The sequence below is a fragment of the Streptomyces sp. NPDC026575 genome (genome assembly GCF_055567415.1).
In genome coordinates, this window is sequence record NZ_JBVHQM010000008.1 from 1 (window position 1) to 57,671 (window position 57,671).

At 74.4% G+C, this 57,671-nt stretch carries 18 protein-coding genes, 1 rRNA gene and 3 pseudogenes (1 of these 22 running past the window's edge); 4 read left to right on the forward strand and 18 right to left on the reverse strand.

Annotated elements, in window-relative coordinates; translation table 11 throughout:
* Nucleotides 1–94, forward strand: a 5S ribosomal RNA gene (gene rrf, locus ACZ4NB_RS13030); the annotation flags it as partial.
* A 576-nt stretch (nucleotides 95–670) separates the two neighbouring features.
* On the opposite strand, the gene ACZ4NB_RS13035 is transcribed toward rrf, so the two are convergent.
* From ACZ4NB_RS13035 to ACZ4NB_RS13080, 10 genes and pseudogenes are all read right to left on the reverse strand, one after another.
* The gene (locus ACZ4NB_RS13035) at nucleotides 671–2,560 is read right to left on the reverse strand and encodes a DNA/RNA helicase domain-containing protein (RefSeq protein WP_467660865.1); all 1,890 of its coding nucleotides are present in this window, start codon (nucleotides 2,558–2,560) and stop codon (nucleotides 671–673) included.
* 313 nt (nucleotides 2,561–2,873) lie between these two features.
* Nucleotides 2,874–4,256, reverse strand: coding sequence for a helix-turn-helix transcriptional regulator (locus ACZ4NB_RS13040; protein WP_467660867.1), 1,383 nt, complete (start codon nucleotides 4,254–4,256; stop codon nucleotides 2,874–2,876).
* A gap of 711 nt (nucleotides 4,257–4,967) precedes the next feature.
* A complete protein-coding gene (locus ACZ4NB_RS13045) occupies nucleotides 4,968–5,768 on the reverse strand; it encodes an oxidoreductase (RefSeq protein ID WP_467660869.1) in 801 nt (266 codons plus the stop codon).
* A gap of 82 nt (nucleotides 5,769–5,850) precedes the next feature.
* Complete coding sequence (locus ACZ4NB_RS13050) at nucleotides 5,851–6,315, reverse strand: nuclear transport factor 2 family protein (protein ID WP_467660871.1); 465 nt, start codon at nucleotides 6,313–6,315, stop codon at nucleotides 5,851–5,853.
* A 75-nt stretch (nucleotides 6,316–6,390) separates the two neighbouring features.
* Nucleotides 6,391–7,611 (reverse strand): cytochrome P450, encoded by a 1,221-nt coding sequence (locus ACZ4NB_RS13055; protein ID WP_467660873.1) that lies wholly within the window; start codon nucleotides 7,609–7,611, stop codon nucleotides 6,391–6,393.
* 56 nt (nucleotides 7,612–7,667) lie between these two features.
* A pseudogene (locus ACZ4NB_RS13060) lies at nucleotides 7,668–13,835 on the reverse strand (type I polyketide synthase); the annotation flags it as partial.
* Between the two features lie 68 nt (nucleotides 13,836–13,903).
* Nucleotides 13,904–19,501, reverse strand: a pseudogene (locus ACZ4NB_RS13065) (type I polyketide synthase); the annotation flags it as partial.
* A gap of 32 nt (nucleotides 19,502–19,533) precedes the next feature.
* A pseudogene (locus ACZ4NB_RS13070) lies at nucleotides 19,534–24,249 on the reverse strand (type I polyketide synthase); the annotation flags it as partial.
* 51 nt (nucleotides 24,250–24,300) lie between these two features.
* The gene (locus ACZ4NB_RS13075; protein ID WP_467661266.1) at nucleotides 24,301–36,102 is read right to left on the reverse strand and encodes an SDR family NAD(P)-dependent oxidoreductase; all 11,802 of its coding nucleotides are present in this window, start codon (nucleotides 36,100–36,102) and stop codon (nucleotides 24,301–24,303) included.
* 71 nt (nucleotides 36,103–36,173) lie between these two features.
* A complete protein-coding gene (locus ACZ4NB_RS13080) occupies nucleotides 36,174–43,979 on the reverse strand; it encodes a type I polyketide synthase (protein WP_467660875.1) in 7,806 nt (2,601 codons plus the stop codon).
* Between the two features lie 506 nt (nucleotides 43,980–44,485).
* On the opposite strand from ACZ4NB_RS13080, the gene ACZ4NB_RS13085 reads away from it, so the two are divergent.
* Nucleotides 44,486–45,313: a methyltransferase domain-containing protein gene (locus tag ACZ4NB_RS13085; protein ID WP_467660877.1), complete on the forward strand. Its 828-nt coding sequence runs from the start codon at nucleotides 44,486–44,488 to the stop codon at nucleotides 45,311–45,313.
* 61 nt (nucleotides 45,314–45,374) lie between these two features.
* Here the strand turns inward: ACZ4NB_RS13085 and ACZ4NB_RS13090 are convergent, their stop codons facing one another.
* From ACZ4NB_RS13090 to nadC, 6 genes are all read right to left on the reverse strand, one after another.
* Entirely contained in the window at nucleotides 45,375–45,794 is a 420-nt protein-coding gene (locus ACZ4NB_RS13090) for a MarR family winged helix-turn-helix transcriptional regulator (RefSeq protein WP_467660879.1), read from the reverse strand.
* 117 nt (nucleotides 45,795–45,911) lie between these two features.
* Nucleotides 45,912–47,063: a 3-deoxy-7-phosphoheptulonate synthase gene (locus ACZ4NB_RS13095; RefSeq protein ID WP_467660881.1), complete on the reverse strand. Its 1,152-nt coding sequence runs from the start codon at nucleotides 47,061–47,063 to the stop codon at nucleotides 45,912–45,914.
* The gene (locus tag ACZ4NB_RS13100; protein WP_467660883.1) at nucleotides 47,060–49,021 is read right to left on the reverse strand and encodes an FAD/NAD(P)-binding protein; all 1,962 of its coding nucleotides are present in this window, start codon (nucleotides 49,019–49,021) and stop codon (nucleotides 47,060–47,062) included. Before ACZ4NB_RS13100 ends, ACZ4NB_RS13095 begins: the two co-directional genes overlap by 4 nt.
* A gap of 47 nt (nucleotides 49,022–49,068) precedes the next feature.
* The gene (locus ACZ4NB_RS13105) at nucleotides 49,069–51,294 is read right to left on the reverse strand and encodes an anthranilate synthase component I (protein ID WP_467660885.1); all 2,226 of its coding nucleotides are present in this window, start codon (nucleotides 51,292–51,294) and stop codon (nucleotides 49,069–49,071) included.
* 76 nt (nucleotides 51,295–51,370) lie between these two features.
* Nucleotides 51,371–52,999 carry an AMP-binding protein gene (locus tag ACZ4NB_RS13110; protein ID WP_467660887.1) on the reverse strand — a complete coding sequence of 543 codons (1,629 nt, stop codon included), beginning with the start codon at nucleotides 52,997–52,999 and terminating at the stop codon, nucleotides 51,371–51,373.
* Between the two features lie 439 nt (nucleotides 53,000–53,438).
* Nucleotides 53,439–54,362 carry a carboxylating nicotinate-nucleotide diphosphorylase gene (gene nadC / locus ACZ4NB_RS13115; RefSeq protein ID WP_467660889.1) on the reverse strand — a complete coding sequence of 308 codons (924 nt, stop codon included), beginning with the start codon at nucleotides 54,360–54,362 and terminating at the stop codon, nucleotides 53,439–53,441.
* A 369-nt stretch (nucleotides 54,363–54,731) separates the two neighbouring features.
* Here nadC and ACZ4NB_RS13120 point away from each other — a divergent pair, with 369 nt between their 5' ends.
* Complete coding sequence (locus ACZ4NB_RS13120; RefSeq protein ID WP_467660891.1) at nucleotides 54,732–55,802, forward strand: LLM class flavin-dependent oxidoreductase; 1,071 nt, start codon at nucleotides 54,732–54,734, stop codon at nucleotides 55,800–55,802.
* Nucleotides 55,803–56,025: 223 nt separating this feature from the next.
* Nucleotides 56,026–56,508, forward strand: coding sequence for a flavin reductase family protein (locus ACZ4NB_RS13125; protein WP_467660893.1), 483 nt, complete (start codon nucleotides 56,026–56,028; stop codon nucleotides 56,506–56,508).
* Between the two features lie 2 nt (nucleotides 56,509–56,510).
* Here ACZ4NB_RS13125 and ACZ4NB_RS13130 read toward each other — a convergent pair whose 3' ends face one another.
* Entirely contained in the window at nucleotides 56,511–57,500 is a 990-nt protein-coding gene (locus ACZ4NB_RS13130; protein ID WP_467660895.1) for a LysR family transcriptional regulator, read from the reverse strand.
* 101 nt (nucleotides 57,501–57,601) lie between these two features.
* Nucleotides 57,602–57,671, reverse strand: the 3' portion of a protein-coding gene (locus tag ACZ4NB_RS13135; protein WP_467660897.1) for a nitrosuccinate lyase. It continues 1,379 nt past the right edge of the window; the window shows 70 of its 1,449 coding nt (coding positions 1,380–1,449); the start codon falls outside the window, past its right edge; the stop codon is at nucleotides 57,602–57,604.

Genomic DNA, 57,671 nt, shown 5'->3' on the forward strand with positions numbered 1-57,671 from the left:
AACGCCCGGTTACATTCCGAACCCGGAAGCTAAGCCTTTCAGCGCCGATGGTACTGCAGGGGGGACCCTGTGGGAGAGTAGGACGCCGCCGAACTAATTTTGATGAATAGCCTCGTTCCCCGAGTTTCGACTCGGGGAACGAGGCTATTTTGCGTTCCAGGTCCGTTCGCCCCCTTCCGCGTGCCGGTTGCTTGCGCTGGCGCTACGGGTTCATCCGTCGAGGCGTCGGAGGGGCGGGCGATTGCACCAATCTGGCCCCCCTGCCGCCCCAAGTCCTGGAGGCAGCCGAACGTCACGTCCACCGGCTTGAACGTGACGCGTTGGTCTTCACCACGCTCGCCGAGGGCCGGGCTGGCCGCCGTCTCAATGACGGCAGCTGGCGACGCCGGACCTGGTGGCCGACCTTCTGCTGACCATCACCGCATGGCTTCGCATGGGTGATTCTCTGCCCTGTCCCGTGCAGGGCAGGGCAGGGCAGGGCAGAGGTGTCTGCACCCGTCGTGCGAGGGGGAGGGTCGCTGGGGTGCCGCCTGCGAGTGGGGCGCGGTGGCCGTCGACCTCCGCCGCCTTCTCCCGGGCCATGGAGCCGCCCTTCGCGGTCGCCTCGGGCACAAAGAACTTCAGGGACAGAACGACAAGGCCAGGTGTGCGCCGCTCCGTCGACTCGGTATCACTCCTGCCCCGGGTTCTGGTCGGCCGGCGGGATCAGTGAGCGGAGCTTCGCGCGCGTCTCCGGGTCCGTCGAGTAGATGACGGTCCCGATCATGCCCCGGGTCAGCAGCACCTTGTAGGTGTTGCGGACCAGCCGGTCCACGTCCTCGTCCGGGGTGGCCTTGGTGAAGGAAGGGTCCTTGGAGGCGGTGCGGTCGACGACCCAGCGGTCGGTCCGCCATACGAGGTCCGGGCCCATGATCACGCCCGACCAGTCGTACTCGAAGCCCTGCGCCGTGTACACGCACCCGACCTGTCCGAACCCCGCGGGGTCGGTGGCCCAGAGCGGCGCCGGGGGCGCGCCGAGGAGGGCGCGGTCGCCGTAGAGGTTCCACGGCCTCGCCCAGTCGCCGATGGTCACGTCGGTGGGCAGTGCGGTCATGCTCGGAGTGATCTTCGTCGTCCACTTCCAGCAGTAGCCCGCGGACATGCGAGCGCCGAAGTCCTCGGACCGACGCGCGGCAAGGAAGTCCTCCAACTCCTGTGGCGTGTCGGTGGTCAGCAGGTGCACCTTGGAGTCCGGCTCCCACACAACGGGGCCGTCGCCCTCCAGCCCCAGCAGACCGGTCACCCAGCGCAGGTACGCATCACTGCCACCGCACCGGAACTGGCTGTCCAGTTCCACCACCGCGCACTCCAGCCCCTGTTCGGCAGCGGCCCGCCGGATCTGGTCCACCGTCCCCATCTCGCCCGGACGCACCACCTGGTGCTGGTCCAGCAGGAAGACCGGCACCCGGGCGGCGTCGATCAGTTCCGCCACCTGCGGCCGGCCGGTGCGCAGCGCTGCCTTGGTGTAGCGGTTGGCGGACGTCTTGCGGAGGCGATGCGCCTCGTCGCAGACCAGCACGTCGAGGTCGTTGGGCTCGGCCTCCATGAAGCTGTTGAAATACCGGAAGAGCTTTTGCACCTCGGGCTTGCGGGCGCCCGCGACCTTGCGCATGGTCTTGGTGAACGACTGCGACCCGGTGGCGTGCAGGGCCGGAACCCCGCGCCGGTAGAGATCGCCCAGCACGGACAGAGCGATCACGCTCTTGCCGGAGCCCGGACCGCCGGCCACCACCACGACCTGCTTGTGGTGGGACCGCCGCGCCTTCCGGACCGCGGACATCACCGTCTCGTAGGCGAGCCGCTGCTCGTCCAGGAGCACGAACTGCTCCCGGTTGCGCACCTCTTCGGCAGCGACGGCCATGAGCTGCCGGGACGGCCGGACCTTGCCCTGGAGCAGGGCGTCGGCCGCGTCGGCGCCGGGCTTGGCGGCCAGCCTCGAACGCAGGAAGCTCAGGAGGGCGCCGCGCTGATCGCCCGTGTACATCCGGCCCCGATGGTCCTCGGCGACCGCTCGCAACCCCGCCACCCCGAACTCGGTCGCGTTGTGCAGGTAGGCCACCCCTGCTATCGACTCCGGGATCCGCTCCAACGCCCCGTTGAACGACACCAGGTAGTCGCAGTAGCCGCGTACCTGCTCGATCGGGTTCAGGACGGGCGCCGGGTAGGCGGGGACGCGGCAGCGCAGCGGGTCGTCGTCCTCCGGGTGGGCCTCGCTCCACTGCTTGAGTTCGACCACGACGTACGACGGCGCGCCGGTGGCCGGATGTACGCCGGCGAGTATCACGTCCGCGCGCTTGCTCGTCAGCGGCAGCCCGTACTCCAGCAGCATCTCGACCTCGCCGAGCCCCGCTTCCACCAGCACGTTCGTCAGCGCGGGGATGCTGCGCTCCCAGGAGCGGACTTCCGCCGGCTGGGGCCGATGGCGGTGTCTGTGCAGGAAGTTCTCGGTCAGGAGTTCCGCCAGCCGTCCTTCGAGGTGGGTGCGATCGGCCAACGATGCCGCGGACTCACGGAACAGCAAGAAAATGCCCCCAGGCAGCACGAAGTGACTCGTGCGGGTGGGGGCATGTCCTTCTGTTCCGCGGAGGCGGAGCGGAAGCCCGTCGGGCCGCTGAGATGGTGCCAGCCATCCTAGAACAGGGGGTGGCCCGCGAGTGGGGATGTGGCTATTGCCGCAGGGCCGGTGGTTCCGTCGTGGCGGGTGGTGAGGGAGCCGGCCGCCACCGCCGAGGTTGCACGGCTCATTTGAGGCACGCGGCGACCCGCGGGACCTCGACGACGAGGAGGAGTACACGGCTTCGCTGCCGTGGTTGACCCAAGAATCGGGTCGGCCGTCAGCCAGGTATGTCCCGCAGCAGTTTGAGGATTTTCGGGTGCTCGAAGGCATTGCCGAGGGGGTCGGTGTCGGAGAGCTGGTCGGGGTGTTGTTCGCTGAGTTCTCGGCGGATTTCTGTGAGGTGTTCTATTCGGGCCAGGTAGTCGGGGAGGAGTGTGTCGATGCGCCTGGCGGCTTCTTTTGGGTCGCGGGGCATCAGGGCGCGGACCAGGTGTTTGTATTCCTCGGGGGCTTCGAGGGGGGCGTGGCGGCGGGGGAGTTTCTTGATGACGGTGTAGGGGTCGAGTTCCTCGAAGGCCCAGGTGCCGTCGCTCTGCTCCGTGGCCCAGATGACGGTGCCCCGTTCGCGGGAGAGGGTGAGCTGGTGGCGGGGGCCCACGAGGCGGCTCAGGAGGGGGAGGGGGACGGCGTCGGGGCCGGCCAGTTTGGAGGCTTCGCGCGGGGAGGGGACGGAGAAGTACCCGCCGGCGGTGGGGTGCGGCTGGGACGCCCGGCCGCTTGCCGGTGCCGTGTCGTAGGGCGTGCTGAGGGTCGCGTCGTCGGTGGGCTTCGGCTCGCATTCGTCCTTGAGCCAGGTGATGACGACCAGGCGGGAGTTGGGGAGCCCCGCCGGGTAGAGGACGTTGCTGACCACGTGGATGATCTCGTAGTCGTGGCGGGGCAGGGCCTGGAAGAAGTGGCGGCCCTCGCCGCTCTTGCGCACCTCGGAGCTCGCGTGCCACAGCCGTTCGCAGTCCGGGTCCTGGAGGATGTAGGCGAGCAGCTTTTGCAGTTCGGGGTTGTGGGGGTGCTCGGCCAGGGCGAAGCGGAGCTGTTCCAGGTAGATGGCGGCGTGGTGCTCCCAGTTGATGAACTGGCGGCGGGCTTCCTTGCTGCGCAGGGCCCAGCGCATCAGGTTCGCGTCCCGCTCGCGCACCCAGGGGTACCACTCGGCCATGGCGGTGTTGTAGCCGATGATGTCCCAGCTGAGGTCGCTGATGTACGCCGGGCTGGGCATCTGCTGGTCGAGCAGGAGCTGCAGCAGGGACGCCGCTTCGGAGCTGAGGGCCGGGATGGTGGTGGTGACGGCGCCGCCCAGGGCGTAGAGGTGGAGGGTCGTCTCCTGGTCGGGGCCGAGCATCAGTTCCCGGGCGAGCGCGTCGAGGATGGTCCGCTCCAGGCGGGGCGTGGCGCCGCCTTCGAGGTCGATGTACCAGCGCACGCTGCGGCCGATGGCCTGGGCCACCTCTTTCTGGGTGAGCGGTCTGCCGAGTCCGCGCTTCTCGCCGGCGGCCGCGCGCCAGGCCCGCAGCAGACCGGCCAGGCCCATGAGTTCGAGGGGGGTGAGCGCCGCTTCCCGGTCGCCCGAGGAGTCGTGGGGTATGGGTGCGGGCTCGGGCATGCTCCTGTCCTCCGTAATTGGGAACGGGCCCCAGATCAGTGGGTGTGAAGTGGGGTCGGTAGCCGCCTCCGCGGACTCGTTCTCCAGCGACGAATGCCAAGCCAACGCCTTCGAGGCGGGACAAGAGGTTGAAGCAAAAACCGTCCTGCGGGTCGGTGGATGCTCAATGGAACGGGGGGCGCAACACTTTGTACACCGTTTTGCCGCAGCTGTAAAAAATTGCACCCCGGTTGCCTCAGTGGGAATCCTCACCTTCCGCCCGGCGGGGTGGGCAATTTCGGCCAGTGGTGGCGTGGGGGAGATTCTCGGTCATGTTTTGGGAAAGTCCGTGATGGGCGCGGTGATGACGAGTAGCGGGGTGGGTGAAGTGCGGGGGTGCGGGGTGCGTGAACCGGGGTAAAGCGGGGTGAGTGGGGTGAGGAGGGGGAGCCGGTCGGTCGGGTGCGGGGCTGCTTTGGGGGTGGTGCGGGGGTGGGGGTGGTGTCGGGAGGGGTGGGATTCGGCCTGTTACCGGATCCGGCCGGTTGTTCGACGGGGTGCGGGTCGTGACCGCCCGCCTCAGTGGTTCGGGCCGGCGTCAGGAGTGCGACGCCGGCCCGAACGAGGGGGAGGGAGGGGAGGGAGAGGGAGGGAGGGATACGTCTGGTGGGGGAGGGAGTGGGGAGTGGGGATGGGGTGGCGGGGGTGTTGTGTGCGTGCGTGGGTGGGGGGTTACACCTGGGGGAGGGCGCCGGCGTCGATCACGTAGCCGGCGCCGGTGATGCGCTGGGCGCGGTCGGAGGCCAGGAAGGCCACGAGGTCGGCCACGTCGGTCGGTTCGGTGATGCCCGCCATCGGGGCGCCTTCGGCCTCGACCATCATGTGGACGACCGCATCGCCGTCCTGGCCGGTGGCCCCCATGATGTTCTCCGCGACCATGTCCATGGCGGGCGTCTTGACCAGCCCGGGGAGCACGCTGTTGACGCGGACGTTGTGCGGGGCGACCTCGGTCGCCAGGCCCTTCGCGTAGTTGATGAGCGCCGCCTTCGCCGCCCCGTAGTGCAGCAGGGCGCCGGCCGGGCGGCGGGCGACGGTCGAGGCCACCTCGATGATCACGCCGCTGCGCCGCTCGATCATCGACGGCAGGACGGCCCGGTCCAGGCGCACCGCGGCGAGGTAGTTCGTCATCAGTGCCTCGACCCAGTCCTCGTCGGGGATCGAGGCGGAGCCGCCGAAGTGCGGCATTCCGCCGCTGCTCGCGCCGCCCGCGTTGTTGACGAGTATGTCGACCCCGCCGAGTATCTCGAAGGCGCTGTCCGCCAGGTGCGCGACGCCCTCCCGGGTGCTCACGTCGGCGGTTACCAGCCGTACCGCATCCGGAAGTCCCGACGCCTCTTTGCGCGCCGAGGTCACCACCGTCGCGCCCTCCTCGACCAGGCGCTGGACGATCGCCAGGCCGATACCGCGGGTGCCGCCCGTGACGAGTGCGCGCTTTCCCCGCAGACCTGCCGATGTGCTGTTCCCCTGGACCATGATGTGCTCCTGTCTTCGTCGAATTCGTCAGCGGTGGTGGTGAACGGGCCGGTGGGTTGCTGCGGCCGCGGGCTCGGCGTGCTCAGTTTTCTGCTTTTGCCCGTTGGCGTTCGGCGGCGATATCCGCGATGTTCTTGTTTCCCTCCGCCCAGAGAATCGACATCGCCAGCTCGTCGATCTTCCAGCCGGCGCCGGAGCGCACGAGATGGAAGCGGTAGGTTCCGCCGATGCGCCACAAGGGGGAGCCGAGCGGGTTCTCCAGTCGGTGGGTCGCCTGGAAAGAGGCGGTGCATTCCGCGGTGTCGCCGTCCAGGGCCACCAGGTGATTGGTCATCAGGTGCTGGGAGGCGTCGTAGCCGCCGAGCACGGCGACCCACGAGTCGATGAGCTCCGTTGCCGTCAGCGTGACCGGCGTTCCGCCGAGCAGGCTGGTGTAGTCCAGGAGAACCTTGGGGGTGAACAAGGCGGTGGCCTTGTCCCATTCGTGGCGGTCGGTGTGCCAGCCCATGCGATCGCAGGTCTCGATGATCGCGTAGCGGTCGTCCATGTGTGAGTCCTAAGGGGGAGGGAGTACGGGCGGAGGGGCGCGGGCCCCTGGTGGGCGGCCTCTGGCGGACGGCGGCTACCAGGTGACGGGGAGGTCGTGCAGGCCCTCCAGCGTCATGCCGACCTTCATGGAGACCTGGTCCATCGGAACGGCCAGCCGGAGCGTGGGAATCCGCTTGAACAGGGTGCCGAAGAGGATCTCCAGCTCGGCCCTGGCCAGGTTCTCGCCCAGGCACCGGTGGGGTCCGTGGCCGAACGCCAGATGGCCCTGGGTCGAGCGGCGGATGTCGAAGGTGTCGGGGTCCTCGAAGGCACCGGGGTCGCGGTTGGCCGCGGCGGTCGAGAGGATGACGCCGTCGCCCTCCTTGATCACCTGCCCGGCCACCTCGACGTCGGTGGTGGCGACGCGCAGCGTGGTCAGGTCGGCGATGGACAGGAAGCGCATCAGCTCCTCCACCGCGCCGGGCAGCAGCTCGGGGTCCTCGCGCAGCATCGCCAGCTGGTCCGGGTGCTCCAGCAGCGTGAGGGTGCCCAGGCCGATCATGCTCGTGGTCGTCTCCTGGCCGCCGATCAGCAGGGCGACCATGAGCTTCGACACCTCGATCGAGGTCAGCTCACCGGTGTTCAGCCGCTCCGTGATGAGCGTGCTGAGCAGGTCGTCGCCCAGGTTGGTCTGCTTGGCCTGGACGACCTTGACCAGGTAGTCGAGCAGTTCGCGGCCGGCCTCGACGGCCTTCTCCAGGTCGGGGGCCTGCATGATGCCCTGGGCGTGCACCTCGAAGAGCTCGTGCTCCTCGTAGGAGATGCCGAGCATCTTGCAGATCACCCGTGACGGCAGCGGCCGGCCCAGCACCGAGACCAGGTCGACCGGCCCCTCGTGCCGCAGCAGTTCGTCGATCAGCTCGTCGGCGACCTGCTGGATCATCGGCCGGAGCTTCTCCACCTGCTTGGCGGTGAAGCGCGGCAGCAGCATGCGCCGGCGGGACTTGTGCGGCTCGCCGTCCAGGCCGAACAGCTCCTGGGTGAACTCCGGGAAGTTCTTCTCCCGTTCGGCCAGGATCGGGAAGGCCGGGTTGTCGTGGTCGGAGGAGAAGAGCTTGGCGTCGGCGAACATCTCGCGCGTCTCCTTGTGCTGGGTCACCAGCCACGCGGTCCGGCCGTCGTACAGCCGCACCTGGGAGAGCGGGCCCTCCTCGGCGAGCTCGGTGTACTCCGTCGGCGGGTGGTAGGGGCAGCCCCGCCGCATCGGGTACTCGTGCAGTTCCTCGCCGGTCGTCGCCGTCGATGTCTCGGTCATGTCGGTCCTCTTTCGTTCGGAGTTGACGGAGCGTGGGTCTCCCGGGCCGTGGTCGGTCATGGGCCGGGACGGTGGGAGGGGGCGGTGAGCCAGGCGTGCACCGACCGCGCGACCGCTTCGGCGTCGTCCTCCACGATCGTGAAGTGGTCGCCGGGTACGGGCTCGACGGCCATGGGGAACGGCAGCGCGCGCGCTCCCGCTTCGGGCGGCGGCGCCGCCGTGTCGCCGTCGGCGGGCATCGGGTCGGTGGCCTGGATCATGACGGTGGGCGCCTGGGTGGCGGCCGGTGCGAAGTCGGCGAACATCCGCAGATACGCGCCCATCGCGGTCCAGCGGACGTGGCCGATCCGGCCGAAGGTGTCCTCCCGGTCGAACATGCCCCGGGTCAGCGCCGGTTGGACCATCGGCAGGTTGTCGTCGACGAAGTAGGTGTCCAGCAGCACCACGGCCGACGGGCCGCGGCCGCGCCGCTCCAGGCGCTCCGCCACGGCGTTGGCGAGCCAGCCGCCGGAGGAGTAGCCGGCCAGGGCGTACGGGGCGTCGCCCGCACAGCGCAGCACCGCGTCGGCCTGGGTCTCCACCATGGTGTCGAAGTCGGCGGGCAGCAGCTCGCCGGCCACGAAGCCCGGCACCGGCAGCACCGACACCTCGCGCAGCCCGTCGAGCGCCGCGGCGAAGCGCGCGTACTGCAGCGGGCTCGACGACGCCCCGACGCTGGGGAAGCAGATCAGGGCGGGGCGCTCGGTGCCCTCGGACAACCGCAGCGGCTCCGCGGCGGCGGCGCCCTCCTGGCCGGCCGTGAACGTCGGCCGCAGCCGGGAGGCGGCAGCCAGGAACTCGTTCGCCTCGCCGATCCTGTTCTCCCGGCATGCCTGCCGGTACAGGGCGTCGATGGTGTCCTCCACCTGGTCGCCGCCGCCCTGGCCGGGCCGGACGGCGGCCAGCAGTTCACCCAGCCGTACGGCGAGCGCCGCCGGTGTGCCGCTGTCGAACACCACCGTGGCGGGCAGCCGCAGCCCGGTCGCCTCGCCGAGCGCGTTGCGCAGCTCGACCGCGGTCAGCGAGTCGAACCCGGACTCCAGGAACGGCCGGGAGTCGTCGAACTCCGCGACCGCGGTGTGCCCCAGCACGTCGGCCGCCCGCGCCCGCACCAGCTCGCGCAGCGCCGACGCCAGTTCCTGCTCGCCGAGTTCGGTCAGCGGCCGGGCCGCCGGGGCCGGTTCCGGGCGCGCTGCGGGGAGCAGTCCGCGCAGCGCGGCCGGCACGCTCGCCCGGCCCGCCGTGCCGCGCAGCACCGCGGTGTCCAGGCGCATCGGGACCAGCAGCGGTTCCCCGCCCGTCCAGGCCGCGTCGAACAGGGCCAGGGCCTCCGCGGAGGTCAGCGCGACCACGCCGCTGCGGGCGAGCCGGGCGAGGTCGTCCGCCTCCAGCGTCCCGGTCATACCGCCCTGTCGCTGTTCCCACGGCCCCCAGGCCAGCGAGAGAGCGGGCAGCCCCTGGGCGGCCCGGTGCTGCGCCAGCGCGTCGAGGAAGGCGTTCGCCGCGGCGTAGTTTCCCTGGCCCGCGGCGCCCAGGACGCCGGCCGCCGAGGAGAACAGCACGAACGCCGACAGACCGGCGTCGCGGGTCAGTTCGTGCAGATGCGCCGCCGCGTCCATCTTGGCCCGCAGCACCGCGTCCACCCGCTCCGGCGTCAGGGAGGTGAGCACGCCGTCGTCGATCACGCCGGCCGTGTGCACCACGGCGGACAGCGGGTGCGCGGCGGGGATGGCCGCCAGCAGCTCGGCCAGCGCGTCGCGGTCGGCCACGTCGCAGGCGGCGACGGTGACCTGGGCGCCGAGCCCGGCCAGTTCGGCGGCCAGCTCCTCGGCGCCCTCGGCCGCCCGGCCGCGGCGGCCGGCCAGGACCAGGTGCCGTACGCCGTGCCGGTCGGCCAGCCATCGGGCGACCTGAGCGCCGAGGCCCCCGGTGCCGCCGGTCACCAGGACGGTGCCGTCGGGGTCCAGCGCGAGGTCCTGCGGCGCGCCGGACACCGGTACCCGGGCGAGCCGGGGGGCGAGGAGAGCGCCGGCGCGCAGCGCCAGCTGGGGTTCGCCGGTGCCGAGCGCCGCGGCCAGGGCGCGCCGCGAGGGCTCCTCCCCGTCCGTGTCGATCAGCACGAAGCGGTCGGGGTTCTCGGTCTGCGCGGAGCGGATCAGGCCCCAGACCGGCGCCTGGGCCGGTGCCGGGACGTCCTCGCCGGGGCCGGTGGCCACCGCGCCCCGGGTGACGAAGGCCAGCCGGCTTCCGGCGAAGCGCGGGTCGGCCAGCCATGATTGGGCCGCCGCCAGCGCCTCGTGGACGGCGTCGCGGCCGGCCGCCGCGGCATCCGCGCCGCCGGCGGGCGCGCCGACGGTCAGTACGACCGCGTCCGGTACCGGCGCGCCCGCGGCGACCGCCTCGCCCAGCTCCGCCAGACCGGTGGCGCACACGACCTGGATGCCGGCGGACGCAAGGGCGGGGGCCGACTCGGCGCCGTCCGCGCCCACCACGGCGCAGGTCCGCACCTGCGCCGCCCCGGACGCCTCGACCCGCGGCCAGTCGACGCGGAAGAGCGCATCGCGCCGGACCCCGCCCGCGGCCTGGATCTGCTCGCGGGTGACCGGCCGCAGCACCAGGGAGCGCACCGAGGCCACCGGCCGGCCGTCCTCGTCCGCGGCCGTCACCGCCACGCCGTCGGACCCGGCAGGTGCGAGCCTGACGCGCAGGACCGTAGCCCCGGTGCGGTGCAGGGCCACGCCGTTCCAGGAGAACGGCACCCGGGCGCCGCCCCCGCCCTCGATCAGGCCGCCCAGGCCGACGCCGTGCAGCGCGGCGTCCAGCAGCGCGGGGTGCACGCCGAAGTCGCCGGCGCCGCCCGTGTCCTGCCCGGGCAGCGCCACCTCGGCGAAGAGTTCCGTGCCGCGCCGCCAGGCGGCCCCAAGGCCCCGGAAGACCGGGCCGTACCCCAGGCCCGCGGCGGCGAGATCGTCGTAGAGGCCCGACACCCCGACCTCGGTGGCGCCTTCGGGCGGCCACACCGCGAGCCGCTCGGGCTGCCGGCCGTCCGGGGCACACAGCAGGCCGGTGGCGTGCCGGGTCGGCTCCTGGTGCGGGGATGCGTCCTCGGGCCGGGAGTGGACGCTCACCGGACGGCGTCCGGAGTCGTCCGCGGCGCCGACCAGGACCTGGAGGTGCACGGCGGCGTTCTCCGCGAGCACCAGCGGTGCCTCCAGGGTGAGTTCCTCGACCTCGGGCAGGCCGACCTCCCGGCCGGCGGCCAGGGCCAGGTCCACCAGCGCGGTGCCGGGCAGCAGCGGGGTGCCGAGCACCGTGTGGTCGGCGAGCCAGGGGTGGTCCGCCGAGGACAGCCGGCCGGTGAAGAGGGTCGCGTCCCCCGTCGGCAGGTCGATGGCGCCGCCGAGCAGCGCATGGCCGACCTCGCGCAGACCCGCCATGTGCGCCCGGCCCGCGCCCGGTCCTTCCGGGGCCGCGTCGAGCCAGAAGCGCCGGCGCTGGAACGGGTAGGTCGGCAGGTCGACCGGCCGGGCGCCGGTTCCGGAGAAGTACGTCGCCCAGTCCACCGGTGTGCCGTGGGCGTGCAGCCGGGACACGGCCGCGACCAGCGTCTCCTCCTCCGACCGGTCGGCCCGCGCGCTCGCGGCCAGCACCGCGGCGCCGTCGTCCGCGAGCGCGCTCTGGGCCATGGGCACCAGGACGCCGTCCGGTCCCAGTTCCAGGAACCGGCCGGCGCCGCGGGCTTCGAGGGTGCGGACCGCGTCGAGGAAGCGCACCGCCTCGCGTGCGTGGCGCACCCAGTAGTCGGGCGAAGCCAGCTCCTGCGCCGTCGCCACATTCCCGGTCAGCGTGGACACCAACGGGATCCGCGGTGCCCGGAAGTCCAACTCGGCGGCCACCGCGCGGAATTCGTCCAGCATGCCGTCCATGTGGGGGGAGTGGAAGGCGTGGCTCACCGTCAGCCGCCGGGTCTTGCGCCCGCGTGCGGCGAACGCCCGGGCGCTCTCCTCCACCGCGGCCTCGTCGCCGCTGAGGACGATCGAGGACGGCCCGTTGACCGCGGCGACGGCGACCCTGCCGTGGAAGTCCTCCAGGAACGGCAGCACCTCCTCCTCGGTGGCCTGGACGGCCACCATCGCCCCGCCGGAGGGCATCCGCTGCATCAGCCGGCCCCGCTGCGCCACCAGGCGCGCGGCGTCCGGCAGGGACAGCACACCGGCCGCGTGCGCCGCGGCCAGCTCGCCGATCGAATGGCCCGCGACGAAGTCCGGCCGTACGCCCCAGTGCTCCAGCAGCCGGAACAGCGCCACCTCGAAGGCGAACAGCGCCGGCTGGGCGTACGCGGTGTGGTCCAGCAGGCCCTCGGCGCCCGCGTCGCCGGAGACCACCTCCTTGAGCGGACGGTCCAGATGGGCGTCCAGCTGCTCGTAGACCGTGTCCAGCGCGTCGGCGAACGCCGGGAACGCGGCGTACAGCTCCCGGCCCATCTCCCGGCGCTGGCTGCCCTGTCCGGTGAACAGGAAGGCGAGGGCGGACCCGCCGGACACACCGCGGATCAGGCCGGGCGCGGTGTCGGCGTCGGCCAGGGCGCGAAGCGCCCGGCGCACCTGGTCGCGGTCCCGGGCCACCACGACCGCGCGGTGGTCCAGCGCCGGGCGCCGGCTCAGCGACCAGGCGGTGTCGACCGGCCGCTCACCGGGCCGCTCGTCGAGGTGCGCCACCAGCCTGCGCGCCTGCGCCCGCAGCGCCTCGGCGCTCTTCGCCGACAGCAGCCAGGGCAGTACGACGCCGTCGTCGTCGAAGCCCTCCGCGGCCTCGCCGCCCGCCTCCTCCCGGGGCGCCTGCTCCAGGATGACGTGCGCGTTGGTGCCGCTGACCCCGAAGGACGAGACGCCCGCCCGGCGCGGTCCGGTGCCCTCGGGCCACGGGCGCTGCCGGGTCAGCAGCTCCACGCCGCCGGCCGACCACTCCACGTGCGGCGTCGGCTCGTCGATGTGCAGGCTCGCCGGCAGGACGCCCTGCCGCATCGCCATCACCATCTTGATCACCCCGGCGACGCCGGCGGCGGCCTGGGTGTGCCCGATGTTGGACTTCACCGAACCCAGCCACAGCGGGCGGTCCGCGGGGCGGTCCTGGCCGTATGTCGCCAGGAGGGCCTGCGCCTCGATCGGGTCGCCGAGGCGGGTGCCGGTCCCGTGCGCCTCGACGGCGTCCACGTCGGACGGCGACAGCCGGGCCTGGGCCAGCGCCTGGCGGATCACCCGCGCCTGCGAGGGGCCGTTCGGCGCGGTCAGCCCGCTGCTGGCGCCGTCCTGGTTGACGGCGGAGCCGCGCAGGACGGCCAGCACCGGGTGGCCGTTCGCCCGCGCGTCCGACAGCCGCTCCAGCACCAGGACGCCGGCGCCCTCGCCCCAGCCGGTGCCGTCGGCCGCCGCGGCGAAGGACTTGCACCGGCCGTCGGAGGCCAGCCCGCCCTGGCGGCTGAACTCCACGAACACGCCCGGGGTGGACATCACCGTCACCCCGCCCGCCAGGGCCAGGGAGCACTCCCCGGAGCGCAGCGCGCTGCTGGCCAGGTGCAGCGCCACCAGCGACGACGAGCAGGCGGTGTCCACCGTCACCGCGGGCCCCTCCAGCCCGAAGGTGTACGACAGCCGGCCGGAGGCGACGCTGCCGGCGCTGCCGTTGCCGAGATAGCCCTCCAGGGCCTCCGGCGCATGGGTGAAGCGGCCGCCGTAGTCGCTGTACATCACGCCGAGGAAGACGCCGGTCCGGCTGCCGCGCAGGGAGTCCGGGGCGATCCGGGCCCGCTCCAGGACCTCCCAGGTCAGCTCCAGCATCAGGCGCTGCTGGGGGTCCATCGCCAGCGCCTCGCGCGGACTGATCCCGAAGAACTCCGGGTCGAACTCCGCGGAGTCGTAGAGGAATCCGCCCACCCCGGCGTGCGATCTGCCCGGTCCCTCGGCGTCGGGGTCCAGCAGCCGGTCGAGGTCCCAGCCCCGGTCGGTCGGCAGCCCGGAGAGCGTGTCGCGTCCGTCGGCGACCAGCCGCCACAGGTCCTCGGGGCTGGTGGCGCCGCCGGGGAACCGGCAGGCCATGGAGACCACGGCGATCGGCTCCCGGGCCCTGGCCTGAACCTCCTCCAGGCGCTGCCGCGTCTGCTGCCCCTCCGCGATCGCCCGCTTGAGGTATGCGCGGAGCTTGTTCTCATCCGCCATGCGTTCCCCACCTTCCCGACAGCCGGCACGACGGCTGGTCAATTGGCATTGCTGAACCGGTTGTCCACCAGGTCGAACAGTTCCTCGTCACTCGCCTCGTCGAGTCCCAGGTCCGCGTCGGCGCCGTCCTGCCCGGTCAGCTCGGCCAGCAGGTCCGACAGCCGGGCAAGGGCCCGCTCGCGCACCTCGTCCCCCTGCCGCGTGGCGCGCAGCCCGTCCGCCAGCCGGTCGAGGCCGGCCAGCACGTCGGCGGCGGGCCGGTCCCCGTCCGGGGCCAGCAGCGTGCCGAGGTGCCGGGCGACGGCCTGCGGCGTGGGGTGGTCGAAGACCAGGGTGGTCGGCAGCCGGCGCCCGGTCGCGGCGGCGAGCCGGTTGCGCAGCTCGACGGCGGTCAGCGAGTCGAAGCCCATCTCCAAGAAGCCCCGGGTGTCGGCGATCTCGTCCGGGGAGCGGTGCCCCAGCACCGTCGCCACCGTGGTGCGTACGAGGTCCAGCAGCACCCGCTCCCGCTCGTCCCCGGACAGCCCGTCCAGGCCCTCGATCGCCGTCGGCTCCGACGGGCCCGCGGGGCCGCGCCCGAGGGCCGCCGCCCTGCGCACGGCGGGGCCCGCCAGGGTGCGCAGCACCGGCGGGACCGCACCGGAGGCGGCTCGCGCCCGCAGGGCCGCCGCGTCGATCCGCAGGGCCGCCAGGACCGGGTCCCCGTCCGCCAGCGCCCGGTCGAAGAGCTCCAGGCCCTCCTGCGAGGCCAGCGGCCGCATTCCCGAGCGCGCGATCCGGGCCAGGTCCACCTCGCCGAGGTGGCCGGTCATCGCGCTCTGCTGCTCCCAGAAGCCCCAGACCAGCGACGTGGCGGGCAGGCCGGCGGCCCGGCGGCGCTGCGCCAGGGCGTCCAGGGCGGCGTTCGCCGAGGCGTACGCCGCCTGCGCGGCCGTCCCGAGGACGCCCGAGGCCGACGAGAACAGCACGAACGCCGACAGGTCCGTCCCGCGGGTCAGTTCGTCCAGGTGCGCCGCCGCGTCGGTCTTGGGGCGGGCGACCCGGTCGAGCCGCTCCGGCGTCACATCGGTCACCACCGCGTCGTCCAGCACCCCGGCCGCGTGGATCACGGCGGTCAGCGGGGCGCTGTCCGGTATCCGCGCCAGCAGCGCGGCCAGGGCGGCGCGGTCGGCCACATCGCACGCGGCCAGCTCCGCCGCGGCGCCCAGCTCGGCCAGCTCCGCCACCAGTTCGGCGGCTCCCGGGGCCGAGGGGCCCTGACGGCCCACCAGCAGCAGTCGGGTGGCGCCGTGCTCGGCCACCAGATGACGGGCCAGCAGCCTGCCGAGCAGGCCGGTGCCACCGGTGATCAGGACGGTGCCCTCGGCGAACGGCCGCTCCGGGGAGGGCCGTTGGGCCGGTTCGCCGGCCTTGGCCAGCCGCGGCACCAGGGCCTCGCCGGCGCGCACCGCGACCTGTGGTTCGCCGGTGGCCAGCGCCGCGGCCAACTGCTCGGCGGGCGACCCGGCGCCGTCGAGGTCGACCAGGACGAAGCGGTCGGGGTGCTCGGTCTGCGCCGACCGCACCAGCCCCCAGACCGCCGCCTGCGCGGAGTCCGGGACGTCCCCGGTGTGCGCCGCCACCGCGCCGCGGGTCAGGAACACCAGGGGCGAGGCCGCGAGTTCGTCGTCTGCGAGGTGGGTCTGCAGCAGCTCCAGGGCACGTACCGTCGTCGGCCGTACGGCGGCCAGGCCGGCGCTGCCGCCGTCGGCCGGGTCCGTGGCGCAGGACACCACCACGGCGTCGGGCACCGGGCCGCCCGCGCGAAGGCTCTCGCCCAGCGCGGCCAGATCGGGGTGGCGCCGCACCGCGGCCGGTGCGTCCGCGCCTTCCTCGAAGCCGGGAACGGGGCCCACCAGCGCCCAACTGCCGGGCGCTGCCTGCCGTGCGGCCGGGGCGGACGGCCAGGTGAGGCGGTACAGCCCGTCGTTCCGGGGCCGGTGCGCGGCGGCCAGCCGGGCGGGGTCGACCGGCCGCAGGGCCAGCGAGTCCACCGAGGCCACCGGGTTCCCGGCCGGGTCGGTGAGGGTGACGGCCACCGCGTCCGGGCCCGCCGGCGACAGCGCCACCCGCAGCGCGGACGCCCCGACGGCGTGCAGGGCGACATTGCTCCACGAGAACGGCAGCAGCAGGGGCCGCGCCTCCGCCGGCTGTGCGCCGTCCTCGCCGGCGGCCAGCGCCACGGCGTGCAGCGCCGCGTCCAGCAGCGCCGGATGCAGACCGAAGGACTCGGCGTCGGCGAGGTGTTCCTCGTCCAGCCGCACTTCGGCGAAGACCGACTCGCCCCGCCGCCAGGCGGCACGCAGTCCCTGGAAGGCCGGACCGTAGGCGTAACCCCGGTCGGCCAGCCCGGTGTAGTGGCCGCTCACGTCGAGTGCGACCGCGTCCGCCGGGGGCCAGGCCCCGCCCTCGGGCGCGGGCGCCGGTCCGTCCTCGACCAGGACACCGGCCGCGTGCCGCGTCCAGGGCTCCTCGTCCCCGGTCCTGGAGTGCACGCCGACGCTCCAGCCCTCGGCGCCCTCCCGGTGGGCGGCGACCACCTGAAGCGTCACCTCGCCGTCCTCGGGCAGCGCCAGCGGGGCCTGGATCGTCAGCTCCTGCACCTGTCCGGCGCCGAGCAACTGCCCTGCGTGCAGGGCCAGTTCGAGGAACGCCGTGCCGGGCAGCAGCACCGTGCCGTGCACCGCGTGATCGGCGAGCCACGGATGGGACCGGGCCGAGATCCGCCCGCTGAGCACCAGCCCGTCCCCGGTCGCGGTGGCGACGACCGCCCCGACCAGCGGGTGGTCGCCCGCCGCGAGGCCCGTCGCCGCGACGTCCGCGCCGCTGTCCCGGTCGTCCAGCCAGTACTGTTGCCGCTGGAAGGCGTACGTCGGCAGGTCCACCCGCGCCGCCTCGCGGCCCGCGAACACCGGTGCCCAGTCGACGTCGACGCCGTGCGCGTACAGCCCGCCGGCCGCGCGCAGGAAGCCGTCCAGCCCCCCGTCGTCCCGGCGCAGCGATCCGGTCACCAGCGCGCCGGTCACCTCGGCGTGCTCCATCGTCTCCTGCATCGGCACGGTCAGCACCGGATGCGGGCTGATCTCCAGGAAGGTGTCGTAGCCGCTCGTCGCCAGCTCCCGGGTGACCTCCGCCAGCCGCACCGGCTGCCGCAGGTTGCGGTACCAGTACTCGGCCCGCAGGTCGTCGGCCTGCAGGAAGGTGCCGGTGACCGTCGAGCAGAACGCCACCCGCGGGGTGTCGGGGGTGATCCCGGCCAGCGCCCGGTGCAGGTCGTCGCGGACCGCCTCGACCTGCGGGGAGTGCGAGGCGTAGTCCACCGGGATGCGGCGCGCCCGCACGCCGTCCTCCTCGCACCGGGCCATCAGCTCGTCCAGCGCCTCGCCGTCGCCGGACACCACCACCGACGAGGGGCTGTTGACCGCCGCCACCGACAGCCGCTCGGCCCAGGGCGCGAGCAGCGCGGCGGCTTCGGTCTCGCCCAGTGCGACGGTGACCATGCCGCCGCGGCCGGCCAGCGCCCGCAGCGCCTTGCTGCGGACGGCCACCACCCGGGCCGCGTCCTTCAGCGACAGCACGCCCGCCACGCATGCGGCGGCGATCTCGCCCTGCGAATGGCCCACCACCGCGTCCGGTTCCACGCCCACCGAGCGCCACAGCGCCGCCAGCGACACCATCACCGCGAACAGCGCCGGCTGCACGATGTCGACCCGCTCCAGCCAGTCCTCGTCCGCCTCGCCGCGCAGCACCCGCAGCAGCGACCAGTCCACATGGGGCGCCAGCGCGGCGGCGCACTCCTCGACGGCCTCCCGGAAGACCGGTGAGGTCTCCAGAAGCCCGGCGGCCATCCCGGCGAACTGCGAACCCTGGCCGGGGAAGACGAACACCGTCTTCCCCCGCCCGGCGGGCGCCCCGGCACCCTCCCCGGCGTCGCCCGCCGGGCCCGCGACGACCGCCGGCGACTCCTCGCCGCGCGAGAGCGCCACCAGGCCCTTGACCAGTTCGCTCCGGTCGGCGGCGACCACGACCGCGCGGTGAGCGAAGACCGACCGGGTCGTCGCCAGGGCGTGGCCGATGTCCGCCGCGGCCACCTCCGGACGGGCTTCGGCGTAGGCGCCCAGCCGCGCGGCCTGCGCCCGCAGCGCCGGGCGGCTCACGCCGGACACCACCCACGGCACCGCCGAGGGCCCGGCCGCTGCGGGGGCGGCGTCCGGCACGGCGGCCTCGGCGGCGACGTCCTCGGGGGCGGCCTGCTCCAGGACGACATGGGCGTTGGTGCCGCTGACCCCGAAGGACGAGACGGCCGCCCGGCGCGGGTGGTCCTCCGCCGGCCACGTCCGCTCCTCGGTCAGCAGCCGCACCGCGCCCGCCGACCAGTCGACATGCGGTGTGGGCTCGTCCACGTGCAGCGTCCGCGGCAGCACGCCGTGCCGCATCGCCATCACCATCTTGATCACTCCGGCCACACCGGAGGCCGCCTGGGTGTGCGCGATGTTGGACTTCACCGACCCCAGCCACAGCGGACGGTCCGCCGCCCGGCCCTGGCCGTAGGTCGCCAGCAGCGCCCGCGCCTCGATCGGATCGCCCAGGGTGGTCCCGGTGCCGTGTGCCTCGACCGCGTCGACCTCGGCGGGCGACAGCCGGGCGTCGGCCAGCGCGTCCTCGATCAGCCGCTGCTGGGAAGGGCCGTTGGGGGCGGTCAGACCGTTGCCGGCGCCACCGTGGTTGACCGCGGAGCCGCGGATGACGGCCAGCACCGGGTGGCCGTTGCGCCGCGCGTCGGAGAGCCGCTCCAGCACCAGCGCGCCGGCGCCCTCGCCCCAGCCGGTGCCGTCGGCCGCCGCGGCGAAGGACTTGCACCGGCCGTCGGAGGCCAGCCCGCGCTGCCGGCTGAACTCCACGAACGCGTTCGGCGTGGCCATCACGGTCACCCCGCCGGCCAGCGCCAGCGAGCACTCCCCGGAACGCAGCGCGTGGCACGCCTGGTGCAGCGCCACCAGCGAGGACGAGCACGCGGTGTCGATGGTCACCGCGGGACCGGTCAGCCCCAGGACATAGGACGTCCGCCCGGCCGCCACGGCCGCGGTGCTGCCGGTCAGCCGGTACCCGGCCACCTCGTCGCTGGTGCCGATCCGCGACGGGAAGGCGTACCCCTGGTGCGTCAGCCCGACGAAGACCCCCGAGCGGCTGCCCCGCAGGGACACCGGGTCGATACCGGCCCGCTCCAGCGCCTCCCAGACGACCTCCAGCCACAGCCGCTGCTGGGGGTCCATCGACAGCGCCTCACGCGGGTTGATCCCGAAGAACTCGGCGTCGAACCCCGCCGCGTCGCCGAGGAAGGCGCCGGTGCGGACATAGCTCTTGCCCGGCCGGCCCGGCTCCGGGTCGTACAGGTCGTCAACATCCCAGTTCCGGTCCTCCGGAAGCCCCGAGACGGTGTCGGCGCCGTCGGCGACCAGCCGCCACAGCTCCTCCGGGGACGCGACGTCCCCGGGGAAGCGGCACCCCATGGCGACGATCGCGACGGGCTCGTGCTCCCGCTGCTCGGCGTGGTCCAGACGGGCGCGGGTCTGCTTGAGCTCGGTGGTGACCAGCTTCAGATACTGGCGAAGTTTGTCCTCTGAGGTCGTCACGAGATTCCAAGCTCCTTGTTGACGATGTCGAATATCTCCTCGTCGGTGGCCAGCGCCAGCGCGTCGTCACCGGCCGCGTCGTCGTCGGCGGCGCCGTCGGGCCGGTCCCACTTCCACAGCAGCGACCGCAGCCGGGCGACGACCCGGCCGCGCGCGTCGTCGTCGGGCGCCAGCGCCTCGACGGCCGCCTCCCACCGGTCCACTTCGGCGAGCACCGCGGTGAGCTGCCCGCCGCCGGGCCGCAGTTGCTCGCGCAGATGCGTCGCCAGTGCGGCCGGTGTGGCGTGGTCGAAGACCACCGTGGTCGGCAGGGCCAGACCGGTGGCCTCGCCCAGCCGGTTGCGCAGCGTCAGCGACGCCATCGAGTCGAACCCGAGGTCCCGGAACGCCAGCGTGGCCCGGACCTGATCGGCCGTGCGGTGTCCCAGGGCGTCGGCGGCGTGCGTGCGCACCAGGTCCAGCAGCAGCCGGTCCTGGTCGTCCGCGCCCAGCGCCGCGAGCCGCTCCCGCAGGGCGTCGGCCCGGCCGGACCCCGCGCCGCCCTGCACGGCGCGCCGCGCCTCGGGCAGGTCGCCGAGCAGCGCGCGGGAGCGGGACATGCTGTACGCGGGGGCGAACCGGTCCCAGTCGATGTCGGCGAAGGCCGTGTGGGTCTCGTCGCGGTCGAGCGCCGCCCGCAGGCCCGCCAGCGCCGTCTCCGGGGCCATCAGCGGTACGCCGCGCTCGCGCAAGCGCTCGCCCGCGCCGTCGGCGGCGGCCATCCCGCCGCCGTCCCACGCGCCCCACGCCACCGAGGTCGCGGCCCGGCCCCCGGCCCGGCGGGCGCTGGCCAGCCCGTCCAGGAAGGCGTTGCCCGCCGCGTACGCCGCCTGCCCGACGTTGCCCCACAGCCCGGCGCCGGAGGAGAAGAGCACGAACGCGTCGGGGGACCGGCCGGGGGACCCGTCGAAGACGGCGTCCAGGTTCCTGGCGCCCTCGACCTTGCCGGACAGCACCTCGGCGATCTCCGCGAGGCCGCACTCGGCCAGCGGCTTCTCGGCCTGGACCGCGCCCGCGGTGTGCACGACGGTGCCGACCGGATACTCCTCGGGCAGCGACTCGACCACCCGCCGCAGCGCGTCCCGGTCGCCGAGGTCGCAGGCGGCCACCGTCACCTCGCTGCCCAGCGCCTTCAGCTCGGCGGCCAGCTCGGCCGCACCGGGGGCGTCGGGGCCCCGGCGGCTGAGCAGCACCAGGTGCTCCGCGCCCTGGGCGGCCAGCCAGCGGGCCACCTGCGCGCCGAGCGCGCCCGTTCCGCCGGTCACCAGCGCGCTGCCGGTGGGCTGCCAGGCGCGCCGCACCGGCGCCTGCGCCAGCGGCGAGCGCACCAGCCGGCAGCCGTGCACCCCGTCGGCCCGGACGGCCAGTTGGCCCTCCTCGCCCGGATCGGCGAGGACCCCGACGAGGCGGGAGCGCGCGGGCTCGTCGAGCTGCTCGGGCAGATCGATCAGACCGCCGCGGCGCTCGGGCCATTCGAGCGCCGCCACCCTGCCCAGCCCCCATACGGCCGCCTGCGCCGGATGCCGTACCGGGGTGTCGTCGGTGGCCACTGCGCCCTGGGTGAGGCACCACAGCGGGGCCTCGATCCCGGCGTCGCCCAGCGCCTGCGCCAGCACCGCCGTCGCCGCCAGTCCCCTGGACAGCGCGGGCAGATCCGGCAACGGCCGCTCGTCCGCGGCCAGTACGGACACCACACCCGTCAACGGCCCCTCACCGGCGGCCTCCTGCAGTCGGCGGGCGAGCGTCGCCCGGTCGGTCCCGGCCGCGTCGAGGGCGAGGCGGCGCACCTCGTCCGCCCCGGCGCGCTCGCACGCCGCCAGCACCTCGGCCGCCGGGCCGTCGCCGCCCTCGGAGGAGACCAGCAGCCACCGGCCGGACAGCCGGGCCGGCCCGGTGTCGGGCAGCGGCGCCCAGTCGACGCGGTAGCGGTTCTCGTCCACCCGGGCGAGGTCCTGGTCCGCCGCGTCCGCCGCCAGCCAGAACCGCTCGCGCTGGAAGGCGTACGTCGGCAGGGCCACCGGCCGGGCGCCGGTACCGGCGAACACCTGGGACCAGTCCACCGCGACGCCGCGCACATGCAGTTGGCCCAGCGCCGCCAGCAGGGCGCGCTGCTCGGGCTCGTCGCGGTGCGCCGCCGCGGCGAAGACGGCGTCATCGGTGGCGGCGCACTCCTGGCCCATCGCCGCGAGCACCGCGTCCGGGCCGAGTTCCAGGAACGTGGTGGCGCCCTCGGCCTCCAGCGTCCGCACCGCGTCGAGGAACCTGACCGTCTCGCGGGCGTGCCGCGCCCAGTACTCCGGCGTGCACACCTCGTCGGCCCGCACCACGGCGCCGGTCAGCGCGGAGACGAGGGGAATCCGCGGGGCGTGCAGGGACACCCCCCGCACCACGGCGGCGAACTCGGCCACCATGGCGTCCATGCGGTGCGAGTGGAACGCATGGCTGACCCGCAGCCGCTTGGTGTTGCGCCCCTGGTCGGCGAAGTGCGCGGCCACCTCGGCGACGGCGTCCTCGTCACCGGCGACCACCACGGAGGAGGGGCCGTTGACCGCCGCGAGAGCGGCCCGGCCGGCCCGCTCCGCCAGCAGCGGCGCGACCTCGTCCTCGGTCGCCTGCACCGCGGTCATCGCCCCGCCCGTCGGGAGCGCCTGCATCAGGCGGCCCCGGGCGGCGGCCAGGGTGGCCGCGTCCGCGAGCGACAGCACCCCGGCGACATGCGCCGCGGCCAGCTCGCCGATGGAGTGGCCGGCGACGAAGTCCGCCCGCACCCCCCAGGACTCCACCAGCCGGTGGAGCGCGACCTCCACCGCGAACAGCGCGGGCTGGGTCCAGCCGGTCTCGTCCAGCAGTCCGTCGGTTCCCGGCCGGCCGAAGACCACCTCGCGCAGCGGCCGGTCGAGATGCCGGTCCAGCTCGGCGCAGACCGCGTCGAACGCCTCCGCGAACACCGGGTACCGGGCGTACCACTCACGCCCCATGCCCACCCGCTGCGCGCCCTGGCCGGTGAACAGCAGGGCCAGTTTGCCGTCGGACACCTCACCGCGCGCACCGGCGCCGGGCCGCTCGCCGCCGGCGAGCCGGCCGAGGCCGGCCGCCAGCTCGGCGCGGTCCGCCGCCACCACGACCGCCCGGTGGTCGAACGCCGTGCGCGTCGTGGCCAGGGAGTACGCCACATCGGCGAGGTGCGCGGACCGGTCGCCGTCGAGATGCCGGCGCAGCCGCTCGGCCTGGGCCCGCAGCGCGTCCTCGTCCCGGCCCGACACCACCCACGGCAGCGCGAGTTCCGCCGCCTCGGGCGGGCGCGCGGCCTCCTCGTCCCGGTCGGCCGCGGGGGCCGCCTCGACGATTACATGGGCGTTGGTGCCGCTGATGCCGAAGGACGACACCCCGGCGCGCCGCGGCCGTCCCGGGTCCGGCCACTGCCGGCTCTCCGTCAGCAGCTCGACCGCGCCGGCCGACCAGTCCACATGGGTCGAGGGCCGGTCGACGTGCAGGGTCTTGGGGAGCACGCCGTGCCGCAGCGCCAGCACCATCTTGATGACGCCGGCAACGCCCGCGGCCGCCTGGGCGTGCCCGATGTTGGACTTCACCGAGCCGAGCCACAGCGGGCGTTCGCGCGCGCCGCCGAACGTCGCCAGGATCGCCTGGGCCTCCATCGGGTCGCCGAGCGGCGTGCCGGTGCCGTGCCCCTCGATCGCGTCGATGTCCGCGGTCGACAGGCCCGCGTCGTCCAGCGCCTGCCGGATCACCCGCTCCTGCGACGGCCCGTTCGGCGCGGTCAGCCCGCTGCTCGCACCGTCCTGGTTCACCGCGGTGCCGCGCACCACCGCCAGGATGCGGCGGCCGTTGCGGCGGGCGTCGGACAGCCGCTCCAGCAGCAGCACCCCGGCGCCCTCGCTCCAGGCGGCCCCGTCCGCGGCGTCGGCGAACGACTTGCAGCGGCCGTCGGGGGCCAGCCCCCGCTGCCGGCTGAACTCCACGAACGTCGACGGGGTCGACATCACCGTCACCCCGCCGGCCAGGGCCAGCGAGCACTCGCCCCGGCGCAGCGCCGAGGCCGCCAGGTGCAGTGCCACCAGCGACGACGAGCACGCGGTGTCCACGGTCACGGCCGGGCCCTCAAGGCCCAGGGTGTAGGAGATCCGGCCGGAGGCGACGCTGCCGGCGCTCCCCGTGCCGAGGTAGCCCTCCACCTCCTCGGTCGCCACGCCGGGCCGGGCGCCGTAGTCGTGGTACATCACCCCGGCGAAGACACCGGTCCGGCTGCCCCGCAGCGCCAGCGGGTCGATGCCGGCCCGCTCGACCGCCTCCCAGGAGGTCTCCAGCAGCAGCCGCTGCTGCGGGTCCATGGCGAGCGCCTCGCGCGGCGAGACGCCGAAGAACCCGGCGTCGAACTCCGCCGCGTCGTAGAGGAATCCGCCCTCCCGCGTGTACGAGGTACCGGGCCGGTCGGGGTCGTCGGAGAACAGCGACGTCAGATCCCAGCCCCGGTCGGTGGGGAACCCCGCGACGGCGTCCCGGCCGTCCGCGACCAGCTCCCACAGCTCCTCGGGGGAGCGCACACCGGCCGGGTACCGGCAGCCCATCCCGACGATCGCGATCGGCTCGACCGCGGCCTGCGCCGCGTTCCTGAGCCGCTCGTTCTCCTTCAGCGAAGCCCGTAGTGCTTCGACCACCGCTTCAGACGATGTGGCCATGACCCCTCCCGCCATTCGCTTCCAAGATCAGGACTTGTCCCCGCCGAAGGCCGTGCGCACGAGATCCTCGACGTCCATGTCGTCGATCCCGGCCGCCTCGCCCGCCGGTGACGGCTCCGCGGCCGCCTCGCCGCCGGCGAGCCGGAGCACGTCCGCCAGCAGCCCGGCCTGCCGGAAGCGGGCCAGCGGAATCGAGGCCAGCGCCTCGCGGAACCTCTTCTCCTCCGCCTCGGACTCGGTCGGCTCCCGGCTCTCGGGGAAGAGCCGGTCGCGCAGATAGCGGGCCGCGTTGGCCGGTGTGGCCTGGTCGAAGACGAGCGTCGCCGGCAGCCGCAGGCCGGTGGCCGCGCCCAGCCGGCTGCGCAGCTCGACCGCGGTCAGCGAGTCGAAGCCCAGCTGCAAAAAGCCCCGGGTCTCCGGCACGGCGTCGGGCGAGGCCAGCCCCAGCACCGTCGCCGCCTGCTCCCGCACCAGGCGAAGCAGCGCCTGCTCCCGCTCGTCGGCGGGGAGTTCGGCCACCCGGGCCGCGAACGACCCGCCCGCTGCGCCCGGTGTCCCGTCGCCGCCGCGGCGCCGCCCGGCCCGGACCACCGTGCGCAGCACCGCCGGCACCAGTCCGGGTTCGCCCGCGGCCAGCATCGGCGCGGGGTCCAGCTTCATCGGCACCAGGACGGCGTGCGGCGCCTCCAGCGCCGCGTCGAACAGCGCCAGGCCCTCCTCGGTGGGCAGTTGCCCGACCCCGGAGCGCGCCATGCGCCGCAGATCCGCCTCGGACAACTCGCCGGTCAGACCGCTGCGCTGCTCCCACATGCCCCACGCCAGGGAGCTGCCCGCCAGACCGGCGGCCCGCCGGCTGCGGGCGAGCGCGTCCAGGAAGGCGTTCGCCGCCGCGTAGCCGCTCTGTCCCGCGGTGCCCAGCACCCCGGCGGCCGAGGAGAACAGCACGAAGGCCGACAGCGGTGCGTCCCGGGTGAGTTCGTGCAGGTTCAGCGCGCCGTCCACCTTGGGCCGCAGCACCCGGTCGAGCCGCTCCGGCGTCTGGGCGGTGAGCACCCCGTCGTCCAGCACACCGGCGGCGTGCACCACCGCGGTCAGCGGATGCGCCGCCGGGATGGTGTCGAGCACCGCCGCCAGGGCGTCCCGGTCGGCGACGTCGCAGGCCGCCACCGTGACCTGGGCTCCCTCCCGGGTCAGCGCCGCCTCCAGCTCGGCCGCACCGGCCGCGGCCGGGCCGCTGCGGCTGGTGAGCAGCAGCCTGGTGACGCCGTGCCGCGCCACCAGATGACGGGCGAGCAACGCGCCCAGTCCGCTGGTGCCCCCGGTGATCAGCACCGTGCCGTCCGCCGCGAGCGCCGGCCGCCCGGCCGGCTCCCCGTCGGCCGCCGGGACCCGGGCGAGCCGCACCGCGCGCACCACGCCGCCGCGGAGCACCAGTTGGGGCTCCCCGGACGCCAGGGCCGCCGGCAGGGCGCCGCGGGAGGCGGTGTCCTCGTCGGTGTCCAGCAGGACGAACCGGCCGGGGTGCTCCGACTGCGCCGACCGCACCAGGCCCCACAACGGCACATGCCGCAGGTCGTGTTCCGCGGCCTCGTCGTCGACGTCCATCGCGTGACGGGTGACGAAGACCAGCCGCGAGCCGGCGAACCGCTCGTCGGCGACCCAGGTCTGCGCCTGCGCCAGCGCCCGGTGGGTCGCCTCGCGAGCGGCCCGGGCCGGATCCGGGTCCTCCTGCGGGTCGCACAGGCAGGGCACCACGACCACGTCGGGCACCGGCGCTCCGGAGCCGACCGCGGCGCCCAGCGCCTCCAGGTCCTCGTACCCGTCGAGCCGCGCCCCGGCCGCCGCCATGACGGCCCCCAGCTGGAGGTCGTCCGGCCCCAGCACCGCCCAGGTGCCGGTGACCGGGGCGGGGGCGTCGAGCCGCTCACCGGTGATCCGGAAGAGCGAACGGTGCGCCACCCGACGGGCGTTGCCGAGGGAACCCGGCGGCAGCGGCCGCACCATCAGCGAGCCGACCGAGAGCACCGGCTCACCGGACGCGTCGACCGCGGTCAGCGCCACCGCGTCGGTCCCCGCCGGCGAGAGCCGTACCCGCAGCGTCGACGCCCCCGCGGTGTGCAGCTGCACATCGTTCCAGGCGTACGGCAGCCGCGGCTCGGTGGCGTCGGCCACCAGCCCGCCCAGCACGATCGCGTGCAGCGCGGCGTCGAAGAGCGCCGGGTGGACGCCGTACTGCCGGGCCTGCGCCTCGTCGGGGAGGTCGACCTCGGCGAAGACGTCCGGTCCCTGCCGCCAGACCCCGCGCAGCCCCTGGAAGGCCGGGCCGTAGTCGAGTCCGGCCGCCGCCAGCACCGCGTACCCGTCGTCCAGCGCCACCGGCTCGGCGTCCGGCGGCGGCCACTGGGGCGAGGGGGCCGGCGGCGCGGGGCTGCGGGTGGTGAGCACACCGACGGCGTGCTTCTGCCACGGCGCGTCCGCGGGCGCGTCCTCGGGCCGGGAGTGCACCTCCACCGAGCAGCGCCCGGTGTCGTCCGCTTCGCCGGCCATCACCCGCAGCTGGACGGCGCCGTCCGCGTCGACGACCAGCGGTGCGAGGAGGGTGAGCTCCTCGATCGTGTCGCAGCCGCTCTCCTGGCAGGCGCGCAGCACCAGTTCGACCAGCCCCGTGCCGGGGAAGAGCACCGTGTCCAGCACCGCGTGGTCGGCCAGCCACGGCTGGGTCTTGACCGACAGTCGTCCGGCCAGCACCGTGCCGGCCGAGCCGGGCAGCGCGACCAGGGCGCCGAGCAGCGGATGGCGGGTGCTGCCCAGGCCGGCCGAGGTCACCTCGCCCGACCCGGCGACCCGCTCCAGCCAGTACCGCTCACCCCCGAAGGGGTAGGTCGGCAGTTCGGCCCGGCCGGCGGGGCGGCCGGCGAAGGCCGCGGCCCAGTCCACCGTCACGCCGCAGGTGTGCAGCTGCGCGGCCGAGGCCAGGAAGCGCGCCGGGCCGCCCTCTCCGCGGCGCAGCGAGCCCACCGTGATCCCGTGGGCCACGTTCGCGGCGTCCATCGTCTCCTGGATCGCCATGGTCAGTACGGGGTGCGGACTGGCCTCGACGAAGACGTCGTAGCCCTGTTCCAGCAGCAGGCGGGTCACCCGCTCCAGGTGGACGGTCTCCCGCAGATTGCGGAACCAGTACTCCGCGTCCAGCGCCGTGGTGTCCAGCTCCGTCGCGGTGACCGTCGAGTAGAAGGGGATCTCCGACGGCCTGGGGGAGAGCGGGGCCAGCTCCGCCAGCAGCCGCTCGCGGACCTGCTCGACCTGCGGCGAGTGCGAGGCGTAGTCCACCGGGAGGGTCCTGGTCCGGACCCCGTCCTCCTTGCAGCGCGCCAGCAGCTCCTCCAGCGCGTCCAGGTCGCCGGAGACGACCGTGGACGACGCGCCGTTGACGGAGGCGACGGAGAGCCGGCCGTCCCACCGCGCCACCAGGCGGGACACCGCCTCCTCGCCCAGCGCGACGGACACCATGCCGCCCTGGCCCGACATCGCGGCCAGCGCCTTGCTGCGCAGGGCCACCGCACGGGCCGCGTCCTGAAGGGACAGCGCGCCGGCCACGCAGGCGGCGGCGATCTCGCCCTGGCTGTGGCCCATCACCGCGTGCGGCCGCACGCCGAGGGACTGCCACAGCCGGGCCAGCGACACCATCACCGAGAACAGCGCGGGCTGGACGACGTCCACCCGGTCCAGCGACGGCGCGTCGTCGGCGCCGCGCAGCAGATCCGTCAACGACCAGTCCACGAAGGGCGCGAGGGCGGCCTCGCACTCCCGGATCCGCTCGGCGAACACCTCGGAGGCGTCGAGCAGGTCGGCGGCCATCCCCGGCCACTGCGATCCCTGGCCGGAGAAGACGAACACCGTCCTGCCCCGGTTACGGGCCGCGCCCTGGACGACCGCCTCCGCCTCCCGGCCGTCGGCCAGCGCGGCCAGGCCCGCCAGCATGGCCTGCGGCCCGTCCCCGACCACCACGGCGCGGTGGTCGAGCGTGGCGCGGGTGGTGGCCAGGGAGTGGCCGACGGCCGCCAGGTCGGGGTCGGCCGTGCCGGCGAGGTGGGTCAGCAGCCGGCGGGCCTGGGCGCGCAGCGCCTCCTCGGTCTTGCCGGACAGCGCCCACGGCAGGGCCGTGAGCGGGGCGGCGGCGGCCGGTTCCGGGGCGCTCGCCGCCGGCTCGCCGGCCACGGCCGGGGACTGCTCGATGATCACATGGGCGTTGGTGCCGCTGATGCCGAAGGAGGAGACCGCGGCCCGGCGCGGCCGCCCGCTCTCGGGCCACGGCGTGGCCTCGGTCAGCAGCGCCAGCCCGCTCCCGGACCAGTCGATCTCCGGCGTGGGCCGGTCGACGTGCAGGGTCTTGGGGAGCACGCCGTGCCGCATCGCCGCCACCATCTTGATCACACCGGCCAGTCCCGCGGCGGCCTGGGTGTGCCCGATGTTGGACTTCACCGAGCCCAGCCACAGCGGACGGTCTTCGGCGCGCTCGCGCCCGTACGTCGCCGACAGGGCCTGGGCCTCGATCGGGTCGCCGAGCCGGGTGCCGGTGCCGTGCGCCTCCACCGCGTCGACGTCGCCGGCCGACAGACGGGCGTTGGCCAGCGCCTGTCGGATCACCCGCTGCTGGGAGGGGCCGTTCGGCGCGGTCAGGCCGTTGCTGGCACCGTCGGAGTTGATCGCCGAGCCGCGCACCAGCGCCAGCACCGGGTGGCCGTTGCGGCGCGCGTCCGACAGCCGCTCCAGCAGCAGCGTGCCGACGCCCTCGCCCCAGCCGGTGCCGTCCGCGGCCGCCGCGAAGGCCTTGCAGCGGCCGTCCGGGGACAACCCGCGCTGGCGGCTGAACTCCAGGAAGATGTCGGGCGACGCCATGACGGCGGCCGCGCCGGCCACCGCCAGCGAGCACTCGCCACGCTGCAGGGCCTGTACGGCCATGTGCAGCGCCACCAGCGACGAGGAGCAGGCGGTGTCGATGGTCACCGCGGGCCCCTCCACGCCGAAGGCGTAGGCGATCCGGCCGGACATCACGCTGGAGGTGCTGCCGGTCAGCAGGTAGCCGCCCAGGTCCTCGGGTGCCTGGCGCGGGTCCGAGGGGTAGCCCTGGGCCGCGGCCCCGACGAACACCCCGACCTGGTCGCCCTTGAGCGACAGCGGGTCGATCCCGGCCCGCTCCAGCGCCTCCCAGGAGGTCTGCAGCAGCAGCCGCTGCTGCGGGTCCATCGCCAGCGCCTCGCGCGGGCTGATCCCGAACAGCCCGGCGTCGAACCGCGCGGCGTCGTCGAGGAATCCGCCCACCCGCACATACGTCGTGCCCGGCCGGTTCCCGTCCGGGTCGTAGAGGCTCTCCACGTCCCAGCCGCGGTCGGACGGGAACGGCGAGACGGTGTCCGACTCGTCGGTGACCAGCCGCCACAGGTCCTCCGGCGTCGCGATGCCGCCGGGGTAGCGGCAGCTCATCGAGACGATCGCGATCGGGTCGTCGTCCAGGGGCGCCGCCTGCGCGGCGGTGGCCGACCGGTCGGCCTCGGCGCCCAGCAGCTCGGTCCGCAGATGGCGGGCCAGCAGGGCCGGCGTCGGGTGATCGAAGATCAGGGTGGAGGAGAGCTGGGTGCCGACCGCGCCGCCCAGGCGGTTGCGCAGTTCGACCGCGGTCAGCGAGTCGAAGCCCAGCTCCTTGAAGGCGAGGTCGGCCGCGACCGTCGCGCCGTCGGCGTGACCGAGCACCGTCGCGGCGTGCAGCCGCACCAGGTCGAGCAGCAGCTGCTCGCCCTCGGCCTCGGAGGCGGCGGCCAGTTGGCCCTGCAGCGCCGCGGCCGCGGCGGGCCGGTGCGCCCCGCCGCCGGCCCGGCGCCTGGGCTTCCTGGTGAGCCCGCGCAGCATATGCGGCATTTCGTCCGCCGGTGCCTGGCGCAGCAGCGCGGCGTCGACCCTGGCCGGGATGACGGCGGCCTCGCCGGTGGCGACGGCGGCGTCGAAGAGGTCCAGGCCCTCCTCGCCGGTCAGCGGCACCAGGCCGGTGCGGCCGAGCCGGACCAGGTCCACCTCGCCCAGCCCGCCGAGCATGCTGCCGGAGTCCTCCCACGGGCCCCAGGCCAGCGACACCGCGGGCAGCCCCGCGGCCTTGCGGTGGCAGGCCAGCGAGTCCAGCAGGACGTTGGCCGCGGCGTAGTTCGCCTGCCCCGGCCCGCCGAGCACACCGGCGGTCGAGGAGAACAGCACGAACGCGGCGAGGTCGGCGTCCCGGGTCAGCTCGTCCAGGAGCAGTGCCGCGTCCGCCTTGGGACGCAGCACGGTGTCCAGCCGCTCGGGGGTGAGCGACGCCAGCACCCCGTCGTCCAGCACTCCGGCCGTGTGCACCACGGCGGTCAGCGGGTGCGCGTCCGGCACCGAGGCGAGCAGGTGCCGCAGCGCGGCGCGGTCGGCGACGTCGCAGGCCGCGAGCGTCACCTCGGCGCCCCGCTCGGTGAGTTCGGCCACCAGGGCGTCCGCTCCGGGGGCGTCGGGGCCCCGGCGGCTGACCAGCGTCAGATGCCGTACCCCGTGCCGGTCCACCAGCCGGCGGGCGAGGGCCCCGCCGAGCGCGCCGGTGCCGCCGGTGATCAGGACCGTGCCCGCCGGATCGAGCGCGGACGGCACGGTGAGCACCACCTTGCCGATGTGGCGTGCCTGGCTGATGAACCGGAACGCCTCGGCCGCGTGCCTGACGTCCCACGGGGTCACCGGCGGCAGCCGCAGCGCGTCGTCCGCGAACAGGCCGAGCAGCGCGTCCAGCATCGCCGCGGTGCGCTCCGGTCCGGCGTCGACGAGGTCGAACGCCTGGTAGGAGACGCCGTCGTGCTCGTCGGCGACGGTCCGCGGCTCCCGGACGTCGGTCTTGCCCATCTCCAGGAACCGGCCGCCCGCTCCCTGCAGCCGCAGCGAGGCGTCGACGAACTCCCCGGCCAGGGAGTTCAGTACGACGTCCACGCCCCGGCCCCCGCCGGTCCGCCGGAACTTCTCCTCGAACTCCAGGGTCCGGGAGGAGGCGATATGAGCGTCGTCCAGCCCCATCGACCTCAGGGTGTCCCACTTCGCCGGGCTGGCGGTCGCGTACACCTCGGCTCCCAGGTGCCGGGCCAGCTGTACGGCGGCCATGCCGACGCCGCCGGTTCCGGCGTGCACCAGCACCGACTCGCCGGGCCGCAGGTCCGCGAGGTCGACGAGCGCGTAGTAGGCGGTCAGGAACACCGCGGGGACCGCCGCCGCCTGCGCGAACGACCAGCCGTCGGGGATCTTGGCGACCATCCGGTGGTCGGTCACGGCGACCGGGCCGATCCCGCCGAAGATCATGCCCAGGACCCGGTCGCCGGGCGCCACCGAGTCGACGCCGGGGCCCACTTCGAGCACGACGCCGGCGCCCTCGACGCCGAGCGGTCCGGCCTCCCCGGGGTACATGCCCAGGGCGTTCAGCGCATCGCGGAAGTTCAGCCCGGCCGCCCGCACCCCCACCCGTATCTCGCCGTCGGCCAGTGGCGCATCGGCCTCGGGGTGGTCGAGCAGGGTGAGGCTCTCCAGCGTCCCGCCGCCGTCGACGCCCAGCCGCCAGGTCGGCGTCGCCGGGGCGGACAGCGCCCGCTCGGGGCGCAGCCGCGCCATCCGGGGCGCCCTCAACTCGCCTGCTCGTACCGCCAGTTGCGGTTCCTGCGCGGCGACGGCGTCGGCCAGCCGGCCGCGGGAGTCCGCATGGCCGTCGAGGTCGAGCAGCGCGATACGGCCCGGGTTCTCCGACTGGGCCGTGCGCACCAGGCCCCATACGGCGCTGTGCGCGAGGTCGGTGACGTCCTCGGTGCCCACGGCGACGGCGCGGTGGGTCACCACCACCAGCTGGCTGCCGGCGAAGCGCTCCTCGGCCAGCCAGGCGTGCACCAGGTCGAGCGCCCGGTGGGCGGCGGCCCGCACCGCGTCGGCGCGATCGGCCGCCGGGCCCGCGTCGGTGCGGCAGGACACCAGCACCGTGTCGGGGGCCGGCCCGCCCGCGTCCAGCGTCCGGGCCAGCGAGGCCAGGTCCGGGTGGGCGTCGACCGACCGGTCGGCGAGGTAGGGCGCCAGATCGGCGGTGCCGGTGCCCACCACCGCCCAGTCCGGGGCCGCACCCCGGGCCGCGGTGGGGGCGAGGGTCTCCCACGTCACCTGGAAGAGCCGGTCGCGGGTGGCGCTGCCGGCCGCCTCGATCCGCTCGCGTGCGGCCGGGCGCAGCACCAGCGCGTCGGCCGACAGCACCGGACGGCCGGTGTCGTCGGCGGCCACCACGGACACCGCGTCCGTACCGACCGGCGCCAGGCGCACCCGCAACCGGGGCGCGCCGGTGGCGTACCGGGTCACCCCGCGCCAGGAGAAGGGCAGCCGGGCCTGGTCCCACTCGGGCAGCACGACGTTCAGCGCGACCCCGTGCAGCGCCGAGTCCAGCAGCGCGGGATGCACACCGAACTCCTCGGCGCCGGAGCCGTCCGGCAGGACGGTCTCCACGAAGAGTTCGTCACCGCGCCGCCAGGCGGCCCGCAGCCCCTGGAACACCGGTCCGTAGTCCAGGCCGGTCCCGGCCATCAGCGGATAGAGCCCGGCGACGTCCACCGGCTCGGCGCCGCGCGGCGGCCACACGGCCAGGCGTTCCTCGTCGGCGGGCGCCGTGGCCCGTGCGAGCAGGCCGGTGGCGTGCAGGGTCCACGGCTCGTCGTCCGCCGCCCCGTCCGGCCGGGAGTGCAGGCTCAGCGACCGCCGGCCGGACTCGTCGGCGCCGCCCACCCGCACCTGCAGCGTGACCGCGTCGCCCTCGGGGACCACCAGCGGCGTGTGGAAGGTCAGCTCCTCGACGAGGTCGAGACCGACCCGTTCGCCCGCGTGCAGGGCCAGTTCTAGGAAGCCGGTGCCGGGCAGCAGCGCCTGGCCGAACACCGCGTGGTCGGCGATCCAGCCGTGCGCGCCGAGCGACAGCCGTCCGGTGAAGAGCAGTTCGTCGTCGTCGGCGAGCGACACCACCGCGCCGAGCAGCGGGTGGTCGGCGGTGGACAGGCCGGCGGAGCCCACGGCCGCCGAGGAGGCGGGGGCGGGCAGCCAGTAGCGGGTGCGCTGGAAGGGGTAGACGGGCAGCTCGGCGGCCCGCGCGCCGGACCCGGCGTAGAACGCCCGCCAGTCCACCGGTACGCCGCGGGTGTGCAGCCGGGCCAGTGCGGTGGTCGCCGCCAGCTCCTCGCCCCGGTCCGCCCGCAGCGCCGGGGTCAGCTCGACGTCCGCCGAGGTGAGGCTCTCCCGCCCCATCGCCGACAGCACTCCGTCGGGGCCCAGCTCCAGGAACGTGCGGACGCCCTCGGCCTCCATGACGCGGATCGCGTCGGCGAACCGCACGGTCCCGCGGGCGTGCCGCACCCAGTACTCCGGCGTCCGGATCTCCTCCGGGGTGATCTCCCGGCCGGTCAGGGTGGAGACCACCGGGATCTCGGGGGAGTGGAACGACAGTTGGGAGACCACCTGGCGGAACTCCGGCAGCATGGCGTCGATCAGCGGCGAGTGGAAGGCGTGGGAGACCGTCAGCTGCTTGGTCTTGCGCCCCTGCGCCGCGAAGTGCTCGGCGACCTCCTGCACCGCCTCTTCCGCACCGGCGACCACCACGGACGACGGCCCGTTGACCGCGGCCAGGTCGATCAGCGCCGCGCGCTCGGCCACCAGCGGGCGCACCTCGTCCTCGGTGGCCTGCACGGCGACCATCGCGCCGCCCTCCGGGAGGGCCTGCATCAGCCGGCCGCGCGCCGCCACCAGCGCCGCCGCGTCCGGCAGCGAGAGCACCCCGGCCACATGCGCGGCGCTCACCTCGCCGATGGAGTGGCCGGTCACATAGTCCGGGCGGACGCCGCGGTGCGCGAAGAACCGGAACAGCGCGACTTCCAGGGCGAACAGCGCCGGCTGGGTGTACCCGGTGCGGTCCAGCAGCCCGTCGTCGCCGGCGGCCGTGAACACCACCTCGCGCAGCGGCCGGTCCAGATGCCGGTCCAGCTCCGCGCACACCGCGTCGAACGCCTCGGCGAACTCCGGTGCGGCCTCGTACAGTTCGCGCCCCATGCCCACCCGCTGGCTGCCCTGGCCGGTGAAGAGGAAGCCGAGCTTGCCGCGCACCGCCGTACCGAGCGTCACCGCCGGATCGGGGCGGTCCTCGGCCAGCGCGGCCAGGCCCCGGGTGAGCTCCTCGCCGCTCGCCGCGACCAGCGCGGCCCGGTGGGTGAAGGCCGACCGGGTGGTGGCCAGCGCATACCCGACGTCCGCCGCGGCCGGCTCACCGCGGTCGCCCAGCCAGGCGTGCAGATTGCGGGCCTGCTCCCGCAGGGCATCCGCACTGCGCGCGGACAGCACCCAGGGCACCACCCGCGGCGGGGTGCCGCCGGCGGCCTCGGCGGCCGGCTCGTCCGGCGCGGGCGCCTGCTCCAGCACCACATGGGCGTTGGTGCCGCTGATGCCGAACGACGACACCCCGGCGCGGCGGGGGCGGCCGGTCTCAGGCCAGTCCACCGCCTCGGTCAGCAGCTCCAGCCGCCCCGACGACCAGTCCACATGCGGCGTCGGCGCATCGACGTGCAGGGTCGGCGGCAGCACGCCGTGCTGCATCGCCAGCACCATCTTGATGACGCCGACGACGCCGGCCGCCGCCTGAGTGTGCCCGATGTTGGACTTCACCGAGCCCAGCCACAGGGGGTCGGTGCGGTCCTGGCCGTAGGTGGCCAGCAGCGCCTGCGCCTCGATCGGGTCGCCCAGCGTGGTGGCGGTGCCGTGCGCCTCCACCGCGTCGACCTCGGCGGCGGTCAGCTCGGCATCGGCCAGCGCCTGGCGGATCACCCGCGCTTGCGAGGGGCCGTTGGGCGCGGCCAGCCCGTTGCTCGCCCCGTCCTGGTTGGTGGCGCTGCCGCGCACCACGGCGAGGACCCGGTGGCCGAGCCGCCGGGCGTCGGACAGCCGCTCCAGCAGCAGGACGCCGACGCCTTCGGACAGGCCCGTGCCGTCCGCCGCCGCCGCGAAGGACCGGCACCGCCCGTCCGGGGACAGCCCGCGCTGCCGGCTGAAGCCCTGGAGCTGATGGGGGGTGGTCATCACGGTGACGCCACCGGCCAGCGCGAGGGAGCACTCGGCGCGGCGCAGCGCCTGGCACGCGGCGTGGATCGCCACCAGCGACGCCGAGCAGGCGGTGTCGACGGTGACCGCCGGGCCTTCGAGGCCGAGCGTGTACGCGATACGGCCGGAGAGCACGCTCGCCGCCCCCGCGGTAAGGAAATACCCCTCGTATTCGCCGAGTTCGGCCGGCTTGGCGCGCGTCGCGTAATCCTGGAAGGCGGTTCCCAGATAAACGCCGGTGCGGCTGCCCTGAAGCGTCGTCGGATCGATTCCGGCGCGCTCCAGCGTCTCCCATGAGGTCTGCAGCAGCAGCCGCTGCTGCGGGTCCATCGCCGTCGCCTCGCGCGGGCTGATCCCGAAGAATTCCGCGTCGAAATCGGCGACATCGGTGAGAAATCCGCCGTGCCGGGTGTACACGGTGCCCGCGCGGTCCGCGTCCGGGTCGAACAGGGCCTCCAGGTCCCAGCCCCGGTCCGTCGGCAACCCGCCGATCGCGTCCCCGCCCGAGGCGATGAGCTGCCAGAACTCCTCCGGGCTGCGTACGTCGCCGGGCAGTTGGCAGCCCATGCCGACGATGGCGATCGGCTCGTGCGCGGCGGAGCGCAGGTCCTGGTTCTCCTGCCGCAGCCGCTCCGACTCCTTCATTGACGCGCGCAGGGCATCGACGATTTTATCCGGCGACGTGGCCATGGTCCCTCACAGATCGGTTTCCTTGGAACGGAGTTCTCTTCGGTGCGTTGCTACTCTTCGCCGAGCATGAGCCGCACCAAGTCGTCGGCGTCCATCTCGTTGATCCGCGCTTCCGCGTCAAGCAGTTCCTTCGTGCGTTGCTGTTCCTTCTCGCTGATCGGCTCCGCGGTGCCCGCGTCGGGTGTCGCGTCGTCCCCGATCGCCGTGGCCAGCAGGAAATCCACCAGCCTCCCCGGCGTGGGATGGTCGAATATCACGGTGACCGGCAGCCGCAGCCCGGTGTCGGCCTGGAGCCGGTTGCGCAGCTCCACCGCGATCACCGAGTCGACGCCCAGGTCCTTGAACGGCGCACGGTCGCCGACCGCGTCCGCGTCGGCGTAGCCCAGTACGGCCGCCACCTGTGCGCGCACGAGCCGGGAGGCGGTCTCCCGCCGCCGCGCCGGCGTCAGCTCCACGAGCCGCGTCGCCCAGGTCCCGGCGGCGTCGGCAGCGGCGGCGTCCGGCTCCGGCGCGGCCGACTCCTCGACCGTCCGCCGCACTTCGGGCACCTCGGCGAAGAGCAGGCTCGGGCTCTTCGCGGTGAACGCCGGGAAGAACGCCGCCCAGTCCACGTCCGCGACGACCGGCGCCGCGGCGCCGCCGTCCAGGCACTGCCCGAGCTCCCCGATCGCCCGGTCCGGGTCCAGCAGCCGGATGCCGTGGCGGACCACGTTCTCGTCCATGCCGTCGCGGGCCATCATCCCGTCGCCGGCCCACGGGCCCCAGATCACCGAAGTGGCCGGCAGGCCCTGCGACCTGCGGTACTCCGCGAGGGCGTCCTGGTAGGCGTTCGCCGCCGCGTAACCGCCGTTGCCCGCGCTGCCCCACATCCCGGAGACGGAGGAGAACAGCACGAAGGCGTCCAGGTCCTGCTCGCGGGTCAGCTCGTGCAGATGCAGCGCGGCGTCGGCCTTCGCCCGGATCACCTCCGCGAAGCGCTGCGGGGTCAGCAGGTCGAGCGGGGTGTTCTCGATCAGCCCCGCCGTGTGGACGACGGTGCGCACCGGGCTGCCGTCCGCCTCCAGTCCAGCCAGCAGCCGGGCCAGCGCGGCACGGTCGCCGACGTCGCAGGCGAGGACGGTGACCCGGGCGCCGAGGGCGGTCAGCCGCTCCTTGAGCGCCTCCGAGCCCGCCGCCTCCGGCCCGCTGCGGCTGACCAGCACGAGGTGCTCGGCGCCCTGTTCGGCCAGCCAGCGGGCGGCGTGCCCGCCGAGCGCGCCGGTGCCGCCGGTGATCAGCGCGGTGCCGCGCGGCTCCCAGCGCCGCCCGGGGGCGCTCTCCGGCCGGGGTGCGCGCACCAGCCTGCGGGCGAACACCCCCGCCGTGCGCAGCGCCACCTGGTTCTCGCCCTGTTCGGCCCACGGACCGGCCAGCACGGCCGGCAGCTGCCCGATGACGCCGCCGTCCGCCTCCGCCGGCAGATCGACCAGTCCGCCCCAGCGCTCGGGGAACTCCACGGCGGCGACCCGGCCAAGACCCCATATCTGCGCCTGGGCGGGCGAGGTCACCGTGTCGCCGGCGCCCACGGCCACCGCGCCCTGGGTCACCCACCACAGCCGTGCCGGGATCTCGGCGTCGCCGAGCGCCTGGGCCAGCGTCAGGGCGTCGGCCCACTGCTCGGTCTCCGAAGGGAGCACCGGCCCGGCGGGCGCCGACGGCGCCAGCAGCGACAGCACTCCGGCCGGCTGCGGCCCCTCGCCGGCCGCGGCGCGCAGCCGCTCGACGAGTTCGCGCCGCCCGATGCCGGGCCGCACCGCCACCGCCACCACCTGTGCGCCGCTGCGGCCCAGGGCGTCCACGGCGGCCGCGACGGGCTGCTGCCGCTCGGCGCCCTCGCGCAGCAGCACCAGCCACCGGCCGGTCGGCGCGCCCACCGGGACCTGCGGCAAGGGCTGCCAGGTGACCTGATAGCGCCACGAGTCGACCAGGGCGCGCTCGCCCTGCCGACGGCGCCAGGTGGACAGCGCCGGCAGCAGCGCCCGCAGGGCGTCCGGGTCCGCAAGGCCGACCTCGGCGGCCAGCCCCTCGGCGTCACCGCGCTCCACCACCTCCCAGAACCGCGCCTCGGCCGCGTCGCCCCGTGCCACGGCGGCCGCGGGCTCGGGCGGCGCCAGCCAGTACCGCTGGTGCTGGAAGGGGTAGGTGGGCAACTCCGTGCGCGTCGCGCCGAAGCCGGCGAAGACGGCCGTCCAGTCCACCGGAGCGCCGAGCACATACGCCTGCGCGAGCGAGGTCACAAAGCGCCGGGGGCCGCCGTCGTCGCGGCGCAGGGAGCCCACGACCGCGCCGGACCCGCCGAGCGTGTCGATGGCTTCCTGGGCGCCGACGCCGAGCACCGGATGCGGGCTGACCTCGACCAGCAGCGTGTGGCCCTTCTTGAGGACCGTGCCCATGGCCCGCTCGAACTGCACCGGTTCGCGCAGGTTGCGGTACCAGTACTCGGCGTCGAGCGTGCGGGTGTCGAGCAGCTCCCCGGTCACCGTCGAGTAGAAGGGGACCTCGCCCGAGCGCGGCTCGACCTCGCGCAGCGCGTCCAGCAGCCGCTCGCGGATGGCCTCGACCTGCGCGGAGTGCGCCGCGTAGCTCACCGGGATCTGCTTGGCGCGGATCTCGCGGGCGGCACACACCGCCAGCAGCTCCTCCAGCGCGGCCGGCTCCCCGGAGACCACCACCGACGACGGCCCGTTGACCACGGCGAGGTCGAGCCGCTCGTCCCAGCAGGGCAGTTGCCGTACCCGCTCGGCCGACAGCGACACCGACACCATCCCGCCGCGCCCGGAGATCGCGGTCAGCGCCCGGCTGCGCAGCGCCACGATCCTCGCGGCGTCCGCCAGCGTCAGCCCGCCCGCGACGCAGGCGGCGGCGATCTCGCCCTGGCTGTGCCCGATCACCGCGGTCGGCCGCACACCGTAGGACTCCCACAGCCGCGCCAGCGACACCATCATCGCGAACAGCACCGGCTGCACGACGTCGACCCGCTCCAGGCCCGGTGCGCCGGGGGCACCGCGGAGCACGTCCAGCAGCGACCAGTCCACGACCGCGTCGAGCGCCGCCGCGCACTCCTCCATCCGGGCGCGGAACACCGGTGAGGAGTCCAGGAGTTCCACCGCCATCCCGGCCCACTGTGCGCCCTGGCCCGGGAAGACGAACACCCGCTCCGCGCCGTGCACGGCCAGACCGCGGACCACCGTCTCCGACGGGGCGTCCTGCGCCAGCGTGTCCAGGGCGGCGGCCAGTTGGTGCCGGTCGTCGCCGATCAGTACGGCGCGGTGGTCGAACGCGGCCCGGGTGGTCGCCAGGGAGTAGCCCACGTCGGCGGCGTCGAGGCCCTCGTCGCCGTCGAGATACGTCCGCAGACCGGCGGCCTGGCCGCGCAGCGCCTGCGGGGTCTTCGCCGACAGCGGCCAGGCCACCGGGCCCGCCGGTGCGGCGGCCGGTTCGCCGGGCCCGGCCGCCGGCGCGGCCTCGGCGGGCGCCTCCTCCAGGATGGCGTGGACGTTGGTGCCGCTGATGCCGAACGAGGAGACGCCCGCCCGGCGCACCCGCTCGCCCGCCGGCCACGGCACGCCGTCGGTCAGCAGCGCCACCGAGCCCGCGGACCAGTCCACATGCGGGGTCGGCCGGTCGATGTGCAGACTGGCGGGCAGTCGGCCGTGCCGCAGCGCCATCACCATCTTGATCACCGCGGCCACGCCGGCGGCCGCCTGGGTGTGCCCGATGTTGGACTTCACCGATCCCAGCCACAGCGGCCGGTCACCGCCCCGGTCCCGGCCGTACGTGGAGACCAGCGCCTGCGCCTCGATCGGGTCGCCCAGCTTCGTACCGGTGCCGTGCGCCTCGACCGCGTCGACGTCCCGCGCGGACACCCGGGCGTCGGCCAGTGCCTGGCGGATCACCCGTTCCTGCGACGGTCCGTTCGGCGCCGTCAGGCCGTTGCTGGCGCCGTCCTGGTTGACCGCCGAGCCGCGCACCAGCGCGAGCACCCGGTGGCCGTGGCGCCGGGCGTCCGACAGCCGCTCCAGCACCACCATGCCCACGCCCTCGCTCCAGCCGGTGCCGTCGGCGGCGGCCGCGAACGGCTTGCAGCGGCCGTCGGGGGCCAGACCGCGCTGCTGGGCGAACTCCACGAACATGCCCGGCGTCGCCATCACCGTCACCCCGCCGGCCAGCGCCATCGTGCACTCGCCCTGCCGGAGCGACCGGCTCGCCATGTGCAGCGCCGCCAGCGACGACGAGCAGGCCGTGTCCACGGTGACCGCCGGGCCCTCCAGGCCGAGGGTGTAGGCCACCCGGCCGGAGATGACGCTGGCGGTGTTGCCGGTCAGCAGATAGCCCTGCGCGCCCTGTGCCGGCTCGCCCAGCCGCGGGCCGTAGTCCTGTGCGGTCGCGCCGGCGAACACCCCGACCTGGCTGCCCCGCAGCGCCGTGGGGTCGATCCCCGCCCGCTCCAGCGCCTCCCAGGCCGTCTCCAGCACCAGCCGCTGCTGCGGGTCCATCGCCAGCGCCTCGCGCGGGCTGATCCCGAAGAAGCCCGCGTCGAAGGCGGCCGCGTCGTAGAGGAACCCGCCCTCCCGGGTGTACCGGACGTCCGGGTTCTCCGGGTCGCGGAGCTCGTCGGCGGACCAGCCGCGGTCGGTGGGGAACGCGGAGACGGCGTCCCTGCCGTCGGCCACCAGCCGCCACAGGTCCTCCGGCGAGCGCACCCCGCCGGGGAAGCGGCACCCCATGCCCACGATGGCGATCGGCTCGTCGTGGACGGCCGCCGCCGGCCGCAGCTCCTCCGCGGCCGGCTGCTCGCCCGACAGCTCGGCCCGCAGGTAGCGCACCAGTTCGACCGGTGTCGGGTGGTTGTAGATCAGTGTGGGGGGCAGCTGCGGCAGGCCGGTCGCCTCGGCCACCCGGTCCCGGAACTCGACCGCGGTGAGCGAGTCGAAGCCCAGCTCCTTGAACGTCCGGCCGGTGTCGACGGTGTCGGACGACAGGTGCCCGAGCACCGTCGCCACACTCGCCCGCACCAGCTCCGCCACATCCGCCTCGGAGGCACCGGCCGCCTCGTGCCGCTCGGGCGCCGAAGCCGGCTCGGCACCGGCCGTGGCGTCCGCGGGCCGCGCGGTGTCCGCCGCGTCCGCCCGGTCCGTCCCGCCGACCCAGTAGGACCGCCGCTGGAAGGCGTACGTCGGCAGCTCGACCCGCGTCCCCGAGGACCCGGTGAGCGGCGCGAAGTCCACCTCCGCCCCGCGCACGAACGCCTCGGCGAGCGCGGCGGCCACGGTGCGGTCCTCCGGCCGGCCGTCGCGCAGCAGGGGGACGACCGCGGCGCCGGGCCGCCCGCCGTCCGCGGCCAGGCTCTCCCGGGTCATCGCGGTCAGCCCGCCGGGGCCGAGCTCCAGATAGCCCGTGACGCCTTCGGACCGCAGCAGGCGGACGCCGTCGTGGTAGCGCACGGCCGACCGGATGTGCCGCGTCCAGTAGTCCGGCGAGCCGAGTTCGTCCGCGGTGGCCAGCCGCCCGGTGACGTTGGAGACCAGCGGGATCTCGGGGGCGCGGTAGCTCAACTGCCGGGCCACGTCCCGGAACTCCTCCAGTACGCCGTCCATGTGCGGCGAGTGGAAGGCATGGCTGACGCGCAGCCGCTTGGTCCTGCGGCCGTCGGCCGCGAACCGGGCGGCGACGGCCTCGGCCGCCTCCCGGTCGCCGGAGACCACCGTGGTCCGCGGTCCGTTGAGGGCGGCGATCGAGACCAGCGGGCCGGCCTCGGCCAGCGCGGCGGCGACCTCCCGCTCGTCGGCCTGGAGCGCGAACATGGCGCCGCCCGCGGTGGCCTGCTGCATCAGCCGTCCCCGGGCCGCGACCAGAGTGCAGGCGTCGGCGAGGGACAGCACCCCGGAGACATGGGCGGCGGTCAGCTCGCCGATGGAGTGGCCGAGGAGGAAGTCCGGGCGCGGCCCGCACCGCCGCACCAGGCGGAACAGCGCGACCTCCACCGCGAACAGCGCGGCCTGGGTGAACCGCGTCTCGTCGAGCAGGGCCGCCTCGTCGGTACCGGGCTCGGCGAAGATCAGGTCCTGGAGCCGGTGCGGCAGCTCGGTGTCCAGCTGGGCGCACACCTCGTCCAGCGCGTCGGCGAACGCCGGGACCGTCGCGTGCAGTCGGCGTCCCATCCCGGGGCGCTGGCTGCCCTGCCCGGTGAACAGGAACGCCGTCCGGCCCGCGCCCCGGGTGGTGCCGCGCACCAGGTTCGGCGCGGGCGCCTCGCGTACGAGGGCGTCCAGGCCGCCGAGGAGGTCGCCGCGCTCGCCGCCCAGGACGACGGCGCGCTCCTCGAACGCGGTGCGGTGGGCCGCGAGGGAGAAGGCGAGGTCCGCCGGGTCCAGTTCGGGGTGGGCGGTGACATGGTCGCGCAGCCGCTCCGCCTGGGCGCGCACCGCGGCCGCGGACCGCCCTGAGAGCACCCACGGCAGCGGCGTCGGGGCCTGGGCGGTACGGCGGGCGGGTGCCTCGTCGTGGCCGGTCCGGGCTTCGGCGGCCCTGGTGTGGGCGTCCGACAGCACCACATGGCAGTTGGTGCCGCCCATGCCGAACGAGCTGACGCCCGCCAGCAGCGGGGCCGCGCCGCGCGGCCAGCCGCTCAGGTCCGTCTGCACCCGCAGCTTCCACTCGTCGAAGGGGATCTGCGGGTTGGGGGTGTCGAAGTTGAGGCTCGGCGGGATCTCCCGGTGCCCGATGCTCAGTGCCGTCTTGATGAGCCCGGCGATACCGGCGGCGGCTTCCAGGTGCCCGATGTTGGTCTTCACCGAGCCGACGAGCAGCGGTGCGCCCTCGCTCCGGTCGGCGCCGAACACCGCACCGAGCGCGGCGGACTCCAGCGGGTCGCCCTTCTTCGTCCCGGTGCCGTGCAGCTCCACGTACTGCACGTCGGACGGGTCGGCGCCGGCCCTGCGGTACGCCTCGCGCAGCACCTCCTCCTGCGCCCGGGCACTGGGGACGGTGAGCCCCTCGGTCGCACCGTCGTTGTTCATCGCGGTGCCCTCGATCACGCAGTGGATGCGGTCGTGGTCGGCGAGGGCACGGGAGAGGGGCTTGAGCACGACGAGTCCGGCGCCCTCGCCGCGGACATAGCCGTTGGCGCGGGCGTCGAAGGTGAAGCAGCGGCCGTCGGGGGACAGTCCGCCGAACTTCTCGGAGTAGAGGCCGCTCTCCGGCGCGAGGTTGAGGCTCACCCCGCCCGCGAGCGCGAGCGCGGCCTCGCCCCGGCGCAGGCTCTCGCAGGCGGTGTGCACCGCGACCAGCGAGGACGACTGCCCGGTGTCCAGCACCATGCTCGGCCCGCGCAGATCGAAGGTGTACGACACCCGGTTGGCGATGATGCTGCGATGCAGCCCGGTCATGCTGTGCTGGGTGGCCGCGCCGTCGCCGCGCCGGTGCAGCACGGTGGCGTAGTCGTCCCACATGGCCCCCACGAACACGCCGACCCTGCGGCCTTTCAGGTCCGCGGAGACGATCCCGGCGTCCTCGAAAGCCTCCCAGCTCAATTCGAGGGCCAGCCGCTGCTGCGGATCCATGGCGGCCGCTTCACGGGGCGAGATGTCGAAGAATTCGGGATCGAACTGGTCGACGTGGTCCAGGAAGCCGCCCGCGCGGTTACCGGTCGGCCGGTCGGGACGGGATTTCGATACGGCGTCGGTGCCGGTGCTCAGCAGCTTCCAGTAGGCATCCGGGTTCGGCGCACCGGGAAATCGACAGGCCAGGCCGACGACGGCGATGGGATCGTTCTCCACGCTGGTGCTGTCCGGCGGGAAAACTCTAGCGGTGCGCATGAAACTCCCCCAAAGGCCGACGGCGGGCGAATGTCAGATGACATGTCGCGAACCAGGATTTCGCTGGACAGGGATAGGGGGGCCGAGCCCTCGTGATGTGAATCTGCTCACGCCGGTCGCGCAAGCGTCCGCTGCCCCGTCAATTGCCAGTCCGCACCGGCCCTGCTCGATGGCGGACCCGGCTTGCTCGCAGGTTCTGCCACTCTGCAGAACCCCTGATGTGATCACGCGCTAATCAGTACACCCGACGTCTGCGGCACTGTCCAATAGCTCGCCCGATGAGGCTGATAACTTCCGCTATGAGGAATGCCGGGCGGTGCGCGCGGCGTTTTGCCGAGAAAAGCAAAACGCCCGGCCCAAACGGCAGGTAAATGCAGTGAATAAGGCGGGGAAAGTCGCTGATGGCGGATGAAGTGATCCATTGACAAACGGACTTGGCGCTTTGTAGCGTCCGTCCGGCCGGTGCGGGCGCACCGGCCGGGGAATGAGGGAAAGGCATATCAGGGATGGCCGAGCAGCAAATACCCACCGCGGCGGACGTGGGAAGCATGTACGACCAGTCGACCGATCTTCTCTCCGAAGTGATGGGGGGAAATATTCATCTGGGCTACTGGCGCGGCGATGACGACGACGCCACGGTCGCCGAGGCCACCGACACGCTGACCGACATGGTCGCCGACCGGCTCGCGCTCTCACCGGGCCTGCGGGTGCTGGACATCGGCTGCGGCAGCGGCAAGCCCGCCGTCAAGATCGCGGGCGGGCGCGAGGTGCATGTCACCGGTGTCACCATCAGCGCCCAGCAGGCGGAAGTGGCCGCCGCCCGGCCCGAAGTCGGCGACGGCAGCGGCCAGGTGGCCTTCCGGCAGGCCGACGGCATGGACCTGCCCTTCGCCGACGGCCACTTCGACCGCGTCTACGCCATCGAGTCCTTCCTGCACATGTCCGACCGGGCCAAGGCCATCGCCGAGGCGACGCGGGTGCTGCGCCCCGGCGGCATGCTGGTGACCGCGAACCCGTACCAGGAGGGCGAACTCGACGCCCGGGGGACCGAGATCGTGGCGGCCAACCGCAGGCTGTTCCAGATCCCGCCGATCGGCGACGCCGACGAGTACGTCGCCCACATGGAGAAGGCCGGCCTGGAGATCGTCGAGGTACTGGACATCGGCGAGAACGTACGGCGCAGCCACACGCTGGCCGCGGCCGCCATCCGGCAGGCGAAGGAGACCTTCGACGACGCGTTCAGCGAGCAGCTCTCCGAGGCCGCCGACATCATCGAGCGCTTCGGGGACCTGCCGCAGATCGGCTACGGCATCATCGCCGCCCGCAAGCCCTGACGCCGGTGTGCGTGCGCGGAGCCGGGGCGCTCCCGGGCCACCTGGCTCCGCGCACGTTCGCTCAGGCCAGTATCCGGCGCAGCAGATCCCGCAGGGTCGCACGCTCCTGGTCCCGCAGTGCGGCCAGCGGTTCGCGGGCGAAGTCCAGTGAGGAGCGCAGGCGGTCGGCGGTCCGGCGGCCCGCGTCGGTGGCGGCGACCAGCTTGACGCGGCGGTCGGCGGGGTCGGGGCGGCGCTGCGTCAGGCCGCGGGCTTCGAGGCGGTCGACGAGGCCGGTCACGTTGGACGGTTCGCACTTGAGCTGCTCGGCGATCCGGCGCATCGGCAGCGGCCCGTGGGAGAGCAGCGCCAGCAGGCGGGCCTGGGCGCCGGTGAGCTGGTGGTCGGCCGCGGCCGCTTCGTACTCGTCGTGGAAGCGGGAGACCATCGTGCCGATGAGGTCGATGACCTCAAGGGTCAGCGGGGAAGCCGGTAAGTTCATTTCTTGAGTTTAACCATTGAGGTGCTGAAGCAACTGCGGTGCGCAACTGCGGTACCTGTCAACGGCGTTCGCCCCTGCGCACCCCGCCGCCCGTCCCGGACACCCCCACCGTGAAGGTCACCGGCCGCCGTACAGCCCGGCGATCGCGAAGGCGAGTTCGAGTGCCTGGTCCGGGCTCAGGAGCGGAGCTGTGGCCGTCGGCTCCGGGCCCCCGGACAACTCCAGCCGGACGCCGCCCGGATGGGTGCCCAGTGCCCGGTGGACCTCGAAGAAGCCGCCGACCTCGTCCAGGACGTCGGAGAGGCGGCGCGTACCGGGTCCGCTCGGGCCGTCGCCGGGGCCGCCGTGCATCGGATCGCACACCCAGCCCACCTCGGAGCCGCTCGCGGCGACCTTCGCCACCAGCTCGGGCAGCCGGTCCCGCACCGCCGCCGTGCCCATCCGGACCAGGAACGTCAGCCGCCCCGGGTCGCGTTCGGGGTCGAGCCGGTCGATCAGCGCGAGCGCCTCGTCGGCCGTCGTGGCCGGGCCGAGGACGACCCCCAGCGGATTGCCGATACCCGCGGCGAACTCCACCTGCGCACCGTCCGGTCCCCGGGCGCCCTCGCCGATCCACAGCAGATGGCCCGACAGGCCGTACGCCCGCCCGCCGCGCTCGTCGGCCCGGGTCAGCGCGGACTCGTACGCCGTCGGGTGCGCCGCATGGCCGGCGAAGAACTCCGCGGTGCCCGGCGCGTCCCCGGTGGCCCCGGCCGCCTCCATGAAGCGGATCGCCGCGCCGATGTCCCGGGTCAGCCGGCGATGGCGCTCGCGCGCGGGGGAGCGCGCCAGGAAGTCCTCAAGGGCGCGGTGCGTGCGCCGCAGGCCGGTGGGGTGGCCGGCGGCCAGGCCGCGCAGCAGGTTCAGCGCCGCCGCCGAGGCGTGGTACGTCCGCCGCAGCCGCTCCGCGTCCGGGGCCCGTGCGCCGGGCGTGCCGTTCGGCTCCTCGACCCCGGACGTCACGGCCACCTTCACCACCGGGACCGAGCCCGCGTAGGACAGCACGACGGCCATCCGCTGCAGTGTCGTCAGCACCTCGCCGGTCGGCGCGCGGCCGCCGCCCAGCAAGGCGAACGCCTCGCCGCGGGCGACCGCCGCGAGCCGGGCGCGGAGCCGGTCGCACTCGTCGGGGAACACCAGCGGCGGACGGCCCTCCAGGTCCGCGACGGCCCGGCGCAGCGCCGACGCGGCACCGGGGTCGGTGGGTCGGGTGGGTTCGATGCCGGTCACGACGCCTCCTGGGCGATGTCCGGGGCGGGCGCGGCGGTCGGGGGCAGGGCGAGGACGGCGCGGGCCATGGCGTCGGAGTCGCCGAGGGTCACCGAGTCCACGCCGGGGCGTATCCCCGCGGCGGTGACCCAGTGGACGGCTTCGGTGGGGACCCCGTAGGCCAGCCGCCGGGGGTGCGCCCGTCCACGGGCGTCGATCAGGCGGTAGGGGCGGTCCGTGACCGCGAGGCCACCGGTCTCGTGGTCCGTGCCGTCGTCGGAGGCGATGCGGTAGGGGGCGCACTGGCCGGTCCGCAGCAGGTGGCGCAGCAGGGGGTCGCCGGTGCGGCGCAGGTCCGGGTCCGGCAGCCGCGCCTCGATCAGCACCCGCGCGTCGGTCTCGGGACCGGGCACCGAGGAGCGGGCGCGAAACGCCCTGCGACCGGGGTCCGGCCGCACCCGCATCCCGGGCCCCAGGACGTCGAGCACGCCCGCCTCCATCAGCGCGGTCGTCTCCTCGATGCGGGAGGTGGGCGGGCCGATGGACAGGAAGGCGTTGAGCGGGGTGTACCAGCCCTGGAGGTCGTCCCGGTAGGAGGCGCCGTCCAGGCGGCCGTGGTCGACCACGAGCCGGATCTCGTTGCGCAGATCGCGCAGCACGTCCAGGGCGGCCTTGAGCGGTCCGCCGACGTTGCCGGCCCGGGCCTCGCGCGCATCGCGCCGCAGATGCTCCAGCAGCCGGCCGCGGAACTCCTCGCGGCCGGCGAACGACCGCCCGTCGAACGGCGCGGCGATCCGCTCCCAGTCCCACCGCTCGGCGTCGGGGACGGCGTAGGCGTCCAGCAGGCGCCGCCGGGACGCGGCGTCGGCGGCGGCCGGGTACTGCTCGGTGAAGTGCTCGCGCTCCGCGCCGCGGCCGTGCGCGGTCAGCCAGGTGCCGTAGTAGACGCACTCGACCTCCATGGCGATCAGCGGCCACAGATCGGTGCGGAACCGCACCCGCTCTCCCCGGTCGGCGCGCCGGCGCAGCCCCTCGATCACATCCGGGGTCAGCAGCAGCGGGCGGTGCCTGCCGTGTGGGCCCTTCTCGTTCTCGCCGCGCGCGTGGTACGGCACACCGCGCCGCGAGCCGGCGTACAGCCGAGGCTCGTGCCCCGAGGGGTGGTAGACCAGCCCGCCGCCGGTCCGCTCGAAGGAGCCTCCGCGGCCGACGGTGAACAGCGCCAGGTAGTCGAAGAAGGTGAGTCCCAGGCCGCGCAGCAGCACCGTCTCACCGGGCCGGATCTGGGTGATGTCCACGTCGGCGGGGTTGGCCGGCGGTATGTAGCGCAGGCCCGACTCCCGTGCCGCGGCGGCAAGTTGCTCCTCCTCGCGGGTGGCCTGGGCGGGGACGTGCCCCTGCGCGAGCACGACGGCGTCGAGCCCGGACAGCCGGGTGCCGTCCGCCAGCGTCAGCAGCTGCGCACCGGCCCGTGTACCGCTCTCGTCGTCGAGCGCGACCGCCCGGGTCCGGTGGACGCACACCGTGACATGCTGCGGCGCCCCGGCCACGATCCGGCGGTAGGCGTCCTCCAGGTAGCGGCCGTAGAAGGCGCGGGTGGGGTAGTCGTCCGGCCCCAGGTCCCGGGCCTCGGCGAGGGTCTCGTCGTCGAAGTCGCCGAACGACTGCTCCAGCGGTGCCATCAGGGACAGCGAACGGGCCCAGTCGTGCAGGCCCGGACCGGGTTCGACCGGGCCCGCCATGCTCACGCCGGCGTCGGTGTACACGGTGATCTGCGAGGCGACGGTGTTCATCAGCAGGTGCCGGGACTGCGAGGTGCGCCAGACCTGGCCCGCGCCGGGCCGGAACGGGTCGACGAGGTGGACGACGACGGCCGGGTGCGCGGGCGTCGCGCGCTCGTTGGCGCACAGCCGCTCCAGCACCGACAGCCCTCGCGGCCCGGCACCGACGATGCCGATCCGAAGCGGCCGACCGACCATGGGGATTCTCCTTGTGGATGTGTGGTGGGCCGCGGGGAGCCGCCGGTTCACGGCCGCCGTCCCCTCGCCCCGTTGCCCGCCCGGTGGCGGGTCAGGGAGGTCACGGCGCCCTCGACCACCAGGTGGCCGATCCGCCGCCCGGCGGTCATGATCGACTCGGGGTGGAACTGGACGGCGGCCAGCGGCCGTTGGCGGTGCTCGACGGCCATGACCACGCCGTCCGCGGTCTCGGCGGTCACCCGCAGCTGCGCGGGAAGCCGCCCGGCGGTGGCGTACAGCGAGTGGTAGCGCCCCACCTCGAACTCCCGGGGCAGTCCGGCCAGCAGGCGGCTGTCCTCGGCGGTCACCCTGACCCGGGACGTTTTGCCGTGCACCGGCCGGTCCAGCACGCCCAGCGTGCCGCCGAAGTGCTCGACGAGCCCCTGCAGGCCCAGGCACACCCCGAAGACCGGCAGCTCCAGCCGCTCGGCCTCGGCGAGCGTCGTGCCCAGCCCGAAGTCCGCGGGGCGGCCCGGTCCCGGCGAGAGCACCAGCAGGTCGGGCCGCTCCCGCGCCAGCATCGGCAGATGGCCGGGGGCCCGGTAGGTCGTCACCCGCGCACCGGTCTGGCGCAGGTAGTCGGCGAGGCAGTGGGCGAACGAGTCGCGGTGGTCGACCATCAGGATGCGCAGGCCCTCGCCCGGCCGGTCCCGGCCCGCGCTCGGCGGCCCGGCGGCCGGTACCGGTCCGTCGAGCACCCGCAGCAGCGCCTCGGCCTTGAGCTCGGTCTCGGCCTCCTCCGCCGCCGGCGAGGAGTCGTACAGCAGCGTCGCCCCGGCCCGCACCGTCGCCACCCCGTCGCGCACCTGGATGGTGCGCAGGGTCAGCACCGTGTCCAGGCTGCCGTCGAAGGCGAGGCACCCCGCCGCCCCCGCGTACCAGCGGCGCGGTGAGCGCTCCTCGCGCTCGATGAACTCCACCGCCGCCAGCTTGGGCGCCCCGGTGACGGTCACCGCCCACAGGTGCGCGAGGAAGCCGTCGAGGGCGTCGCGCCCCGGCGCGAGCACCCCGCGCACCCGGTCCACGGTGTGGATGAGCGTGGCGTACTTCTCGATCCGCCGCCGCGCGGTGACCTCCACGGAACCGGGCACGCAGACGCGGGCCTTGTCGTTGCGGTCCACGTCCGTGCACATGGTCAGCTCGGCCTCCTCCTTGGCGGAGTTCAGCAGCCGGCGGATGTGCTCGGCGTCCTCCATGGCGTCCCGGCCCCGCCGGACGGTCCCGCTGATCGGCGAGGACTCCACCACCAGGTGGTCGCCGGCGCCGGCCGCGCCGGCCTCGTGCCGCACCCGTACGAACATCTCGGGCGAGGCGCCGATCAGGTACTCCCGCTCCCCGAGGTTGGCCAGCAGGCTGTGCGGAGCCGGGTTGCTCTCCCGCAGCCGCCTGAAGAGCACCGAGGGCGGCTGTGCGCAGGGGCGGCGAAAGACCTGGCCGGGGACCACCTCGAACAGGTCGCCCGAGCGGAAGAGCTCCCTGGCCCGGGTCACCACCCCGGCGTACTCGCCGGGCGCGTGGTCGCGCAGCCGGTCGGGGGTGCCGGGGGTGAAGTCCACGGCGGCGGTGGTGCGCGGCAGCCCCTCGGTGCGCGCCCGGCCGACGGTGAACTCGTAGGCGTGCCGCACCGCCTCGTCGCGGCGCAGGTCGAGCTCGTAGATCTCGTCCGGGAGGTGCAGCACCAGGTCGCGGTCGTCCGGATCGCGCCGCTGGTGCAGTGCGACGGGGTCCACCTGGAACAGCAGGTCGTAGCCGAAGGCGCCGTGCAGCCCCAGCAGCCGGTCCTCGGGCGCCGCCATGGCCCGCAGCAGCGCGCGCACCGCGCGGAAGACGCCGGCGTGCGAGGTGCGGTCCTCCTCCGCGAAGATCCCGGTGCGCCCGGGGACCCGCCCGGACACCTCGTCGTCCCCGGCCGACAGCCCGGTCAGGATCGCGTCCAGCGCCCCGCGCAGCGCGGGGAGCAGCACCCGGCCGCGGGAGTTGAGCGCCCGGACCGTCACCCGGTCGCCGCGCACACTCACCTCGACCGGGGGATCGGCGTAGCCGACGACGGCATCGTCGCCGTGGAACCGCAGCATGCCGCGCCGCCGGTCGAGCGCGCTCTCCAGCCGGGCCCGCACGAGCCGGGCGCTGCCGGCCGGGGTCACCGAGCGGTGCACGGTCACCCCGGCGGGAGTGCTCCACCGCGTCACCCGCCGCACGGTCGGAGGGGCGCCGACTGCCTCGGTCAGCGACATCAGAACTCACCTGCCTGGAAGAAGAGGTCGGCCGGTCGGCCGGGGCCCCGGAGGAGACGAAGACGCCGCCGGACGCTCATGCGCGGTCCGCCGCGAGAGCGGCCCGCAGCACATGGCGCTGGAGCTTTCCGGTGTCGCCGAAGGGGAGCGCGGCGACGAACTCCACCAGCCGCGGGTACTTGTACGGCGCGATCTCGGCCTTGACGAAGTCCTTGATGTCCCGGGCGAGTTCCTCGCCCGCTTCGTAGCCGGGCGCGAGGACGACGAAGCCCTTGACGACCTGGCCGCGCTCCGGATCGGGCACGCCGACCACTCCGCAGTCCAGGACGGCCGGGTGGCGGATCATCGCCTGCTCCACCTCGGGCGCGGCGACGTTGTAGCCGGCCGTGACGATCATGTCGTCGGCGCGGGCCCGGTAGTGGAAGTAGCCGTCGGCGTCGCGGACGTAGATGTCGCCGGTGATGTTCCAGCCGTTCTGCACCTGCGCCCGCTGCCGCTCGTCGCTGAGGTAGCGGCACCCGGTCGGCCCCTGTACGGCCAGCCGCCCCGGCACGCCGTCCGGGAGCGGAGCGCCCTCCTCGTCGACCACCCGGGCGCGGAACCCGGGCACCGGCTTGCCGGTCGCGCCGGGCCGGATGGCGTCGTCGGCGGCCGAGATGAAGACGTGCAGCATCTCGGTGGAGCCGATGCCCTCGATGATCCGCAGGCCGGTGGCCCGCTCGAAGGCGTGCCAGGTGTCCGCGGGCAGCGCCTCCCCGGCCGAGACGCACCGCCGCAGCGACCGCAGGTCGTAGGTCTCGATCCGCCGCAGCGCCGTGCGGTAGGCGGTGGGCGCGGTGAGCAGCACGGTGACCTGGTGCCGGCCCACCGCGCTGAACAGCTCCCCGGGGGAGGCCGCCGGCAGCAGCAGCGCCGACGCGCCGGCCCGCAGCGGGAAGACCAGCAGGCCGCCGAGGCCGAAGGTGAAGGCGAGCGGCGGGCTGCCGGCGAAGAGGTCGTCGGGCCGGGGCCGCAGGACGTGCGCGGAGAAGGTGTCGGCGATGGCGAGCACATCGCGGTGGAAGTGCATCGTCGCCTTGGGCTGCCCGCTGGTGCCCGAGGTGAAGGCGATCAGGGCCACGTCGTCGGCGGCGGTGTCGACCGCGGTGAACCCCGCGGCCCGGTCCGCCGCCCGCCGGTTCAGCTCGCAGCCGGCATCCCCGTAGGCGACGATGCGCAGCCCCGGCAGGCCGGCCCGCTCCAGCTCACCGGTGAAGTGCGCGTCGCACAGCGCGAGGCCGACGCGGGCCTTGGTCGCCACGGCGCGCAGCTCCTTGGCCCGCAGCAGGGCCATGGTCGTCACCACCACCCCGCCGGCCTTCAGGACGGCCAGCCAGCAGGCGGCCATCCAGGGGGAGTTGGGGCCGTGCAGCAGCACCCGGTTGCCCGGCACCAGGCCCAGGTCCTCGGTCAGCACCCGGGCGATCCTGTCGACCCGCTCCCGGAGTTGCCCGTACGACCAGACCCGGCCGGCATCGTCGCGCAGGGCGGGCGGCTCCTCGCCGTACCGGGCGATGGTGGCGTCGAGCAGCTCCACGGCGCAGTTGAGCCGTTGCGGGTAGCGCAGTTCCGGCAGGTCGAAGACGAGCTCGGGCCATTCCTCGCGCGGTGGCAGGCTGTCGCGGGGGAAGGTGTCCTGGTGCGCAGAAGGTGACAGTGGTTCCATCGCTCCTCCGTCAGTGGCCCGGGACACGGATGTCACGCCATCCCTTGCCCGGACTCCGCTCGCCGGGGCATCCGGTGCGAGCCCATGCTGCGTGCGCGCTGCGCGCCGCTCGTGGCCCTGGCACCTTCCTGCAGCCTCGGGACGCGGCGGTGGCAGCTTGCTGCCTAAGGGCTGTCCCGCAATCCCTGGCGGGCGCACGACGACAGCTACGGCACCTCTCCCCCACGCCTGAACGGCGCGGGGGGACCCCCACCGTTGTCGGAACGCCCGGATACGCCCAGTATCCGGACGCCCCTCCGCCTTGCGATGCACCGCATCTGACGCCGTCCGCTGATCCACCAGGGATTACGGGACAGCCCTTACCCCGCCTCTCGCCGACGGAGCGGGAGGCCGGCGCCGGACCGCGCCTCCCGCGATGTGACCTAGCCGGACGCAGCCCTTAGGCCCGCAGGTCCAGGCCGATGTCGAGGGCCGGTACGGAGTGGGTGAGGGCGCCCACCGAGAGGAAGTCGACGCCGGTCTCGGCGTAGGCGCGGGCGGTGTCCAGGGTGAGGCGGCCGGAGGACTCCAGCAGGGCGCGGCCCGCGACGAGGGCGACGGCCTCGGCGGTGCGGGCGGGGGTGAAGTTGTCCAGCAGGATCAGGTCGGCGCCGGCGTCCAGCACTTCGCGCACCTGGGGCAGGGTGTCCACCTCGACCTCGATGGCCAGGCCGGGGAACTCCCGGCGGACGGCCGAAAACGCTCGGGCGACCCCGCCGGCCGCGATGACGTGGTTGTCCTTGACCAGGGCCGCGTCGGACAGCGACATGCGGTGGTTGACGCCGCCGCCGCACCGCACCGCGTACTTCTCCAGCGCACGCAGGCCCGCGGTGGTCTTGCGGGTGTCGCGGACCTTCGCCCCGGTCCCCTCCAGGACGTCGGCCCAGCGGCGGGTCGCGGTGGCGATCCCGGACAGCCGGCACAGCAGGTTCAGCGCGCTGCGCTCGGCGGTGAGCAGATCGCGGGTGCGGGTGGCGACGCTCAGCAGGGCCTGGCCCGCCTCGACCCGGTCGCCGTCCTCGGCGTGCCGCTCGACGGTGAACTCCTGGGCGCACACCACCGACAGCACGGCCTCCGCGACCCGGAGCCCCGCGACCACGCCCGCCTCGCGTGCGGTGAAGTCGCCCGAGCAGACGGCGTCTTCGGGGACCGTGGCGCGGGTCGTCACGTCCACGCCGCCGTCGAGGTCCTCCTCGACGGCCCGGCGTGCGAGGTCCGCGACCCCTATGGGATCGAGCCCGGACCGGGTGAGCAGGGCCGCGAGATCCGGGTCGAGCCCGCTCTCCGGCCGGCTCGGCGCGCAGGGAAGGATCACAGTGCTCATGGCAGCGGCTCCGGGGGGTGAGTGCGGTGGCCGGCGCCGGCGTAAGGGCTGGGCACATCCGGCGCCACGGGGCGCTGCGACGCTATCAACTCGCCCCGCCCACCAGCTCGATTGGCGCAATTCAGCCGGGAGATCAGATCGGTTATCAAGCCGATAGCCCACCTTATTTGACGGCGCTGACGGCCGGTTGCCACAGTTGCGCCATCCGAACATCGACTCCGAATGCCGTCGAATGCACCGGAGGTATGTGCGGCGAGTGCCGCGGCGATCTGCGATCAGCCTTGAGTCGCCGCGCGGGGATACGTCTTGGACGCCTCGTCGCATCACCCCTTGCCCATGCCGGCGCACCCTTTTCCTCAGGAGAGTTCCGTGGACTTCGGTCTGAACTTTTTCCCGGTTTTCACGCCCGATCACAAGCCCGCGTCGCAGTTCTATCGCGAGGCCATCGCGTTGAGCCAGATCGCGGAGGACTACGGGTTCGAGCATGTGCAGACGGTGGAGCACTACGGCACACCGTACGGCGGGTACAGCCCCGACCCGGTGACCCTGCTCTCCGCGATCGCCGCGCGCACCAAGACCATCCGGGTCGCCAGCGGCGCCGTCATCCCCGCGTTCACCCACCCGCTCCAGCTCGCGAGCAAGCTGGCGATGCTGGACAACATCTCCGACGGGCGCCTGGACGTCGGCTTCGGCCGTGCCTGGCTGCCCCAGGAGTTCGAGTGGCTGGGCGTGTCGATCGACGAGAGCCGCCGCCGCTTCAGCGAGGGCATCGAGGCATGCCGCCGGCTGTGGAGCGAGGAGGACGTCGTCTTCGAGGGCGAGTTCCACTCCTTCGGGCCGGTGACGCTCTCGCCCCGCCCGGTGCAGCAGGGGGGCCCGCCGGTGTTCGTCGCCTCGGCGTCGAGCCCCGAGTCCTGCGCCGCCGCCGGCAAGGCCGGCTACCACCTGCAGGTCGTGCCGACGATCGTCAGCCACGAGACGGTGGTGGAGATGCTCGCCGCCTACCGCAAGGCATGGGTGGAGGCCGGTCACGCCAAGGGCGCGGCCCGTATCCAGCTCAAGTACAACTGCTACCTCTCCGAGGACCGCGACGAGGCGCTGCGGCGGGGCGAGGAGATGGAGAACAACCACGTCGTGCTGATGTCCGAGGCGGCCGCGGGATGGCTGCGGACCAGCTCGGACCAGTACAAGGGGTACGACAAGCTGGTCGACAAGGCGCGCGAGTACGACTTCGGCAAGGCCCTGAGCGCGGGCAAGATCCTGGCCGGAAATCCGGACGACGTGATCGGCCAGCTCGACGCCTCCCGGGCGAGCTACGGCGACGACCTGTGCGTCAGCATCCAGGTCAACTCGGGCTACACGGAGTACCGCGACGCCGAGCGGACGCTGCGCCTCTTCGCCGAGAAGGTGGCCCCGCTGTTCAGGCCCGGCCGGCGATGACCCGCTGAGGCGGCCGGCCGCCGTTTCGCCCACGGCCCGCCGTTGCCGGGCGGGGAGATCACCCACCTCGCCCGGCAACGGCGGCCGCCGGAACCGCCTTTCGGTGAATGTGCCTTTCGGTGCACGCGCCCCGATGCGGTCGCCCTTTTCCTCCGGCACCCGCAGTGGCGCCGCAGGGTTTTCCCGCCGACGGAATGCGTGGTGGAAAATGCTTGATTCCCAGATGTCCGCAGTGGCACCCGAGACGTTCCTCGACGCGATGAGCAGCCTCGCGTCCGGCGTCGCCGTGGTCACCGCCGCCGACCGCTCGGGCGCACCGTGCGGACTGCTGGTCTCCTCGCTGTGCTCCTACAGCGCCGCCCCGCCGTCGGTCATGCTCGCCGTCGACCAGCGGGCCCGCTCCTACGCCTCGCTCCTGGCCGCGCAGGAGTTCGCGGTCCACCTGCTGCACTCGGGGCAGGGCGAGACCGCCTCGGTGTTCGCGGGCCGCAGCGACCACAAGTTCGCCGGACAGGACTGGTCGTGGGACGGACCGGTGCCCCGCCTGGAGGGCGCGCTGGTGTATCTGCGGTGCGTACGGGCCAGGGTCGTCGAGCACGGTGACCACGCCATCCTGGTCGGGAACGTCGCCGGCTGCGACGTCGGGCCGGGGGAGCCGCTGGTCTACTTCCGGCGCGCCCTGGACTGGCGGCTGACCGCGCGGTGAGGTCAGTTCCAGGTACGGCCGCAGGCGATCAGCTTGCCGTGCGCGGCGGAGACCTGCGGACGGGAGACGTCCCCTTCGCGGGTGGCCAGGTAGGTGGTGGTGATCGGCGGGATCTCGGGTTTCAGGAGCGGGACGAGCGTGCCGCGGGCGAAGTCGTCGGCGCACAGGTACGTCGGGACCACGGTGATGCCGACCGACGCCCGGACCGCGGAGAGCACCGCCCGGTGGTCGGGCACCACCACGTCGGGCGCGGTGGACCGCGGGGCGTGGAAGACCGACCACCAGTAGTGGTCGATGAGCGGCACGGATTCGGCGAAGGCCACCAGGGGGTAGGCGGACAGCACGTGCGGCGCTTCGCCGGCGGTGAGGATCGGCGCCAGGTCGCGCGCGGTCTCGGGGGAGGCGACCAGGCTGCACTCCTCGTCGTACAACGGCAGTGCGGTGATGCCCTTCAGGCGGGGACGCACCCGGGCGATGACGATGTCCAGCTCACCCGCGGCCAGTTGGGACAGCAGGGCGTCGGAGAGCGCCAGGGTGGTGTGCAGCTGCACGCTGTCCCGCAGCATGTCGGCGAGGGCCGGCAGGATCCGGTCGCTGATCAGGTCGCTGGGGGCGCCCAGCCGCAGGGGACGGGCCGGCCCGTCGGTGCCGAAGTAGCGCTGTAAGACGACGTCGAGGGCGTCCACCGCGCCCTCGGCGTCGCGGGCGAGGGACTCGGCGGCCGGGGTGGGCCGCGATCCGGTGGCGTGCCGGACGAACAGCGGCACCCCCACCCGCTCCTCCAGCATGCGGATCTGCTGGGTGACGGCCGGCTGCGAGATATGCAGCCGATGGGCGGCCTTTCCGAAGGATCCGGTGCGGTAGACCTCGACGAAGGTACGCAGCAGGGCGGGGTTGAGCGGTCCCGACTCCTCCTTGCACACCGCGCCCTGCGGAGTGCGCGAGGTGTGCGAGGCACGGCGGTTCGGTCCCGAGACGCGTACGGAGGGCATGAGGGGCTCCCTGTGTTCAGCCGGGCGGATGGGGGTCGTGGGGGATGAGGTCGAGGGGCGCGGGCGCATCGCACGGCCGGTGCGGCAGGCCGCGTCGCGCCCTACCGTCTGGCCGCCGGGCCGGTCTCCAGCGCGCCGTCCACCAGGACGGCGGCCGCGCCGGTGTAGGCG

What these genes read in the sequence shown, in the direction of transcription:
- ACZ4NB_RS13040 (WP_467660867.1), bottom strand. Translation starts at nt 4,256, where the DNA reads ATGCCCGAGCCCGCACCCATACCCCACGACTCCTCGGGCGACCGGGAA.
- ACZ4NB_RS13045 (WP_467660869.1), bottom strand. Translation starts at nt 5,768, where the DNA reads ATGGTCCAGGGGAACAGCACATCGGCAGGTCTGCGGGGAAAGCGCGCA.
- ACZ4NB_RS13050 (WP_467660871.1), bottom strand. Translation starts at nt 6,315, where the DNA reads ATGGACGACCGCTACGCGATCATCGAGACCTGCGATCGCATGGGCTGG.
- ACZ4NB_RS13055 (WP_467660873.1), bottom strand. Translation starts at nt 7,611, where the DNA reads ATGACCGAGACATCGACGGCGACGACCGGCGAGGAACTGCACGAGTAC.
- ACZ4NB_RS13080 (WP_467660875.1), bottom strand. Translation starts at nt 43,979, where the DNA reads ATGCGCACCGCTAGAGTTTTCCCGCCGGACAGCACCAGCGTGGAGAAC.
- ACZ4NB_RS13085 (WP_467660877.1), top strand. Translation starts at nt 44,486, where the DNA reads ATGGCCGAGCAGCAAATACCCACCGCGGCGGACGTGGGAAGCATGTAC.
- ACZ4NB_RS13090 (WP_467660879.1), bottom strand. Translation starts at nt 45,794, where the DNA reads ATGAACTTACCGGCTTCCCCGCTGACCCTTGAGGTCATCGACCTCATC.
- ACZ4NB_RS13100 (WP_467660883.1), bottom strand. Translation starts at nt 49,021, where the DNA reads ATGGTCGGTCGGCCGCTTCGGATCGGCATCGTCGGTGCCGGGCCGCGA.
- ACZ4NB_RS13105 (WP_467660885.1), bottom strand. Translation starts at nt 51,294, where the DNA reads ATGTCGCTGACCGAGGCAGTCGGCGCCCCTCCGACCGTGCGGCGGGTG.
- ACZ4NB_RS13110 (WP_467660887.1), bottom strand. Translation starts at nt 52,999, where the DNA reads ATGGAACCACTGTCACCTTCTGCGCACCAGGACACCTTCCCCCGCGAC.
- nadC (WP_467660889.1), bottom strand. Translation starts at nt 54,362, where the DNA reads ATGAGCACTGTGATCCTTCCCTGCGCGCCGAGCCGGCCGGAGAGCGGG.
- ACZ4NB_RS13125 (WP_467660893.1), top strand. Translation starts at nt 56,026, where the DNA reads ATGTCCGCAGTGGCACCCGAGACGTTCCTCGACGCGATGAGCAGCCTC.
- ACZ4NB_RS13130 (WP_467660895.1), bottom strand. Translation starts at nt 57,500, where the DNA reads ATGCCCTCCGTACGCGTCTCGGGACCGAACCGCCGTGCCTCGCACACC.